Genomic DNA, 57,671 nt, shown 5'->3' with positions numbered 1-57,671 from the left:
ACAGAAATTTATTTCAAAGATTTAGGAACAGGCCAGCCTATTTTCTTTCACCATGGATGGCCACTGTCATCAGATGATTGGGATGCACAAATGATGTTTTTCTTGGAAAAGGGATTTAGAGTGATTGCACATGACCGACGTGGACATGGGCGTTCAACCCAAACCTTCCAAGGAAATGACATGAATACCTATGCGGCCGATGTAGCAGAATTAGTAGCGTTTTTAGACCTTAAAAATGTAATTCATGTAGGACATTCGACCGGAGGCGGGGAAGCCATTCGATATGCCGCACAATATGGCAAAGACCGTGTAGCCAAAGTGGTTTTGATAAGTGCGGTTACTCCTTATATGATTGCCGATGAAAACAATCCTGAAGGAGTGCCATTGGCTGTCTTTGATGACATTCGTTTTAATACGCAGCACAACAGGCAACAGTTTTACCAAGACCTAACCATTCCATTTTATGGCTATAACAGAAAAGGTGCCGATGTTAAAAAAGGAATCCAAGATAACTGGTGGAGACAGGGAATGATGGGAGGAATTAAAGCCCAATATGATTGTATAGAAGTATTTTCGGAAACCGATTTTACTGAAGATTTAAAAAGTGTGGACATCCCTGTTCTGGTACTTCATGGCGATGATGACCAAATTGTTCCTTTCGAAACTACAGCAATAAAAGCGCATAGGCTTTTAAAAAATGGGACCTTAATAATTTATCCCGGTTTTTCTCATGGTATGCCCACCACTGAAGCCGCTACTATAAACAAAGACATGCTAGAATTCATTAACTCTTAAAAAGAAAAGGCATAATGTAAAGCGAAAAGCGACCATTGAAAGCTAGCCCTTCTCGCTTCTACTTTGCCTTATCAAGTTACTAGTAACATTTAAAACATATCAAAATGAAAAAGTCGATTGTAGCAATCGTACTCTTGGGTTCCCTTTTCTATAACAGCGTAATAGCACAAAGTAAAAGACCAAATGCTTCGGTAGGAAGAGCAGAGTATATAGAAGTAGAAAGAGGGGTGAAACTTCATGTAACCGACCTGGGTGAAGGTCAACCTATAGTATTGATTCACGGGTGGCCATTGAGTGATGAGATGTATGAGTATCAATACCAATATTTAAGCCGTAAGGGATTCCGGGTTATTGGCATTACCCTGAGAGGTTTTGGAAAATCAGATAAGCCTTATGGACGTTATGACTTTGATGTTTTTTCGGACGATATTAAAGTGGTTTTGGAAAAACTGAAAATTAGTAATGCAGTATTGGGTGGTTTCTCTATGGGCGGTGCCGTAGTGTTGCATTACGTCACAAAATACGATGCTGCTCACGTGAGCAAACTTGCTCTTTTTGGTGCTGCCGCACCTTCCTGGAAACAGAGAGAAGGATCGCCATATGGTATTTCAGATGCGGATGTCGATGGATTAATTGTTCAAACCATGACCGCAAGAGAAGATTTAATTGCAGGGCTTGGTAGTGCGTTTGTTGGCAAAGAGGGGAATATTTCTAAAAATGTGGAAAAATGGCTGGAAAACATCAATTTAGAAGCCTCTCCTTATGCTGTAACAGAATCAATAAGTGCTTTGAAAGACCTTGATTTGCGACCTGAACTTTCAAAAATTAAAATTCCTACCGCTATATTCCATGGCACTCAAGACAAATTATGTCCATTTGCATTTTCCGAAGAACTTAACAAAGGCATTAAAAACTCAACAATCATTCAATTTGAAAATAGCGGACATGTCTTATTTTTAGAAGAGATGGATAAATTCAATACTGAGTTGGAAAAGTTTGCTAAACAATAAGCATTTAAACAGCTGCTTAAATATAAACACACGAAGGAAACTGATTCAACTTCGTGTGTTTATTTTTTTCCAAGAAATAATATTCAAAAAATAAATTATGGCATTAACAATCATTGAATCGATGCAATCAAATAAACATGCAGCATTAGCATTAAGTATCATTGCATCATTTGTGTTCAATAGAATCATGGCATTGGAGGGTGGAAGCTGGATTTGAAGAGCTCCGTTACGTGTTGGTCTGGGCAGAGAATTTATTAAAGATAACGCTTAAAAGAATGGTGATTAGCCGCTTAAGTTTCATGCCAATGTTTGCTTTATGAATCGGGTTGGAGAAGTTATTGACTATTGGAGTTAAAGCGTTTCATTATTACTTCACGCAGTTTTTCTTCATTCTTATCCCCCCATTCACCCAAAGCGGAAATAACAGGGATAAGTGTTTTTCCAAAATCCGTTAATGAATATTCCACCTTCGGAGGAACTACAGCATAAATTTTCTTTGCTATCAGTTCCTGCTCTTCCAGCTCTTTCAATTGGATGTTCAATACCCTTCTGCTCGCATCCGGAATCTTACGCTGCAATTCGCTGGGGCGCATGTGTCCTTCATTGATGAACCACAACAGGCGGATTTTCCATTTGCCGTAAAGTACTTCTCCGATCAAATCCAGACCGCAGGACAGGTTTGGGATGATTTTTCTTTCATACATGGGGCAAAAATAAGCCTATGTTATTTAATGAACCATAGGGGAAAAATTTATCCCTATATGAATCTTATTTCCCGTACTTGTGCAGGCTGTACATATGCCTGAAATTTGTCCAAAAGAAAAGAAATGGATGAGCAGTTTAATTTCAATAACGAATTGTCAGGCAAAATAGCCTTGGTAACAGGCGGGACAAAAGGCACTGGATATGCCATAGCGGCACGGCTTCAACGTGCAGGGGCGACCGTAATCATAACCGCCCGTAATAGGCCTGAATATGAGCTTAAGGACCAATGTTTTATATCCGCTGATCTGTCCAAACCGGATGCTGCCCAAAAGGTGGCTGAAGAAGTTTTATCCACATTCGGGAAGTTGGATATTCTCATTAATTCACTGGGAGGATCCGAAACAAAAGGCGGTGGATTTTCTGTATTGACCGATGAGGATTGGAAAAATACAATCCATGCGAATTTACTGGCACCTGTACGATTGGACAGGGCGTTTTTACCACAAATGCTGAATCAACACAGCGGAGTGATCCTGCACATCGCCTCTATTCAAGGGAGATTGCCATTATACGACTCCACTTTGCCTTATGCTGCTGCCAAAGCAGGATTGATCAATTATAGCAAAGGGCTTTCAAAGGAAGTCTCGCCAAAGGGAATAAGGGTATTAACAGTCTCACAGGGATGGATAATGACTGACTCTTCCCCTAGGATGATGGAGCGGATTTCTGCAAGTTCCCGCATTACCATAGAGGAGGCTACCCAAAGTGTCATGGAAGCACTGGGAGGAATACCTATTGACCGCCCTGCAGATCCTGCTGAAGTCGCTGAGTTTGTAGGCTTTTTGGTGTCACCAAGAGCCAATTATCTCACCGGAACAGAATTCGTAATTGACGGAGGAAGCATTCCCACAATTTAATTTTATTAACCTATAAAAATCAGATTATGAATCATTTACCAAAAGTAGTGGCAGGCCTAATAGCGGCTCAAAACAATTTTGACAGTATGGCATATTCCCATTGTTTTGCTGAAACAGCCATTGTCTATGACGAAGGAAAAACGCACAACGGGAGAAAAGAAATTAAAGACTGGATTGAGGAGGCAAATAATGCTTATAAAACCGTAATGCAACCCATTGAATATTTGGCTGACAATCAGATATTAAGAGCTGAAATCTCGGGGAGTTTTCCCGGAAGTCCTCTTGTGTTAACTTATCAGTTTGATATCAAAGGAGAAGAAATCCATACACTGAAAATTATTTAGTCATTGCCAGGGATTATAAAAGGGGTCTACAGCGGATCTAAGCCGCTGTAAACTTAGAAAAACCAATTGCAAATAGGTAATGATAGTAGGGTAAGGCAACGCAAAAAAAATGATTCCCAACTCATTTTAGCCCTGAGAGCCTATAAGAGTTTCGAAACGGGTATAAAATTCCTCTCCGATGGGAGGGATGGGGTAATCACTTGGAATCTCTACGCTGCTTATAGGATCTGTGGGAAAAATGAGTTTCATGACTGTGGCAATATTTGATTTATTAAAACCTAACCATGACTGCCTAGAAAGACAACCTATGTTTTACTCCACCATCTGAAACTGCATTTCAGAATTGTTGATTGTCGGGAGCGGCTGGCTTTATATCCAAAAATCCTTTTATTGCAGATGTCTTTTAGTTCTTGAAATAATGTGCTTTTTAAGATTGATTCAATGATAAAAGGACGTAATTAAACAAGTTATTATTGACTAGCGGAGCAATGGAATTTGCACTCATACCTTTAAAATAGGTGAGAAATACGTCATTTTTGGGATTGGTTATAAAAAGCATTGGGATTGCGAAGAAACAATAAAGCAAGAGATAAAATACAAAAAGGAGGGTTATGAAGATCTTACTCAGTTTGATTTCTATGCATCTATAGGAGATAAATATCCAATAATTAGCACAAGTTATTGCTCATCAATTTCAAATGAGAAATCCATTTTGTAATTCTTAAAATAGGGCACAACAGGTAACACTAAAAAATAACATATTCCGGTCATTAGAGTAGCTGGTCAAAAAGCTGTTGATTACCTTCCCATCGGGAGAGATAGTACTGCTGTTCTTTATTAGTCCTTAGCTATTTTTAAAATACTGGCGGACATGAGGAAATGAAGATAAGGCAAACTATAAATTTCAACCACTTGACATCCCACCTGAGAGGATGCATGATGTCCTGTCTCAGATTTTAATTTTATTTTTCTGCACAAAGCAGCAAATCCTCCCAACTTTCCCGGCATTTTCCCAAAATACACCCTAGGATCGACTATTAGGAAAATGCCCCGCAGACATTCAAGGAGACGGAAATATCTTCTTATATGCGAAAACAGACTGACTGGAATTGGAGAATATATATTGATTCCAATAGTTGAAATCAAAAGCAATCGGCTTGTCCATCAGGATTTAGGCCGGGTACATATAATTAACGTATTGATATTCGTAGCTTATGTAAGTAACTTATCAGGATAAATACAAGGAGTTTTGAAAAGAAAGCTAAAAGAGTATCGGTTGCAACGGCAATTGTCCCAGAGCGAACTTGCCGATCAATCGGGAATTTCTCTCAGGACGGTACAGCGGATTGAAAGCGGAATGTCTTCCGGCAGCCCTTTTGTCATCAGGGCACTGTGTAAGTCACTTGATATCAGTCCTGAAGATTTGATGGCTGACAGGGATGTTGATCCCGATGGGACTAAACCGGCTGAAGCAACTGCGGGTACAAACCTGATTAGAGGAATCTATGATGTACGGTTGAAGTATATCAACTTCAGCACTATTTCTGTTTTGTTTTTCCCATTCTTGAATTTGGCGTTTCCTGCAATTTTGTACTTCATTTTTAGAAAATCACTATCGCTTCCCCATGACAAAAAGGCTGCTTTGAAAATCTTAAGTTTTCAGATCCTATGGTCGTTTGTCACAATAACCATGATGATATTTATACCGGTTATTGATCTCTATCTTTTCAAAATCGGAGACGTTTTGGAAATCCCCCTGTTTGTGTGGTATTATCTGATACAGGCGATCCTGCTGATTGTGATTATGCTGCTTACTGCCAGGAATATTAATAAGGGGAGGATTATACTTGCTTTTGTTCCAAACATCCTGTAAAACTGCCGGTTAATCGATCTTGTCATACTTTTGTCATAAAAATGGCATTCACTGCCGTGATCCGGGGTGACATACTTAGTCTAGTTTTGTTGAAAAATAATTTTGCTATGAAGCTCAGACTAAATTTATTCCTTATCATGCTCCCTATGTTCTTGCCCAGTAGGGTTGAAGCTCAAAAGATACTAAACGATTCCATTCAAGTCCAGTTAAGGCTGGGTGTAAAGGGGTTTCAGGTCAGGTACCATTCGCCCAGTATCGTCGTGGCAATTGTCTGTGGAAATGATATTATCTTCAGCGAAGCACAGGGCTATACCGATTTGGAAAAAGAAATTCCGGCGACTATCAATTCCAAATACCAAATCCAGTCCATCACCAAGATATTTACTGCAACTATGTTCATGCAGTTATGGGAACGGGGGGTTGTCGACTTGGATGATGACGTGAGAAAATTTGTCCCTGAATATTCCGGAAAACGCACAGAACAAGCCGATACCTACACTACGTTTCTAGAACTTGCAACCCATAATTCAGGACTTCCGCGGAATTCCCCTGCGGATGTGGATTTTGCCAAACAAATCGACAAATGGCTATTGAGCAAAAATGACCTTGGGCCTATCCAGTCAGCGACGATGGAAGCGTTTATTCGCTCACTTCAGTATGTCGATAAAGAACATCCTGAATACCGGTTTTTGAACGGGAACACCCGTCACTATTCCAACCTTGGTTACAGTCTTCTTGGCTTGGGGCTGGAGCGGGCTGCGGCAACAGGATACGAGGAATATGTACTTTCGAAAATCTGCAAGCCTCTAAAGCTTTCGGACACAGGATTCGGTACGTTCAGCTCAGGGGAAAACACAATTGCCAAAGGCTATTTCTATGCAGGTGAGGAAGAGGGATTCATCAAAATCCCTGACTATTATCCCAATTCAATGGTGTATGCGGGAGGGATGTATTCGACAGCATCGGATCTTGCCAAATTCATCAGCTCCCAGTTCGATGAGAACAATCCGATACTTTCGGGTAAGAGCCTGAGAATGATGCAGCGTTTAGGTATAGGATGGTTACGAAATTACCCCTTTATCGTACACGAGGGGTCAATGCTGGGAGCACGCAGCGAAATCATATTCAATCCGGAGTTAAAGATCGGATGGGTCGTGCTGGCCAATACGACCGATTTTCAATTTAACAGGATAAACGATTATATCGCGGAACTGATCGTACCCATGTTTATTAAAAAACCGGTCACCGAGCCACAGAAATATGTTGGCACTTATGTATTGGAAGGCGGTTTTGACAGCTTGAAAATATACTTAAAAGACGGGAATCTTTATTCAACCTACCTAGATGAAATTTTGCCGGATCAGCCGTTGGTCTTTTCCGGCAACAATTCACTGACCGTAGCCGCCAATGGAGGACATGAGATACATTACCGGTTTAATGTTGGTTCCCGATCAGAAATTACGAGCCTTAATCTCAATCAGCTGAGATGGATAAAGGAATGAATCCCATACTGCTTTCCTGCATGATTTTACCGCTTTTGACCGGCTTCCTGATTTATCCGCTTAATGCCCAACAAACGGCTGTTGAAACAATTACGGGAAGAAAGATTGGGGTCGCCGAACTGGAAAGGTTTATCACCCTGCAGATGGATACTCTTGAGGTACCCGGTCTTTCACTTGCTATCATCAACAACAAATCAGTTGTCTATGCCGGAAACTTTGGTGTCAAAAATCTGCTTACAGGGGAACAGGTGAATAAACGTACCCTTTTTGAAGCCTGCTCATTATCTAAACCTCTATTTGCATATTTCGTGCTGAAATTTGTAGAGCGGGGAGCATTGGGTTTGGATACTCCGGTTTATACTTACTTTATGGACAGGGAGGTGGATTATTCCGATTATGGGTATAAAACGTTAACAGCCAGAATGGTGCTAACCCACTGCTCGGGATGGCCCAATTGGAGGGATGACCCCGCCGACCTACTTGAATTTAGCTTTAAACCCGGAAGCCAATCAGGGTATTCGGGAGAAGGATATCAGTATCTAAAAAGAGTCCTAACCTATCTTTTGGATGTTTCGGATGCCAAGCTGAATGAGTACTTCCTTGAAGAAGTTGCGCGCACGCTGAATGCGGAGCCGATGAGTTTTGTCTGGCAGGACTCCATGAAAGTATTTAAAGCATATGGTCATCGTAACGGAGCTCCCACGGACAATGGCCCCCACGGCAGTCCGAATTTATTTGATGCGGCTGCTGGACTCTATACCACAGCAGGTGAATACGCCAAATTTATTGCTGAGCTGATGGATATCAATAAAACTATAAATCAAGAGCTGCTTGACTTGCAAACATCTCTGCCCCCTGAGCCTGATGGGCTTTACCGTAGCCTTGGCTTTCCGTATAAGCCGGCCGCTGGTGAAATGAGGTTCTACCATTCAGGTAATAATGGAGATACCCGATCATATTGTCACTTTTATCGAGAGAAAGGTATAGGATTAGTCTTGTTGGGTAATTCCGATAATTTCTTTTCCTCCGGGTTTGCCAAAAACATGCTGGAGTTTCTGGATGAGGAATATCCCTACTGAGTTAAGCAGCCAGATTGCGGGGGAAGGAAATAGGGGATGTTTCAAGCGAAGCGATTCGGGAGGCCAGTCTGTGTGCGGGGAAAGTGTCATTTTATTCCCTTTCTTGCTCAAGCCTTTTATGAGTTATGAGGCGGCCTCATTTTGTTATAGAGAGGGGCAGAAATTACAACGACCTATTTGATAATAAATGACATATCTGTTCCAACAAATGAAAACTACATTTTTTCCTTACTTTTGACTGACCAAAAAAGCTGCATGTCACTCGAAGTATCCCAACTCACCAAACTGTACGGAGCCCAAAAAGCACTTGATGAAGTGTCTTTTTCCGCTACACCTGGAAGGATTCTTGGTTTTCTGGGGCCAAATGGAGCGGGAAAATCTACCACGATGAAGATCATTACAGGATTTTTATCTCCTGCTTCGGGGAGAGTGATGGTAATGGGAAAGGATGCAGTCAATTTACCCAAAGAAGTCAGTCCACTGATTGGATACTTGCCGGAGCATAATCCACTTTACCTTGATATGTATGTGCGGGAGTTTCTGGAATTTTCAGGGGGATTATACGGGCTATCCGGAGCGAAACTAAAATCAAGAACCAAGGAAATGCTGTATCGCACAGGTCTAGCACCGGAACAGCATAAGAAAATAGGACAACTTTCTAAAGGTTATCGGCAGCGGGTAGGTCTGGCCCGTGCTTTAATCCATGATCCTCAGGTGATTATCTTGGATGAGCCTACGACAGGATTAGATCCTAATCAATTGGTGGAAATCCGAAGTTTGATCCAAGAAGTGGCAAAGGATAAGACACTAATCCTTTCTACGCATATTATGCAGGAAGTAGAGGCAATTTGCCACGATGTGGTGATCATCAACAAAGGCAAAATACTTGCTTCGGATTCACTTTCCAACCTAAAATCCAACGCAGATGAAACGATTTTGATTCTGGAGACGGAAGAAGAGCTGGTGCTTGAATGGTTCGCAAACGTGGGTATGATAGATTTTGGCTCAAAAGGAAAAACGGAATTGCTTATTTCAACGACAGATCCTGCTTTAGCCAGAAAATCTATTATGCAAATCCTACATGAGCGTTCGTTAAACTTGGTGAGTCTAAATCAAAGTAAAAAAAATCTGGAGTTGATTTTCCGGGAAATTACCAACGCCTAACCATGACAAGTCTTTTTCTAAAAGAAATCAATACCTTTTTCGGGAGCCTTCTTGGCTATCTGGTATTGGCATTATTTCTCGTGGCGATTGGGCTGATTGTGTGGGTTTTTCCTGAAAGCAGCGTGCTCGAATATGGTTTTGCTGATTTGGAAGCCTTATTTACCTATACTCCTTATGTTTTCGTATTTCTTATCCCCGCTCTTTCTATGCGGGCTATTGCAGAAGAGCGAAAAACAGGCACATGGGAACTTTTAAGGACTTCTCCTCTCTCTTTGGTACAGATTGTTTTGGCAAAATACGTGGCGCTGATTTGCCTTATTCTGGTAGCAATTTTACCCACGCTTTTGTATTTCTATAGCATTATGCAACTGGGAGACCCTGTGGGTAATCTGGACCAGGCAGGCTTTTTCGGTTCGTGGATAGGTCTAATTATGATTGGGGCAGTGTTTGCGGCGGTCGGATTGTTTGCCAGCTCTCTGACTTCGCAGCAAGTAGTAGCCTTCGTATTAGGTGTTTTTTTATGCTTTTTGCTCTATTTTGGATTCTCCGCCTTTGTAGAGATGCAATTGGGGAATCTCTCGTATTGGGCTGCTGATTTGAGTCTGAGTTTTCATTACATCAACTTGAGTAGGGGAGTGATTGACTCGGTAGATTTATTCTTTTTGATTGGCATGATTTGGTTGTTTTTGGGTGGGACTATTTTGGTTTTGAGAAATAAATGAAACAGTTGACTCAACATAGTGCAAAGTCCTGGTTTCTTTTTTTTGGAGGAATTCTAGTAATTGTTTTGCTGGCGAACTTTTTGGATTTTCGGATAGACCTTACCGAGGAAAAACGTTACTCACTTCATCCTGCCACAGAAGAGATGCTTTCTGAGATCAGCAAACCTCTTCATGTGGAAATTCTTCTGGTGGGTGAAAATCTCCCCGGAGGCATGCGCCGTCTCCAAAAATCCATAGAAGAGACTGTCAGAACATTCAATGCTTACAGTGCAGAAAAGATTACGTATTCTTATTTTGATCCACTGACTTTGCAGAAGGAAGAACGTGGAGACTTTATTTTGTCCTTAGCGGATTATGGTATTAATCCTACAAATTTATCCGTGATGCGAAATTCCGGTCAACAAGAACAGCTGATTTTTCCCGGGATTTTGGTCAGCGATGAAGAGTATGAGACGGGAGCCTTGGTATTAAAAGGTGATAGAGGAATGGGGCCTGATCAAATTCTTAACCATTCTATTGAAAATCTGGAGTTTGAATTGAGCAATGCCATTCGAAAGTTAATATCGCCTGAGTCATCTTCCATCGCGATGATCATGGGACATGGAGAAATGAGTTCCGATGAAGGCTTTGGACTGGTGGAAGCATTGGATGGGGAATTTGAGCTCTTTAAGGTCCCGCTTGATCAAGCTCAGAAACCGAAAGATTTGGAGGGATTCAAGATGATTTTTATCCAGGGACCAAAAGAAAATTATACTGAGCGGGAGATTTACTTGCTCGACCAGTATGTGATGGGTGGTGGAAATCTGATCGTATTGCTTGATGGAGTAGCGGTAGAAATTGAGAATGCAGGTGGAGAAGGTACTTTGGCTATGCCGGTAGATTTGGGACTGGATAATTTACTCTTCCGGTATGGGGTACGTGTAAACAAGGATTTGATTCAAGATCTGAACTTTGGATATATTCCAGTGATGGGTGGGGATTTTGGAAATCAGCAGCAAATGGTCCCTCTTCCTTGGCCTTTTTATATACAGGCAGGAAGAATGCAAGAACATGCGATTACCAAGGGATTGGATGTGGTTCAGTTTCGTTTTACAAGTAGCTTGGATACAGTGAAAGCCGATGGAGTCACCAAAACGCCATTAATTTTCAGTTCGGATTTTTCGAGGGTTTTGCCTGCTCCGGTTCGGGTTGCTTTTGCGGATATGGATCAGGAGCCTGATGTGGGACTTTTTGGAATGAAAAATTTGCCGCTCGCGTATTTGCTGGAAGGGGAATTTACTTCCTTGTATAAAAACCGGTTTCTTCCGGATGGTTTTGCCAAAGAGGACTTTAAAGAAGGTGGAAACGGAAAAGTGGTGGTGATTGGAGACGGGGATGTATTTCAATCCCAAACCAATCTGGAAGACGGTGCTCCGCTGGCTTTGGGAGAAAATCCATTTAGCCAATCAACTTTTGCAAATAAGCTATTTCTGAAAAATCTAGTCCAGTATCTTGCCGAACCTGAAGGCATCATTGCGTCGCGTACCAGAACTTTCCGGATTCGACCTTTGAATAAGGTGAAGATTGCGCAGCAAAAGACTTTTTGGCAAGGGTTGAATGTGTTGACACCAGTAGTAGTCTTATTGGTTTTTGGCGGATCTGTCTGGTGGATTCGGAGAAATAAATACAGTAGAAAAACAAACTAGCCGATTATAGCCCTTCTATTTCATTAATTTTTGAGAGAATCATTTATACGGAGGTTCGAATTAGAATTTATTTATAAATTTACCCCCATTCAAAAGTAAAAATAAATTAAGCCCTACGATATGAAATTTATTGTTTCCTCTTCTGCCCTACTAAAGCAGCTTTCGGCTATCAACGGTGTGGTGACAACCAATCCCGTAGTGCCAATTTTGGAAAATTTTCTTTTTGAGATCAAAGAGAGTCAATTGACTATTACTGCATCTGATTTGCAGACTTCAATGATCACAGAAATCAGCGTGGAGGCCAAGGAAGATGGGAATATCGCAGTGCCTGCCAAGATATTGATTGAGACGTTGAAAAATCTTCCTGAACAGCCCGTGACATTCAGCATCGATCACGATACTTATGCGGTGGAAATCAGTTCTGATAACGGGCGTTACAGACTGGCAGGAGAGAATGCTACGGACTTCCCTAAAATCCCGACAGTAAGTAATGCAACTTCTGTGGATATGTCTACGGAGGTGCTGTCTTCAGCAGTATCCAATACCATCTTCGCTACCAGCTCTGACGAACTTCGTCCTGCTATGACAGGTGTCTATATCAATTTAAGCCCTACCAATACTACTTTTGTTGCTACAGACGGGCATAGGTTGGTTAGGTACAGACGAGTAGATATCGCCTCTCAAGAAGCAGCTACCTTGATTATTCCCCGTAAGGCATTGAACTTGCTGAAATCAACGCTACCATCTGAAAATCTACCGGTAACAGTAGAGTTTAATCAGTCTAATGCTTATTTCAATTTCAATAACATAAAGATGATTTGTCGTCTGATCGACGAACGCTTTCCTGATTACGAAAATGTAATCCCTGCGGAGAATCCTAATGTGATGACTATTGACCGTTCAGAATTGTTGAGTTCACTTCGTCGTATCGCGATCTATTCAAATAAAACGACGCATCAGGTAAGATTAAAACTGACAGGCAGCGAATTGATGATCTCTGCTGAAGACCTTGATTTCTCCAACGAAGCAAATGAGAGGCTGTCCTGTGAGCATGACGGAGAGGATATCGAAATAGGATTCAATGCGAAATTCTTGGTGGAAATGCTAAACAACCTTTCATGCAAGGAAGTTAGCTTGAAGTTCTCTGCACCCAACCGTGCGGGATTGATCCTTCCTGCTGAGCAAGACGAAAATGAAGACATCCTGATGCTGGTAATGCCGGTGATGTTGAATAATTACGTATAATAACCACAATCCATAAAACGAAAAGCCCGGAGATTGCTTCGGGCTTTTTTCGTGAGGTTTTTTTTAACCAGGACTATTAGGATTCGTGACAGCCTGTACCGATTCTTTTCGGGAAGGGTTCAAACTACAAGAAAATCAGTCACTTTGGAGATCGAGTCATAGCACCGCTACGGTGAGAGCGAAAAGTGAAGCATAGTAACTGATTTTGAGGCGGTTTGAAGCCACTGTAGATTTTCTAATGCATAATTCGGGTTTAACCGCAAAGCTTCGCTAAGGTTTAGTGAGGACCTCAAGACAGAGGTACCCACCTTGAACCAGAAAAGTTGTAAAAATTTGGAGAACCTTCGCACCTTCTTGATAGCCTTGTGGCTATATTAACAACTCACTTCTTTTTTGCGTCCCGCAGCGACTTCAGGTATAATCCTTCTACCCGCTCTCTGGCCCATGGGGTTTTTCTGAGAAATTTTAAGCTGGAATTGACAGAAGGGTCATGAGTGAAGCAGCGTATGGTAATGCGCTGGCCCAGTTCTTCCCAGCCGTAAAATTCTACTAAATGCTCAACTATAGTTGCGAGTTTGATTCCGTGAAGGGGATTGTTGGGTTGGGTATCCAATGGGGAATTAGAAATGAGTGAATTTAAAATTAGGAATTCTTTACAACTTGTTGATTATTTCCTCTCTATCAAATCCCAGAGATTTCCATATAAATCCTTGAAGACTGAGACTGTTCCAAAGGCTTCTTCGGTTGGTTCCCGAATAAATTCCACGCCTTTTGCAGAGTAATTATGATAATCCCTGTAGAAGTTGTCTGTGTATAAAAAGAGAAAAACCCTGCCACCGGCTTGAAAACCAATTTGATTTCGCTGTAGCTCATCCGCAGCTTTGGCAAGAAGCAATTGGCAGTCCGAGCCGGGAGGGCAAACCCGCACCCAGCGTTTGATATCGCTAAGATGCGTGTCTTCAACCAGCTCAAACCCCAGAATTTGGGTATAATATTCAATTGCCTCATCGTAATCCCGTACTAAAATTGCGATTTGCCCGAGTTGTTGTTTCATGTGTTTATAATTGTTTTTCTACAACCCCATACCCGCCTGTCGTCGAACAGGGATCCCAGTCCGACGACAGGCGGGTTGCATTGTGTACATGTCGGTGTTTGTTGTCTTCGACATGCTCGATTTAATGTCCAAAATAGACTATGTCCTGCCTTAATTGGAAGACGAATAGAATATTTAAGAGTTTCTTTGACAATCTTTTTTAACTTCCGTTTTTGAGTCCGGTGTATGATTAGCCTTCTTTTGCAAGTATACTCCTCACATGTTCAAGTTCGATTCGGATTTCTTCGATGCTCTCCCATTCCCGGCCTTCTTCTCCGTGCTCAATCCCAACATACCCCTGAAAACCGTGGCCCAGCACAAGTTGTATCATTTTTGAATAGTCTAAAGGGAATTCGTTGCCCATATCATCCCATACTTTTGGTTTTAGACTTACACCTTTTGCCTTTGGCATCAATTCATCCACACCACGATAGGAGTCATAGGAAATGGCTTTTCCATCTTCATTGGCTATACGGAAATTTCCAAAATCAGGAAGTGTGCCTGCTCTTGGATGATCAGCCTTTTCAATCATCTCTGCAAGCCATTTTCCGTTACTTGAAAAACCACCGTGGTTTTCTATCAAGACATTGATATCGAAGCCATCCGCAAATTCACATAGCTCTTGCAAGCCTGCACTGGCCAGATCACTTGATTTTTTATAATCTTGCTCTGAAGTGCTCCAAGGCACAGCAGAGTAGGCGTTCACCCGGATTGAATGACAGCCGAGGAATTTGGCTGCCTCCACCCATTTTTTGTGATTTTCCACAGTTTGAGTTCGCTCTTTGGCAGTCTCTGCCCCAAGTATGCCTTCGCCGTCACACATGATCAAAACAGATTTGACTCCCTCACCTGCTGCCCGGGTTTTCATTTCCTTCAGATAAGCCATGTCTTTTGCTCTGTCTTTGAAAAACTGGTTAACATATTCTACGGCTTCGATTCCTGCTTTTTTGGTGAGGGCCGGGAAGTCCAAATGATCCATTTTGCCGGAGAAAAGCTGTTTGTTCAGCGACCATTCTGCAAGGGATATTTTAAACAGTGGATTTGCTTTAGATGCTGAAAATGCCATTTGTGGCATTCCTAAACCTAGTGCGGCAGTAGCCAGGCCTGTTGATTTGAGGAAATTTCTTCTAGTAGTCATGTTTATTTTGGGATAAAGGATAAACCGGTTTTAAAATGAGGTTTAAGTAAATGGTTTCAGACATACTGATACTGAAAACCGGCAAATGAATACTGCCTCAAATCTCCCAGCCTTTTCTATATTCTCTAGTTAGGAATTTGTTTGCGTCTTTATCATTGGTAATTTCCAAAGCGGAAGCATCAAAATCTACTTTTTCCCCTGCTCTCAAAGCCACAGCACCAAGGTTGATGGTGTCTGTGATGGTCTGGGCACGGATGAAGCTTCCTGGGGTTTGTGCTCCAGATTGGATTGCTTCCACCCATGCTGAAGTGCTTCTCTCCACACTTCCAGAATCAATTCGTTCGGATACCGGACGACCGGCCATTTTGCTTTCCGGAAGTAGAGCAGGATTTTCTCCTCTGAATCCGCCTAATATTTTGCCTTTGGTTCCCACAATCAGCAATCCTTCCTCAGGTGTGTCTTTGTTATCTGCTTCCAGTTCCTCTGGAGCAAATGGCTTCATCCCTCCATCATACCAGAGCAGGTCAAAAGCAGGTAGATCTGCTTGTTTGGGAAATTTCCATTTGATCATACAGCTTGCAGGAAAAGCCACATCATTGTCTATCCAGTGATAGACACCGTTTATTTCCTCGCGTGTAGTAGTTCCGTATGCCTTGGCGCTTAGGGGAGAATTACTGATGCCCAGGGTTTCAAATAGGGGGAAGAGGCTGTAATGTCCCATATCAGCCACCGAACCTCCGCCGAAATCAAACCATCCCCGGAATACATTGTGCGTGTAGTTTTTGTGGTAATCCATTTCGGGAACAGGCCCCAGCCAAAGATTCCAATTAAAACCTGCGGGAATGGTTTCGAACCCCGAAGGGCGCTGAGTCCACTGTTGCCAAACAGGTCTATAGGACCAATTGTGTATTTCTTTCAATTCTCCAATTAGGCCAGCATCCATCCAAGCTTTTATTAGGCGATATTCGGGACGGTCTGACCAAGCAAGCAAGTGTGTGATCACTTTACTTGATTTAGCTTTTTCTATCACTTTTCTCCCTTCTAGAAGTCTGTTGGAAATAGGCTTGTGAGTCACTACATGTATTCCGTTATTCATTGCAGCTATAGCGATAGAAGCATGCGTATGGTCCGGGGTCATCACTTTGACTGCGTCGATTCCTTTTTCTTGAGCAAAAAGTTCCCGAAAATCCTCATAGGATGCGCAGCCACTGTAAGTTCCTGCGGAGCTATTTTTTGAGTAGTATTTTTCTACATAGGCTTGGCCCGCATCTCTTCCTCCGGGAATTCCTTTGACTTTATTCCACCATGTATCATCACCAAGTGTTTTTCGGATATCATCCCGTATGCCATAAGGTGACCAGTCAATGTAATTTTCCGAGTATTTATTCACATCGCAAACGGCAATTACGCGAACTTTTGGGTTTTGTAATAGCTCTCCCATTTCCCGTAGGCCTTGAGTGCCACAACCAATATTTGCAACGGTGATTTGATCGGAAGGAGGAATTTTCCCAAGCCCGGCGATCACATTGGATGGGACAATAGAAATAGATGCCGCTACAGTGGCTGCGGAGCCAAGGAATTCTCTTCGATTCAAATTCTTTATGGGAGTCATGGTTGAGTTCAACTTGTTAGACTTTTAATTTACCAAAGCTGAATATGATTCCAAAGAATTTTTTACTGAGAGGCAATAGTGTGGAATGTCCTTCGGTTTTTTCTGTTCTAATAATTACTTATTTTACCAGTAGGGAATTCCCGGAGGGGATATGGGATACAGGAACTCCCAGGGTATTTTTCCTAATCCACTCGGCCATAAACCCAGAACCGCCCTCTTCGCTTGCCGAATGGCCAATGACAATCAGTCCGAGCTTTTCTCCCATTTCATTTGCATTTCGAACGTACTCAGGTGTTTCCCATTCAGGACTTTCTCCACAGATCAATACATCCGGTTTTTCTTTCATAAGCAACTCGATTTGTCTTCTTCCACCAATTGCTCCCGGCAGGAGAAGTATTTTGCTTGCTTTTTGAGAAAGGTCGCCGACGTAGCGAAGTGCCGGTAAATTCATTTTTGACTTCACGTGGGAGATCAAATCACCAAGTGTTGTCTCAGGGAGATTTAAAACTGCATCTTGTTTGTAAAACGCCTCCCAATCCAATTCTCTTACGACACCTGCCTGTACTCCGTCGATTTCAAGACTATGGACATAATCGTGGTTTCGCCAAACTGCAATTCCATGTTCATCAAGAAGCTTTCGTTTGAATTCGTAGATAGGGTCATTGTCAAGCCAAGTAGTTTCATCCAGATGATTATAAAAAGTAGGTTCATGGGCAATAATGAAATTTGCATTGAGTTCAATGGCTTTTCGGATTACTGTAATCGTGGCAAACATGGTGGTGACAATGCCCGTGACGACTTGGTTTTTGTTCCCTGATTTCAAGGTATCCACTGTCTGTGCGAAGGGGGAATTAGGGACTTGCGCGACGAACAAGTCTATGATTTCACCCACAGTGTAGGTTTTTAGGGAAGTAGAAAAAGCAGCAAATGGATTGGTAATCAATCCCGCGCTGGCAAGTAAGCCTGTTTGCTTAATGAAATTTCTTCTGTTTGATTTCATTCTGAAAAAGAGGTTTTATTTTGGGAAGTCGTTGGGGTTCAATTTAGGGTAAAGAGATAAAAAAAGCCGTTTGATAGATGGCAAACGGCTAATTTTAAAGTTTGTGGGTAGGTTAATTTACAGATATATTGGAAAACCAGATTGTCTTTTGACCTTCTTGATTTGCATGAGTGGTTGCCAGTTTGATCGGGCCAAACTGTTCAACATTCTCCCAGGTGAATGGTCTGCCTTCTGCTCCATTTCCTCTGCGGAAAACCCATTCCAAAATCATGTTGTTTTCGTCCAAATAAAGGTCGTATGCATCTCCCGGTGTATAGCCATCTGCACCATTATACACGATTGTCAGCTTAGTTGAGCTAGTTCCTGAAATCGGAGTTGGTACATTTTCCTCCGTTTCATAGTCATAACCTGAATCCCAAGCCAACTGAAATGGGTACATCATCCAGTATTTATCATTGATAAATCCTTTGTCTGCATCAGGCAAAGAGTCGGCGGGCATATCCAGACTATAGGTGTAGCTGGTGTCAGCAGTGGCGTAATAAACTGTACGGTCTTTTATGTTCCACTTCCAATCTCTAGTCATCACATTCACAGAGTCACGCTGCACATTCCAAGTATAGGCTATGGAATTGACCTTGTCAAATTTGTCAAAACCATAGGCCATTGCAACTTTCATTGGCAAGGTATCCGGTGTCGTCTCTTTGGGTTGGCAGGCCTGCAACATGCAGACAAGCAGTAGAATGAAGGAGAGGTGTTTCATAACTTCTGTTTTTATAAAGTTAACAGACTTAGAATTTAGATTGTATTTTCACCCGTTTTTTTTCCTCCTGATATTCAGCTAATTGATACAGCTTTATCGAGGACTGAAGGTAAAGATGATTATTTTCGGCAAATTAGAAAGGACTTGCAGAGCTCCCTTTTTAGTCCTAGTCAAAAAAACTTCACTACCTGAGATATTTTTCCTTTGGGTGCTGTCAGTTTACGGCCATGTAGTTAGATTTTTCTTAAGTATATGGAGAAGGGCTGACACAGGTCCAGCCTCCGTCGATGATCAGTGTTTGTCCTGTAATATGCTCTGCTTCATCGGAGACCAAAAATGCTGCGGCATTTGCTATGTCCTGAACTGCGGCGGGCCGACCCAGGGGAGTGAGCTTCGACCAGGTAGATTCATAGTCAGGGTCAAGTGTTGTTCTTGCGGTTACCGTGGCTCCTGGGGCAATGGTGTTCACCCGAATCTTAAAAGGAGTAAGCTCAAGCACCAAGTTTTTTGCGAGCATCTCTATTGCCGCTTTACTCATAGCATAAGCAGCGAGATTTTCATGACTCTGGTGGGCTGTGACGGATGAAGTGAAAAGCAATGCTCCTCCATTGGGCTGATCCTTCATCACTCTTGCAGCAGCCTGGGCCAGAAAGAAAGTTCCCGCCTGATTGATCTGGGTCACTTGCATAAAGTCTTCTCGGGAGTACTCCAAAAAAGCCCCGAAAAGTGTGATCCCTGAATTGGCAACCACAATATCGAGGGAGCCAAAATTTCTGAGTGCAGCTGCGATTAGCGCATTGATTACATCTTCCAAAGCAGCATCACCGGGAATGGCATGTGCAGATACGCCATGTACATGGCTGATCCGCTTGCATGCTTCGGTGATCAAGCCCTCTTCCAGATCATTTAATATTAAATTAATGCTTTGTGCAGCGAGTTTCTCGGCAATAGCCAATCCAATTCCCTGCCCGGCTCCTGTGATAATGGCGACTTTTTGGGTTTTCATTTTTACTTTTTCAGAAAGCCCTGCCGGATTTTCAAAATCTGACAGGGCTAGGTGCTTAATGAGAATCTCGTTTTACTTCGGATCCAGAGCCTCCCTGAAGGAAATCAAAATCCACTCCGTCGTGGGCTTGATTTACTTTGTCTAGGAAAAGGTTGACATACCCTCGCTCGTAGGGTAGATTCAATGGCTTGAATATTGCTCTTCGTTTCTCAAATTCCTCATCAGTGATCATTAGATTTAGAGTTCTAGCGGGTACATTTAGCTCGATCATATCACCATTTTGGACAAATGCCAAAGGACCTCCAATGGCTGATTCGGGAGACACGTGCAGAATAACAGTACCGTATCCTGTACCGCTCATTCTACCGTCAGAAATACGCACCATGTCTTTTATGCCTTTTTTGAGTAGCTTTTCCGGTAATCCCATATTACCCACTTCCGGCATTCCGGGATAGCCTTTTGGTCCGACGTTCTTCATTACCATCACACAGGTTTCATCTATGTCCAAATCCGGAGAATCAATTCGGGCTTTATAATCATCAATATTTTCAAATACTACTGCCCGTCCCATGTGGGTCAATAAACTAGGTGTCGCTGCAGATGGTTTGATCACCGCTCCATTTGGACATAGATTACCTTTCAACACTGCAATTCCCGAATCGGGCTTGATTGGGTTTTCAAATGTGCCAATTAGATTTCTGTCATAGCATTCGGCTTTTTCAATATTTTCACCTATTGATTTGCCATTTGCAGTGATAGAATCACGGTGTAGGTGTCGCTCTATTTCTTTCATTACCGCAGGGAGTCCTCCTGCATAAAATAAGTCCTCCACCCAATGCTCTCCCGAAGGTTGCACGTTTGCAATCAGCGGGATAATGGAAGAAAATTTATCAAAATCAGTCAAATCAATGTCTACTCCGATTCGTTTGGCAATGGCTGTAAGGTGTAAAATGAAATTGGTGGATCCTCCCAAAGCGGCATTCACCATGATTGAGTTTTCGAATGCCTTACGGGTCAGGATTTTGCTCATTTTCAGATCCTCATTCACCATCTCTACGATGCGCATTCCAGTCATGTGAGCCAATACTTTTCTTCGGGAATCTGCAGCCGGGATCGTAGCATTGTCAGGAAGAGAAAGGCCAAGTGACTCAACCATGCCGGCCATAGTGGATGCTGTTCCCATAGGAGCGCAATGACCTACAGAGCGTGACATTGCTGCTTCAGCTTCTATAAACTCTTCTTGGGACATTTTGCCTAGTTTGAAATCCTCTGCAAATCTCCATACATCTGAAGTTCCTATTTTCTTGCCTTTATACCTCCCTACCAACATTGGCCCGCCCGAAAGAACGATAGCGGGCAAATCCACAGAAGCCGCTCCCATGACAAGTGAGGGGGTGGTTTTGTCACAGCCACACATTAGGACTACACCGTCCATAGGATTGGCACGGATGCTTTCCTCCACATCCATACTGGCGAGATTGCGGAAAAGCATCGCAGTAGGCTTTACGGAGCATTCTCCCAAAGACATCACAGGGAATTCTAAGGGAAAGCCGCCAGCTTCCCAGATTCCACGCTTTAGTGCTTCTGCCAGATCTCTGAAATGTGCATTACAGGGAGTAAGCTCAGACCAGGTGTTGCAAATTCCGATTACAGGCTTGTCTCCTTCAAATAAGTGATGGGGAAATCCCTGGTTCTTCATCCAGGAGCGATATATAAATCCGTCTTTTCCGGTGCGTCCGTACCAGTCTTGGCTACGGAGTTTTTTCTTTGACATAATAGGTTGTTTTGGCTTATCGAGCCAGAATTTACCAAAAATTCCGAAAAGGAAAGAAATGAAAGAATATTGGCGGTGAATTTATTTTGAATACAAATAGTGACGTTCTCTATAGATAAAAAGATGGCCTTGATTGTTGAAGCAGAATTTATTTCTATATGGCTGATAGCGTGGGGATAAAGAGGCCAGAAGGCCTGTTGTTTTATTCGTTGAACTTTTTGGTAAAGCTCAAAAGGGAAAACATCCATGAACTATCATTCCACGAGCGGGGATGAAAGTGCAGATTAGATTCACCCTTCGGAGAAGCAGATTCAATGTAATAAATGATCAGTCTTTAGCAATCGGTGTAAGTGTTAAGAAAACGTCTGGGGATTCAGAACGATCTATTTACCCTGGCATTTGCGAACACAAATGCCAGAGTAAATACCTCAGGTGACCAACTACGATCTCTGTGAATAAGCACAAACTTCAAAAAAAGAGGGCTCTGAATCCAGAACCCTCTTTCACTAGAATAATACTGTTTTTATGAGATTCTCTCAATATCTGCTCCCAAAGCCCGCAGTCTCTCGTCAATGTTCTGATAGCCTCGGTCGATCTGCTCGATATTGTCGATGATAGATGTCCCGCTAGCCGAAAGTGCTGCGATAAGCAATGCTACTCCGGCACGAATATCCGGGGATGTCATTCTGATTCCCCGTAGCTCTGTTTTTCTGTCTAAACCTATTACGGTAGCTCTATGAGGGTCACAAAGAATGATCTGCGCACCCATGTCGATCAGTTTGTCCACAAAGAACAATCTAGACTCAAACATTTTCTGATGAACCAGCACAGTTCCCTTCGCCTGAGTGGCTGTCACCAAGACGATGCTGAGCAAATCAGGAGTGAATCCCGGCCAAATGGCATCTGCCACAGTAAGAATGGAGCCATCAATAAAGGTTTCTATTTCGTAATGTTTTTGGGCGGGAACGAAGATGTTATCGCCTCTGAATTCCAATTTGATGCCCATTCGTCGGAAGGTTTCGGGGATGATTCCAAGTCGTGGGATTTGGCAGTCTTTAATCGTAATTTCTGACTGAGTCATGGCTGCAAGTCCGATAAATGACCCGATTTCGATCATGTCCGGAAGCATTTTGTGGGTGGTTCCTCCCAGTTTATCCACGCCTTCGATAGTAAGTAAGTTCGATCCAACTCCGGAGATTTTTGCACCCATGCGGTTGAGCATGTCACAAAGTTGCTGAAGGTAAGGCTCGCAGGCAGCGTTGTAAATGGTCGTAGTGCCTTCTGCCATTGCGGCAGCCATTACGATATTCGCCGTGCCGGTCACCGATGCTTCATCAAGAAGCATGTAGCAACCTTTCAGATTTTTTCCATCGATGTGGAAAATTTCATTCTTAGCGTCATAGTTGAATTTGGCGCCGAGCTTCTGAAACCCGGTGAAGTGGGTATCCATCCTTCTGCGACCAATTTTGTCTCCGCCGGGCTTAGACAGTTTTCCTGTACCGAACCTTGCCAGAAGAGGACCAAGAAGCATTACTGAGCCTCTCAGCGCTGAAGCTTTTTTCAAAAATTCTTCCGTTTCCATGAAGTCAAGGTTGACTTCATCAGCTTGGAAAGTGTAGGTTTCCGGACCTTCTTTGGTGACTTTCACCCCCATGTCTCCCAATAGCTCAATGAGCTTATTGACATCTACTATGTTTGGGATTTTGGTTATGGTAATTTTCTCTGCGGTGAGTAGCACTGCGCAAAGAATCTGTAGTGCTTCGTTTTTTGCTCCCTGGGGAATTATCTCGCCTTTAAGCTTTATTCCACCATTGACCCGAAATGAACCCATTAATTTCTACGTTTTTTATTGTGACCGTTATTTGGGCGACGCTTTGCGTTGTGATTTGACCTTTTGTTTTTGCTGTTGGTGCGTTCTTCTTGAAGAGGCGGTTTGAAATCACGGTGTGTATTGGATTCAAACAAGCCATTTTCTTTTACTTTCTCCAAGTCGATGTGCAATTTGCCTTTGGATAACGTCTTGATGTCGTCCAGAATTATGGCATCATCAAAATTTTCCCTGTTCCAGGTAGAGTGGAAGCTTCGCATCAGCTGACCAATGAAAATAATCGCGGCTTCCTGCTCTTCATCATCTTCCAATTTGATAGCACCTTCGATTAGTTTCTCTATGTTTCGACCGTAGTGCTTGAATCTGACTTCACCTTTTGGATAGCCGATAGGAAGAGGCTTTTTGCCTAGCAATTCCTTCTCCGGCATAGGGAAAGGAGCGTCCACATCCAGCTTGAAATCAGACATGATGTACAAGTCGTCCCAAAGCTTTTGGTCATTCTCCTGTTTGATGGTGGGATTTAACTGCTTGATGATTTCAATTACAGTATATGCGCTTTGGGTACGCTTATCACGATCCTCAATCGCCGTGATATGATCAACGAGGCGTTGAATGTTTTTGCCGTATTCTTTCAAAATGAGTTTTTGTTTGTCTGGTTCAAAGTGCTCCATAATGCTCCCCTATTTTGCGCTAATTAAGGTAATGAAAAAATTACCAAAAGGCAGGGGTGCAAGTGATTAGTCTATAATTCTGAGCTTCGCAAAGCTAAGTAATAATGTTTTCTCACCAAAATGCTCGAATTGAATCGTTGCTTTTCGGTTAATTCCTTCTGTTTCAATCTTTTGTACTTTTCCGAAGCCGAACTTGGGATGCTCTACCAGTTGCTCCGCTTGCAGATTGTTTGTATTCGAAGGTTTGAAATCAGGACTCGGGGTGTGCAGTTTCATCGCAGTGGGCATCCGCGTTTCCGGTTTCTTCTTGATGCCGATATATCCCGAAGACTCAGATGTCCCAGGCAGTCCTTCTTTCCGGAAGGCACCTGACATTTCTTTTGATGCGACTCGTTTGTTTACCTTGATGCAGTCCGGAGAGACTTCTTCCAAGAATCTGCTTGGCTCACAATTCAGCAACCGGCCATAGCGATATCGAGTGAGTGCATAGGTAAAATATAATTTATCCATAGCCCTGGTAGCGGCGACGTAAAACAACCGTCTTTCCTCTTCCAAATCCTCCCGGCTCTGCATCATCATCTGAGAGGGAAACAAATCCTCTTCCATACCTACCACAAAGACCTGTTTAAACTCCAGGCCTTTTGAGGAGTGAATAGTCATCAGCGTGATGGCATCCGTCATGTCCTTATCCCTGTCATTATCGGTGAGCAGAGCGATTTCCTGAAGAAAAGAGCCTAAGCTTTTGTCCTCATTCTCTTCGTTATCCACATATTCTTTGATTGCATTAAGCAATTCCTGGACGTTTTCATACCTGTTTAATCCTTCTATGGTTTTATCTTCATAGAGTTCACGTAGAAGTCCACTTTGCTTGGCAATACTGCTGGCTGCTTCGAACGCATCCTTACGCTCCACCTCGATCTTAAATGCTTTGATCATCGTGGCAAAGTCATCTAATTGACTCGCTGCTCTGCCTCCAATGAAGCTGTGCGCATTTTGCACCACCTCCCAGAGCGGTATATCATGGTCAAATGCCGCTACCAGAATTTTGTCTACCGAGGTGTCTCCAATTCCACGCTTGGGATAGTTCACTATTCGCTTGAAGGCCTCTTCATCCACGGGGTTCACAGTGAAGCGCATATAAGCCATCAGATCCTTGATTTCTTTCCTTTGATAGAACGAAAGTCCACCGACGATCTTGTAGGTCAAATTCAATTTGCGAAGTGCCTCTTCTATCGCTCTTGACTGGGAGTTAGTTCTGTAGAGAATGGCAAAATCACTGTTGTTGAGCTGTTTGGTGTTTCTTTCTTCGAAAATAGTAGAGGCTACGATTCTTCCTTCTTCACTATCAGTACTTGCTTTGACCAATTCGATCAGGTCACCATCTCCGTTTGAAGTCCAGACGTTTTTTTTGAGCTGCGCTTTGTTTTTATCAATAATAGAATTGGCAGCTTCTACTATCGTTTTGGTAGAGCGGTAATTTTGCTCCAGTTTCACGACAAATAAATCCGGATAATCCTTTTCGAAATTCAGAATGTTTTGGATATCCGCACCCCGGAAAGCATAAATACTTTGTGCATCGTCACCAACCACGCAGATGTTTTGATGAACGGCGGCCAGCTTTTTGGTGATCAGGTATTGGGAGAGGTTTGTATCCTGAAACTCATCCACCATCACATACCGGAAGCGTTGTTGGTATTTGTTTAGCACGTCGGCATGGTCTCGGAATAGGATGTTGGTATTGAAAAGCAAATCATCAAAGTCCATGGCACCGGCTTTGAAAAGCCTGTCTTGATAGCGCTGGTAGATTTCACCCATTTTGGGCTTCATGGCAGCTTCATCATCGGCTTTCACAAATGGATCGTCCTGATACACTTTCCAGGAAATTAGCCGGTTTTTGGCTCCGGAAATTCTGGAAAGCACAGCGTTGGCTTTATAGACCTTGTCGTCCAGACGCATTTCTTTTACGATTGTACGGATAAGCGACTTGGAATCATCGGAATCATATATGGTGAAATTGGAGGGGTATCCAATTTTGGGAGCTTCCACTCTTAGGATTTTTGCAAACACGGAGTGAAAAGTACCCATCCAGGTGTTTCTGGCTTCCAAGCCTGCCAGAGATTCAATCCTGTGGCGCATTTCTGCCGCCGCTTTGTTGGTAAAGGTCAGCGATAAAATATTAAAGGCATCTACGCCTTTGGCATATATCAAATGGGCGATGCGGTAGGTGAGTACACGGGTTTTGCCTGATCCCGCTCCTGCGATGATCATGACGGGGCCATCTGTGTGTTCTACAGCCAATCGCTGCTCCGGGTTTAAACTTTCGAGATAATCCATTTTATTTAGAAGCAAGATGCTGGATACAAGATCACTAAAGTATCAAGTAACTAGTATCTAGATTTGAGATTCAAGAGCCATGAAGCTAGAAAAAGCAACAATACTCAGGTAATAAAGTTCAAGAAACCAACTTGCTGAGAGACGAGCAAGATTAGATTTGGGAAATCTTTTAATTCGTCACAACGGACAAATTCTCTCCCTCTTTCAATTTTCCAATCCGCCGAATTCTTTCAATTTAAATTTTCCAGCGCTTATGACTCCATAGGTATAGATCCGGTTGTGCGCGGATATTGTCCTCCAGTCTCCGGCAAAATTCATCTGTGATACTATGCTGAGTATGGTCTATATAAGGCGGAGTGGCCAAAGGAGAGAATTCAAACCTGTAATGTCCCCGTTTTATTTTGGTCATTGTTCCAAAGAAAACGGGTAGGTCCATTTTCTTGGCCAAAACCTCTCCGCCTTCGAAAAACAATGCGGGTCTGTTCATAAACTCCCTGGTATAACGGCTGTCTGATACACGCGGTCTTTGATCCGCCGCCAGATGGACGATTCTAGGAGTGCCTCTCATAGTGATCATACTGCGTCTGAATGCGCTTTTTTCTGTCATTACTCCTCCGAAATGAGTTCTGATCTTCAACATGAGGTTGTTGAAGAATGAATTGTTCAGCTTGAGGTAAACGGTTTCTGCTGTCACTTCAGTATTCAGCGCTACTCCGAGAATTGCCATTTCCCAATTAAACACATGACCAGCCATCATTAGCGAACTTTTACCGCTTTTTACAGGATTATCAACAAGGTCTTGATTGATCACTTGAAATCTTTGCTTGAGTTCCTTCTCGGAGATTGTCAGCATTTTTATCGTCTCGGCAAAAAAAGCATCGGTGAAGTTTCGGTAAAATTTATTTCTTATTTTTTTCCGTTCTAGAGGAGTTTTCTGAGGAAACGCATAGCGCAGATTCTCGTCAATAACCTTTTTGCGGTAGCTGATCACATATCTGGCTATAAGATAGAGCAGATCTGAAAACAGGTATAGAACAGGCAAAGGAAGCCTTGAAAGCAGTCTAAAGAAAAACATAACGGTGTGTCGCTGGGGAATCTGTGGCTGTAAAGAGCCAAACCATACAACAAAATAAACGAAATCACCTGAATTCTTTCCAATTCCTAGTTATAAATTCACCCAATCATTACTTTTGGGACTTATGTCGGAAGTTCAGCGCAGAAAATATTCTCAGGAAGAGAAAAATGCCATCTTCGATGGGGAGTTTATGCCACACATAGACTCAATGTACAATTTTGGCTACAGGCTCACCTTCGATGAAGATGATGCAAAAGATCTTGTACAGGACACTTACCTGAAAGCCTATCGTTTTATCAACTCATTTGAGCAGGGTACCAATGCTAAAGCTTGGCTTTTTAGAATTTTGAAAAACAGCTTTATCAATGAGTACAGGAAGAAATCCAAGCAACCTACGAAGGTAGATTATCAGGAAGTTGAAACTTATTACAACTCGGATGATGTTCACTACCAAAGTACTAGCGATCTCAGGGCAGAATCCGTCAAGGATATGCTCGGTGATGAGATCTCTAATGCCCTTAATAGCCTTGCAGTGGATTTTCGCACAGTGATTATCTTGTGTGACTTAGAAGGGTTCACTTATGAGGAGATGGCCAAGATTCTGGATATTCCTATCGGAACGGTGAGATCCAGATTGCACCGCGCAAGAAATCTTTTGAAAGAAAAACTTCAAGGATATGCCCACAATATGGGATACAATACAGACGAAGATGAAGAGGAGGAATAGTAAAAAAGTGATCGCCTAAATGATGCCATTAAGATTATCTTCTTTGCTTTCTTGGAACGAAGACCCCTACCCGACAGGCGGGAATGACCGATGACCGAAGTGGCCTGAATGATATAGTTTATAAATAAGTGGCAACAAAGCTGATACTTATTAAAGAATAATTACCCATGGAAATGAATGATAAACCATCTGGAGAGCGAAAGAGGCAATGCAGCGACGAGAGCAAATGCTTCGAGCTGCTTGAAAGTATTTTGGACGGAGACCTGAAAGATTCCGGCAAGGAAGTCTTGAGAGAAAAGTTAGCCAAGTGCCAACCATGCTTTGAACATTACCATTTGGAACAAGCTATCCGTGATGTATTGAAAACAAAATGCACCAAACACGCTGTGCCTACTGAATTGGCTGACTGTATACGCCAGAAGATTCAGGATATTAAATAGCCATGACGACAGGTAAAGCAATTATTTTTTCTGCTCCTTCCGGATCGGGGAAGACTTCTTTAGTGAAGCATCTGATTCAAACCATCCCAAATTTGGGATTTTCTATTTCTGCCTGTACACGTGACAAGCGTGGGCGACATGAGGTTCATGGCAAAGATTACTACTTTCTCTCTCAGGAGGAATTCATCAAAAAAATAGACGAGGACGCATTTATCGAGTGGGAAGAGGTCTATGCGGGCAATTTCTATGGTACGCTCAAAGAGGAAATTCAGCGTATTTGGGAGTCTGGCAAGGCAGTGATTTTCGATGTGGATGTGAAGGGCGGACTTGCTCTGAAAAAGTACTTTGGAGAGCAGGCTTTGGCGATTTTTGTAAAGGTACCCAATCTCGATGTGCTGGCTGAGCGGCTAAATGACCGTGGTACAGAGACAGAAGAATCCCTTTCCCGACGTTTGTTCAAAGCTCAGTTCGAATCGAAATTTGAGCCGCAGTTTGACGTTACTGTCGTGAATGACGATTTTGAGAAGTCCAGTGCGGAAGCTGAATATCTGGTGAGCGAATTTTTATCCAGATAGCATTTTGAAAATCGGTCTTTACTTCGGTTCCTTTAATCCCATCCATATTGGCCATCTGATTATTGCCGACACGCTACATGACCGTACAGATTTGGATCAGGTTTGGTTTGTGGTAAGCCCTCAAAATCCCCTAAAAAAACGACAGTCTTTAATTCATGAGTTTGACAGACTGCGAATGGTGGAGCTGGCAATCGAAGACAATTTTCATTTTCGTGCTTCGGATGCGGAGTTCTCTATGCCCAAACCAAGTTATACCATAGATACGCTTGCGTATCTTACCGACCAGTATCCACAGCATCAGTTTTGTTTGTTTTTGGGTTCGGACAATCTTACCCAGCTTAAGCGTTGGAAGAACTATCAGACCATCTTGGACAATTATGAGATCTTCGTCTATCCACGTCCTGGTGAAGCGAAGGCTTTCGAACATCCGAATATCAAGTTGATCGATGCACCATTGCTGGATATTTCGGCAACTTTTATCCGTAAATCCATTATCGAAGGCAAGTCTGTAAAATACCTGCTTCCTGATGGAGTGGCGGATTATATCCGGGATAAGAAGCTGTATGTGTGAGTGTTGTAATCTATTGAATATGGGGATCCGAAATGATACTAATAGTAGCATCTCCTTTGCTTCAACGGATGGAAGACCGATGACAGAAGACTGAAGTGGCACACATTGACGCTAGTGTTTTTCGAATCCTACGATGCTTTTTTTTGCGCCTGTGAGCAAAAAGTTTCTGATAGTACTATTTACTTAACGGAAGAGGATTTGCCTTCGCCCATTGAGCTAGTTTGGGGAAAAAGACAAGAGGGCAAATCCTATCAGGAACGTAATGACCCGGATAATTTGAATTTGACTATAACGTTAACATTCAGAATCAATATCAGCTGAACTACCCATTATTCTGCCTTGTGGTGGAGGAAGAGAACAGAGTTATCTATGGAGTCACCATGGATTGCGAATCCAACCTAGTGAGATTTGATTATTAACTGCATTTCAAAACTTCATTAGGGGGCAGGATTTTTGCATTCTGTTCCCTTTTTTCTTTTCTTGACACTTGACCCAAAAAAGCCCGTACTTTTCAAATTCAAACTGACTTTAATGATATCGAGCATTTCATGTCCTATACTCACAAGGACAATTGTAAACTATGCGAGATTCCATAGCCTGTCCCGACTAATCGGGGTGAGCGTTGAAAAACAAAAATAAACAGATGAAATCGAGCATGTCGAAGTCGAGACACAGTGGGATGATTATAAACCGTGCGAGATTCCATATGACCATTGAAAATCAAATTATAAACAGATGAAAAAACATACCTATGGAAGTGGGGTGATAGGCAACTGTGCCTATATCGCCCATGTGGAACTGGACACCAATATAAGCTGGATGTGCTTGCCAAGATTTGATTCTGACTTTATTTTTGGGGGAATGCTTGACAGGAAGAAAGGTGGAGAGTTCACAATACATCCTGAAGCTGATGATTTTACTTCCTCCCAAGTTTATCTCGAAAACACGAATGTCCTAAAGACTACCGTAGTATCTGGCGAGGATAGTTATTCGGTCACTGATTTTGCGCCCAGATTCAAGAACTTTGACCGATACTATAAGCCTCTAATGTTGATCAGAAAGATCGAAGCGGTCTCGGGTTCTCCCAAAATTCTCATCAAATGCCAGCCTTCCTCGGAACGTGGTTCTAGATTGCTAAAAGCCAGTATGGGGAGCAATCATATTCGGTTTATGGATACAGATCAAGAGTTGAGATTGTCCACCAACGCGCCACTGAGCTATATTATGGATGGAAAGGCATTTTCTTTGAATAAGCCGGTTTATTTGGTGCTTACCTACGGTAGACCGCTAGAAGCTCCAATCGAAACTACTTCTGAGCGGTTTCTTCAGGCCACCACAAGCTACTGGCAGGAATGGGTTAAGTCTACTAGTATCTCCAATTTTCATCAGAAGCTCGTACTTCGATCTGCATTGATCCTCAAAATCCACCAGTACGAGGACACCGGTGCAATCATCGCCGCTTCTACCACAAGCTTACCGGAGTCACCGGAATCTACCCGGAACTGGGATTACCGCTATTGCTGGATCCGTGACAGCTATTACACGCTTACCTGTTTTAATAGTCTGGGGCACTTCGAGGAGCTGGAGAAGTATTTTGAATTTATTCACAACTTAAAGACCGGTTCTGATGGGCGTTACCAGCCACTTTATTCGATCACCGGTGATTCGCTATTGACTGAAGAAATCTCCGAACTTGCCGGTTATTTGGATAATAAGCCTGTTCGTTTTGGGAATCAAGCATATACACATATTCAGAATGACTTATATGGTCAGGTATTGGTGTCGTTATTGCCTCTTTATTCTGATCAGCGTTTCACTGAAGAAGAGAGAAGCAGTTCAAAACCTATGATTATGAATTTGCTCGATAAGATCGAAGCAACTATGAATGAGAAAGATGCCGGACTTTGGGAATTTAGAAATCTTGCACAAGAGCATTGCTACACCTTCTTATTTCACTGGGCAGGAGCATGCGCTGCCGCAAAAATCGGTATCAGATTGAAGGATGATAATTTATATCAGAAGGCGATTGTACTGAAAGACATGGCCGTCGCCAAAATCGAGGAATGTTATCTACCTGATAGAAAAGCCTATGCACAGGCCATAGGATCTACTTACATGGATGCGTCTACACTTCAGCTGATCACTATGGGATATTTTGGGGATGATCTGGAGCGGGCCAATAATCACCTCAAGGCACTGGAGGATGAGCTTTTGGCAAAGGACTTTTTATTCTATCGGTACAAGCATATGGACGATTTTGGAGTGCCTGAGACCACTTTCTTGATCTGTGCATTCTGGTATATAGAAGCTTTGGCATGCGTGGGAAGGCTTGACGAGGCGGTAGAAGGCTTCGAGACACTGGTGAAGTATTGCAATCACCTGCAGCTCTTCTCAGAAGATGTAGATCAGAAGACAGGGAGCCAATGGGGGAATTTTCCTCAAGCCTATTCTCACGTCGGCTTGATGAATGCTGCTTTCCGGATCGGGAAAAAACTGGACAGACCTAATTTCTTGTAAGTCAATTCGGTGTATTTAAAATTTCCCCACAGATTATCGCCGATACAACGCACAGATTTCCGCGGATTTTGAGACTGTCTTATTTGTGTGAAATTCTTTGTTTTGAATTTGTGTAGATCTGTGGGGGATTTATATAATCGGGTTTAGTACAATAGTTGTAGCTTCAAATCTTGGTTAACTATTTATCCCCATGGGTTTCACTAGAATCACCTCTGCTGTTTTATTGATTTTTACGATCATAGCTTTTGCTTCATGCTCAAAAGACATCTATCGAAAGAACAACAAAGCGCATAAAAAAGCTGTAAAAGAAGTCACGGCTTTCATCCAAGAAATCCCTAAAACCAAAGCTGAACTTAATTACGACACATTGAGTATCAGCGATGAGTGGGTAGGGACTGCCAACTTCGGAATCCGCAAGCCAAACTATGTGATTATTCATCATACGGCTCAGGATTCGTTGGCTCAAACGCTTGCTACTTTCACCCTTAGCAGAACTCAGGTGAGTTCACATTATGTGGTCGGTAGAGATGGTGAAATAGTGCAGATGTTAAATGATTATCTGCGCTCTTGGCATGCAGGAAAAGGACGCTGGGGAAATGATACCGATCTCAATTCATCATCTATTGGTATCGAGTTGGATAATAACGGAAGTGAGCCGTTCACTACTGCACAGATAGAAAGTCTCTTGGTATTACTAAAGCGGCTAAAGTGGAAATACGGGATTCCCACTGCTAACTTTATCGGTCATTCTGATATAGCTCCCTCACGAAAGATTGATCCAAGCTCTTACTTTCCTTGGAAAAAGCTGGCCGAAGAAGGTTTTGGAATGTGGTATGATGAAGAGGTAGTTTTTCCGGTATTAGCGCATCATGACAATGTGCTACTTCCAATCGGGACGACTGATTTATTGCCGGAAAATGTGCTAGATCCTATTCTGGCACTTAGAATCATCGGGTATGATGTGAGTGATTACAAAGCTGCAATTCGATCTTTTAAACTCCACTTCATCCAGCGGGATGTGGACTCGGAATTGACAGAGGTTGATAAGCGAATTTTGGATAATCTGTATAAAAAATATCTCTAGATTTTTAATCGCAGCTGCGACGGAGGGTGCAAATGTGCAAGGGCGAAAGATTTTTCGCCCTTGCACTGAATTTTTAAACTAATTTTCAAATCAATTAGTCAACTTCTGGAGTAACTGCCTTACTTGCCTGAATGATTTGATATTGTAATTTGCTTGGGTGTATGCATAACCAACCCGGATTGAATAGGCATTCTTTGGCATGGCTTTGAAGGTGTCTTCATCAGTCCAATCATCACCGATTGCCAGTACAAAATCATAGTCTACTCCTTTCATCATCGCTGTGGCAGCACGCCCTTTGTTGATGTCAGGACGTTTGATTTCCAGTACCATATTTCCTTCCAGCACCTGGAGATTATACCCTCTTGCCATATATTTCAGATGACTGAAAAGCTCACGCATCCGGAGGTCCCCAAGACCGCTTTCTACTTTCCTGTAGTGCCATACCAATGAATGATGTTTTTCTTCTATAAATGCTCCGGGAGTTCGCAAGACGTAATATTCCATCACTTTTCGGATATCATCTTTCCAGCTGTCTTCGACTTCTGCATATAGCTCCCAGTCGGCCTGATCTTCTTTTCTTTTCACCCACACGCCGTGTTCGGCGATCATATCGATATTCTGATCATCAAACCATTTTCCCAGTGTATCCTTGTCTCTGCCTGAGATAATCACAACCTGGGCTTTGGGACTAAGGTCTGAGATAATTTCCTTCAATTCTGCATCGGGAACTGCATTTTGAGGATTGGCAGTGAAGCCGGTCAATGTGCCGTCGTAGTCTAAGAACAAAACGGCATTTTTGGCTTTTTTAAAACTGGCTTGAATTTCATTCATCACCTTGGCATCTACATCCTTGGAAGTCAGCTCTTCTTGTTTTTGCTTCACGTGATCCAGTCGATCCATAAATACTTTCACCCACTGGAATACGTCATATTTTTTAAGACTTTCCTGCATGCTAGACATTCTCGCAATTTGCTCGGTCTGAGGCATGGAAAGGGCGTTGTATATTGCATCGACCACACCTTGTCTATCATTAGGGTTTACAAGGATAGCATCCTGAAGTTCTTTGGATGCACCTGCCATTTCTGAGAGAATCAATACACCTGTTTGGTCAGTTTTACTGGCGACAAATTCCTTGCACACCAAGTTCATTCCGTCGCGTAATGGAGTTACTAGTGCGATGTCTGACATATTATAGAATGCACTGAGTTCTTCGAATGGAAAGCTGCGGTAGAAGTAATGTACAGGCACCCAGTTGAGAGTGGAGTATTCACTGTTGATTCGTCCGACCAGCAGGTCAATTTCTTCTTTAAGTTCTTTGTAGGACTGTACTTTGTCCCGACTCGGCACCACAATCATAATCATGGACACCTTGCCGTGAAGTTCCGGATGTTGTTCCAGCAATTGATTAAATGCTTGGATGCGTTGCGGGATTCCTTTGGAATAATCGAGACGATCTATGGTAAGGAGCAATTTTTGATCTTCCACTTGCTTGCCAAATTCTTCTACAAAACGCAGCGTTTTTTTACTTTTTGCCTGTTTCGCAAACTTGTGATAATCAATCCCCATAGGAAATGAATCCACATTGATAATTCTATTTTCCGCTTGGATGTAGCCACTTTCACTTGAGAGACCTGTGATTCTACCCACTGCACTGAGGAAGTGGCGCATATCGTCATAGGTATGAAATCCAATTAAATCTGCTCCACATACACCTGTCAGCAGTTCCTTTCTCCAAGGAATCATCCGAAGGATTTCGTATGAAGGGAAGGGGATATGTTGGAAAAATGCAATGGTAGCGTTTGGAAGTACTTCCCTTAGCATTTGAGGAAGCAGAAGCAATTGATAATCATGAATCCAGATCGTGTCGTCCGGTCCTGCTTTTTTCAGGATGGCATCACAAAATTTCTGATTTACCCGCACATATGCTTCCCAATGTTCAGGGTTATAGACCATATATTGGGTGAAATAGTGAAATGCCGGCCAAAGCGTCTCATTACTGAATCCTTCATAAAACTCCTCTACATCTTCCTTTGAAAGGAAGACAGGCGCCATTTTAAGCTCGTGCAGTTCGAGGATGATTTCTGCCCGCTGCTCGGGGTCATCCACGGTATTTCCCGGCCAACCAATCCAAATATTCTCTCCTTCTTTGTAAATAGATCCTAGGCCAGTGGCCAATCCTCCAGCACTTGGTTTGAATTCAAACCGGCCATTTCGGTGTCTTAGACTAATGGGGAGGCGGTTGGAAACGATAATAGTTTTTGACATATAAGGGTTAGTTTAAAAACAAGAAAAGGAAAAATCCTATTCAAAAAGGTGATAAGAGAAGGTACAGAATATCTCTTGGAATAAAAACAACTTGAGGTGTGATGAGTTCAATCTTGATTAATATTTCACAATTAGGAAACAAAAAAGCACCCGTAGTAACGGATGCTTTTAAGGCTAGTTGCTAGCTGTACTTTTGGATTTGGTGTCCACCTTTGTCCAGATGAACTCCGCGAGATTCCGACCTTCAGTAATACCATATTCTATAGCTGGGCGATAGTGTATTCCTCCATAAAACCTACTTAGAGCAGCTTCTTCAGCCGCTTGAGAAAAGGAATCGAACTCTCTTACAGGAAGGCCATAGGCTACTTCTGAGCTGTCCACGATGTGGAATTCATCACCAAAAAGGCGAGCTAGCGTATAAGCTGAGGCCGCTGAGGCTACACTATGACCACTTGTATGTTCAGGGAATGGGGGAGTTTGTAAGAGTGGTACCCATTGCTCATCTATATGCTGATTGATATAGGTCTCCGGCCTGATAACATTACTTCTGTATTTTTCGTCCCAGCAGGAAATGAAAGCTTCATTGAGTGAGATCCCTGTCAGGGCAAAAGCTTCTGCAGTTCCCTTCCAATCTTTCTCTGCTGCTTTGGAGGCAATAGCCGCAATACTCATCCAGTGTCCTCCAGGAGTGATTTTCTTCTCGGCAAACATTACATGGCCTTTCACATTCATTTTATAAGGATTGCAATCCCAGAACAGCGCAGTCTCTTTTTGTTCCTGAGTAGCATTTTGGTCTATATCATAGACTTCCTTAGCGACTTTATAAAATTCGCTTTCGGGATCGGTGGAGAATGCAGGAGGTGGAAGTGGTCGGAACTGGGAAGCTGAGTCCAGCACAAAAGTCCGGATTTTGCTCCAATGGGGCTCTATGGCTTCCATGTATGCAGGGGGAGTAGGCTGCCAAGTTCCCTCTTCGCCAGTGACGGTGAATTTTGGGAATGAGCGGCTTTGATGATAGTTGTCTTTGGAGGAATAGGCTTTAATGACATCTCCCACTTCTTTGCCGAAAGCAACTGAAGCTTCGAACACCTCGTCCGGAATTCCTTTTTCTTTCAAGGCTGAGAACGTAGCATCTCTATGCTCATTCATCATTTCTTCAGAGAAGATCAGACCTGTGCCCACATAATAATAGGCCGCAAGTGAAGCTAAAGGGGGATATACTTTTTCAGAAGGAGTGAAGATCACCTTCTCCGATCCATTCAATTGTCCCAAAAGAGAAGCGTAGGTGGGATCTACAGAAGCAGCTACTTCGTAGGCAGCTAGTGATGCGTAGGCATAGATTCTCGTCGCCACGGGAGGGGAGAATATGTCATGAATGATTACTTCTGTGATTCTATCTTGGGCTTCGCTAATGTAGTGGCCATCTGTGATGGCTTGGGAATAATCAACTTGTTTTGCGCAAGAGACAGCAATCAGGAGGATCCCTGAAAAGAGCAGGAATTTGGCGGTACTCATATTTTGGGAGTTATTTTTAATGCTTTTGGTGTAGAGTCGTATTGGACTAGGATATAGTTCACTTCAATTCGTTCTGTTTGAATCTTAAAGCTATTGGAAATTAAGTAAGTAACAAAGGTTTTTAATCAAGTTTGATCCACTGTAACGGGCTGGAATTACCCGCCCCTATGCCCAACTGTTTCCCATTCACCAGAATAGATTTGATCTGCCGTATTTCTGATTTGGATGAAATTGTATGTTGTAATTCTTTCTTGACCCAGCGATTATTTTGCCATTGAAATGCGGAGAAAGGCGAAGCGGTACTGGTTCCTAGATCTACCCGAAATCCTGAAAAATTTCCGCCAAGTAAAATTGTTTTGCCCTTCTCGTCCCAATAAACAGACATAATAGGGGAGAACTGCGCTTGATCAGGAAATGCCTCGAAGACAAAGCTTCCATCCGCTTGCTGGAAATAAACCCCTGAGTGGAATTCGTAGACAGCGCGACGGGAAGTTTTTGCCAAAATTTCTTCAGCGAATAAGTCAGCAGGGCTGGCTATTTCTGAATAGCTCTGATAAGAGGAATGTTTTCTCTTGATACTGGGGATTTGCTTGATCAAATCGTCCCGCGAGGGAAAAGGAACTAAGTGATCTCCCTTGTAATGAAAAATTATGGGATCTGCTTGCCCATTTTCATCGAAATCCCCATAGTAAAGCCAGACGGGCCTTTCCTGACTTGCTTTTAATTTGCTGTTTAGTCCAAGGTTCCCTGTTAGAATATCCGGCTTACCATCTCCATTGACATCAGCGATTGCCAGATCTTGAATCCATCCGGATGAGTATTCCAATCCAGAGATTACTTTCTTTTCTAGCAATCTTCCTGTTTTATTTTCAAAAACCCGGATTCCCTGCCAGTCTCCTGTTAGGATCAATTCACTTTTTCCATTGCTGTCTATATCTGCCCAAATGGCCGAATTGACCATTCCTAAATCAGTGCCCGTTCCAAACCATTCTTTGGTTCGATCTTGAAATATTCCATTGCCTTGATTTATTAGTAACACACTTTTTGGACTTGCTCCATAATCACCGCCCACCACTGAGCTTCCCACAAAGATGTCCAAATCTCCATCTTCATCTATATCGTGAATAGCAAGTGTGGAGGTGTTTTCTCCTATCTTGGGAAGAGATGGGGGACTGAATAGGAAATTACCTTGTCCATCCCCAAAGAAAAGACGGTCGAAGTTAAAAAGAGCACCGCTTGGGTGTTCATTGCCACCGCTGCCCACATACAAGTCAAGATTTCCGTCTCCATTGAAGTCCGCAAATGCGGCTACCACATCTTCTGCCTTGGAGAACTGGATAAAGATGCCATTTTCCTTTTTTTCAAATTTCCCGCCAGGAAGCTGAAGAAATAAAGCTCCTGTCTGATCCTGAGCACCTCCCACATAGATATCGTCAAGACCGTCCCCATTTACATCCCCTACTGCCAATGCAGGCCCCATACTTGCAAAGCTTTTTGGAATCAAGTATTCCCGTTTCGTTTCGTCTAGCGTGGTTTTCTCCTGATGTTCCCAGGAGATTTCGGGATAGATAAAAGAGCTCTCAGGTAGCTTTGTTTTTATAAGTGCTTTTCCTGCGCCTTGAGTTAAGCTCGATGTTTGATTAACGGCAATTTTACTAAAAATCTCTGCTGCTCCATCCGGCCAATTTACAGAGACAGAATCTATGGATTGAGTGTCCCCCAACCCAAAAACGAGCGTGGATGACATGCCGGACATAAATCCTCTGCTACCTGCATAGTGCTGGAATAAACTTTTTCCTTCAAAGTACACTCCCACTTTTGCTCCCATTCCGAAGGTGTTGTTTCCACCGGCTTTGAGGTTGATTCGTAGAAAGGAATTGCCTGATTTCTCCGAGTGATTTTGATAGATAAATGCAGGCTGATTCAGGTTGTTTATGACAAGGTCTAAGTCTCCGTCATTGTCCAGATCTGCGTATGCAGAACCATTGGAATAGCTCGGCCGGTCAAGCCCCCAGGCAATAGCCTGATCAGTGAATTTTAAGTTGCCCAGATTTTGAAAACTAAGATTAGGCAGCTTAACTGTAGGAAGCATTTCAATCTGTTTTGCCTGCAAGTCTTTCGGTGCTAAGTTTGGGGCACTGCTTTGATTGTATTGGATGAAATCGAGGTCATTTGGACGCTTTTCTATCCCATTGGTAATATGGATATCAGGAAGTCCGTCATTGTCCATGTCAAAAATAAGTGGGGACCAACTCCAGTCTGAAGCATGTACTCCGGAAAATAGCGCAATCTCACTGAACCCGTTTTTTTCCTGATTAAGCTGAAGGTGATTTCTTACGTATTGGTCGGCATAGCCAAACTGTTTTTTAATCTGATAGACTTCAGGCTTGTCTTCGCCTACGGATTTCATCCAGATTTCAGGGTCTATAGGAAGCATGTCCGTTGTGAAGATCTCAGGTAATCCGTCACCGGTGAGATCGGCCAGATCATTTCCCATGCTATATCGACTGGTATTGGAAATCAGGCTTTCCAGAGATTCTAAGAATGTACCATCCTGCCCGTTTATATACAGGTAGTCATTCTCGGTGAAGTCATTGGAAATGTAAATATCAGGCCAGCCATCCGCATTGATATCTGCTACTCCTACTCCAAGGCCGAATCCTAAAATGCTGGAGTAAATCCCCGAAGCTTCGGTGACATCCTCAAATCCGACTTTCCCTTCCGAAAGCAGATTTTTAAACAATTTATCGCCCAAGGCATCCGAATTGACTCTGGAATCTGCAGGAGCGAAAATTTCCGGAGATTTGATAGCGTGATTCAATAGGTACATATCCAGATCTCCGTCCTGATCATAATCCAGAAAGGCGGCCTGGGTGCTAAATCCGACGAAGTCTAGTCCATAAGCTGCCGCTTGATCTTCAAATTTCCCCTCTCCCAGATTGATGTATAGACGGTTTTTTCCGGTTATACCTTTATAGTTCGCTACTTGACACACGTAAATATCCAATAATCCATCTCCATTCACGTCGGCCATGGTGACACCGGTGGACCAGCCTCCTTCTCCGCTTACTCCTGCGGATTCCGTGATATCTTCAAACTGGAAATTGCCCTTGTTGAGGTAAAGGCGGTTGGAGGTTTGGTTTCCAGCGAAATACAAATCCACCAAGCCGTCATTGTTGATGTCTCCCACAGCGACTCCACCACCATTGTAGAAATAGAGATATTCTAGGATATTCAGTGTATCTGATGAGATAAGTGTGTTTTCGAATTGAACCCCTGTCGCCTCTGAAGACATTAATTCAAAGAGCTTTTCTTCTTTCTCCCTGCACGAAGAAACAAGTCCTATCCCCAGTAAAAATGCAACAGAAAATTTCTTCATCTTAGTAGTTCCAGATTTCTGCGGCAGCACTGTTTTTTACGACTAACAGTTTGCCATCTCCAAGAGTCGCGAAGGCTCTAATGTCCCCTTCCAGCTGAAGGCCATGCTCCGCATTGGGCCAGAATTCAAACGTTCCATCTCCCTTACCTAGAAGCACATCTCCATAGCTAGCGTCGTATTTGCCTACTTCAGGCTTCGCATTGAATAAATTTCCGCCGAGGATAAGGTCTTGAATTCCGTCTTTATTTAGATCAGCGACGTGGATGGCAAAAATATAGGATCGCTGAGCCATTCGTGAAAATGGTTTCCAGATGAACTTCCCATTTCCTTCATTCATCAGTACCCCTGATTCTAGGTTGTTGATTTCGCTGATGATAGATTTATCCAGAATTTCTTTGGGGAAAATATCTGTCAACGTTTGATTATTATAGTTGCTGTACCGCATGTAACGCTTCTTTATAGTAGGAATTTGCCTTTCCAGCTCATGTTTCAACGTGTAAGGTACTTGTACATCACCTTCTTGTCTGGTGAAAATATGCTCAATAGAGCCGTTCTGATCAAAATCGTTTAAGTACATCCTTACGGGAGTACTTTCAGATACTTTAAACCGTGAGTTCAGCCCATTATTTCCCAAAATCAAATCAGGCAATCCATTTCCATCCAAATCAGCTATTTCCAAAGTTCTGTACCATCCTTTCAGATTTTGCAATTCCGGCATTTCGATTTTTTGAAGTTTGGAACCGGTATTTCTAAAGAAAATAGGGGCCATCCACTCGCCTACAAGAACAAGGTCTTTTTTGCCGTCATTGTCCCAATCTACCACTTTGGCATCGGTGACCATGCCTAGTTCTTTCATTTCCGGAGCAAAAGAGGCGGTTTGATCTGTGAAGTTACCCTGACCGTCATTGATCCAAATGCTGCTACTCGCTGGAGCACCATACACAAAAGGAACCAGTCGCCCTCCAATAAACAAATCCGGTGCTCCGTCTTCATTCAGATCCAGCACTTGTACTACTGAGCTACTACCCCGGTTAGAATTGAAGCCGGCTTGTATGCTTTTGGCGAAATTGCCTTTGCCATCATTCAGATACAGTCTATCTGTAAGCTCGGGTGATCCTAGGCTGGATTCATTTCCTCCCGATACGACCAATAAATCCTCGTGTCCATTTCTATTTACATCAAAGAATACAGCGTCTATATCCTCTGAGATAGCATCTGCGTCAAATGCGGGTTGATTGGATGGTTGGTATTTGCCTGATTTTGATCCTAGGAAAAGTTTCGCTGAGAAGCCTTTGGCTCCGCCAAAATATAAGTCTTCAATTCCGTCACCATTTACATCCGCTTTGGCGAATGCAGGACCTTCGGTAGAGTACATATGGAATGTCAGCCGATCTCTGTCGAAATCCACCATTGGGTTTTCCTCATGGGTGAATTCTATCTCTACTTTTTCCCGATTGTGGAATAAGGCAGCTTGTGGTTTAGCGAAAAAGCTTTCGTTCTCGCCCATCAGCCTAGCTTCCTCCCATTTTAGCGTCAGCAATTCATCAGCAGGAATATTTTCGACTTCAGAGATACTGCCATCGGGCCAGAGAACTTTGACTTGATCTATTTTCTTTATTTTCCCCAAACCTATGGTCAGCTTAGGATCCACGGAGGACTCAAAGCCCCGATTCGGCATTTGTTCAGTATAGAAAACTTCGTCTCCTGCAAAAATCTTGACCTGCGCGCCTATAGCCTGCGTGTTTTTGCCTTTTCCGATCAGCTGAATTTGAAGGGAATGGTATTCAGGATTAAGTTCTCTCCCCCGGTTTTTGAATATGCTGACAGGTTTATTGACGTTGTTGACCACCAGGTCTAAGGTGCCGTCATTATTCAGGTCTCCATAGGCAGCTCCATTGGAATGAATAGGCTCTCCAAGCCCCCAGTCACCCGCGACATTTTCAAAGTTTAAATCTCCGAGGTTTCGGTACGCATAATTTGAAATAGGAGTGATGGGAATAGGGTCAACTAATGCCTTATAATCCACGCCATCTTTCGAAATTATTTTGATTTTGGTTTCTTCATTATCTATGAAGTTCAGGTAATCCAAGTCAGTAATGTCCTGATAAATCCCATTGGCGACGAACAGATCGCGTTTGCCGTCATTGTCCATGTCAAAAATCAATGCTCCCCAGCTCCAGTCTGTTGCCTCCACATTGGCTAGCCTTCCCATCTCGCTGAAGGTACCGTCTCCATTATTGATATGGAGCATGTTGCGGGAAAATTGATAATGGTATCCGTGGGTCTTGTTGAACTTGAATTTGTCCCAGTTTTCGAAAGTCGTCACTTGCTTCAGCCGTGACTGAGGCTCCGGAAGCATATCTGTCACAAAAATATCCAGCAATCCGTCTCCGTTGATATCAGCGATATCAGCTCCCATGGAAGCAGCGGATATAGAGCGCATGGATTTTTCCAACGATTCTGTAAACGTGCCGTCTTGGTTGTTGATGTAGAGATAGTCTTTTTCAAAGAAATCGTTGGAAATAAAAATATCAGGCCAGGAATCTTGATTCACATCACCAATGGTAATCCCTAATCCAAATCCAATGATGGATCCGTAGATCCCAGCTTCTTCGCTGACATCTGTAAATTTCCCATTATCATTTCTGAAAAGCTTGTCTCCGCCCACGGAATCCCGCTTTGGGCGTTCATTTTGCATTTTGTTGAAGCTACCGATTGCTTGGTAACTGTTGTTCAGCAGGTAGACATCTAGGTCGCCGTCCTTATCGTAATCAAAGAAAACTGCATGGGTGGAAAATCCTTGGTCAGCAAGCCCGTATGCTTTAGCTTGCTCTTTGAAGGTGCCGTCTCTTTGGTTGATAAAGAGTTCATTTTGCTTATTGTCTCCGGAAATATCACCTGAATTGCACACATAAATATCAAGGAAACCATCACCATTCACATCTGCCATTGCCACTCCTGTACTCCAAGCACGGGTACCGGCTACCCCTGCTTTATCTGTTATATCTTCAAACTGAAAGTCTCCTTTGTTCAGGTATAATTTATTTTCTCCGAGGTTGGATGTGAGGTATATATCCAACAGTCCGTCGTTGTTTATATCTCCCAGGGCAACACCTCCGCCGTTGTAGAAATTCCGGTAGGTGAAGATGTTAAACTCCTCATCGAATGGAAGTTCATTTATAAAGTCGACTCCGGACGATTCCGGGCGCAAGGATTCGAACAGAGTTGTCTTTGTAGACTCTTGGGTATGGTGACAGGACAAAAGCATGGCAAAGGCCAGGACTTGTATTATACTTCTCATTAAAAATCTCATTCTGTCATTTTCTGAACAGGCAGATCAACTATTTCTGCCCTTACACTTGATAAATGTTTTTTGAAAACCCGAACTCTCCTGTTTCCATCCATTTTTACGAAAACTACTTGAGAACGATCTTCATTTGACACTTCGATAAATCCTTTGCCATACCATTCTTCAAAGAGGTTAATTGTATCCTCCAGAAGTTTATCGGCATTAAGATTTTCATTCCAGGGAGCCCATCCGTCATAGGAGAACTCAATTGGCATAAGGTAAATTTTATCCTCATGGAATTTTGGGTAAAATCTCATCTTGGCGGGTTTATCTGAAGGCATTTTTAGACTATATTCTACGGAAAGTTCAGACGGCCCATTAGTTAGAATTCCTTTATGATTTAGCTCCCAGCACGTTTCATAAAATTGTTTTTTTGTCATCCCCAGTTCTAGCCCCAGATACAACTCATTTTCCACTTTTCCAGAGGATAGTTCATCTTCTTCCAGCTTTTGATATTCCGTTTTACATGAAAGCAAAGTAGAAATTAAGCAGGCAAGAAGAAGTGCGCTAGCGGATTTCATAAATAATCGGTTTGTCATTCGATCTAAATATTGCTACGTGTGTTTTTTTATTTATTGTTAGCTGAAGCATACTCCGGATTTCTCCATCTACTTTTATTCCGCTTTCTTCCGGTAATAAAACAATCCATTCCCCATCAGCATTTTGCTGCATGACCCATCCATAGCTTCCCAGTTGACTTCCAAGCTCCGGTTTGATTCTACTTTGATTTCCTCCTACTATGATTAGCTTTTTGCCTTGGTGCGAGAGTCCTTTTTCGATAGCGTAAATCGGAGAGGACTGAACTTCCTGTGGGAGATGTGCTTCTTTAAACGTGCCATCTCCTTGATTAATCCAAAGTATGGATTCTAGTCTGTCAACGGTTAAAGTTATGGATTTTGAGAAAATATTCTCCGGGAAAAGCTCTTCTAGAGATGTATTCCGATAAGAAGCATAAGTTGACAATTGCTTGCGAAGGCCAGGCAATTGTTTCAAGAGCGTATTTCTCATGGTCCAAGGGATTGATCTTCCTGATTTATGAGAAACTAGAATTTGTTCAATAGAACCGTTTTGATCAAAATCGTTGACAACTAATCGAAGCTGATTTTCAGGAGAGGTGTGTAAGCGGGTGTTAAGTCCAAGATTGCCGGCGAAAATATCAGGAAATCCATCTCCTGTTAGATCTTCTACGATAAGGGTGTTCCAAAGTCCGTTGGTCTTTTGAAAATTGGACGCCAATGTTGTTTCATGGAAATCGCCATTTATAAACGAAAAAATCCGGATGGGCATCCACTCTCCGCAGAGAATTAATTCCATATTGCCGTCTTGGTCGAGGTCTGTCCATTGGGCATCGGTGAGCATGCCGAGTGATCCGAACTCTTTGTTATAGGAATTAGATACATTAATGAAGTTTCCTTTTCCGTCATTATGCCAGATTTCTATTCCTGTTGGGACTCCATAGGCGAAAGGGACGGAGCGGTATCCGATAATCAGATCTTCATCCCCATCGCCGTCAAGATCAGTGGAAATAATAAATGCAGTAGGTTTTGGGGAGAATAACTGATCTGATTTGGCAAAAGTGCCATTTCCTTTATTTAGGTATAAACGGTCTCTATAAAAAGGAGAAAGGTTTGCGAATTCAATTCCTCCCGACCCTACTACGAGATCTTGTAGCCCATTTCCGTTGGCATCAAAGAAATGGCCCAGAATATCTTCTGCTAAGGAGTCCTTATCAAAGACGTTTTGATTTGAAGTGGTGAAAATCCCAGGGGCAGATTGGATCACTAGCGAGGATGCTTGGCCTTTAGGGCCTGGAATAAAAATATCTTCAAGATTATCATTATTGACATCTGCCTTTTCGGCTTTTGGACCTTCATTGGAAATCATCCAGAATCGAAGTCTTTCCCTGTCAAAATCAATGAAATGGTTTTCTTTATGTATGGAAGGAATAGGTAGATTGGCTTGGGTGAAAATAGTAGCACCTCGGGGAATAGGAGTGATTACTTCATTATTTTCTTCTGGTGAAGGAGTGATTAGTTGGTTAACTGCTACCTCTTTCAATAAGCTTTGACGCCCACTGGGCCACCGGATTTGGATTGAATCAATTGCGGTCGCATCACCCAGTCCAAAATGTAATCGGGGATCCACGGAAGACATGTACCCCTTGACTGGCTTGTATTCTTGGTAGTAAGAATTAGTGCCCACGTAGCAAGTTACCTGCGCTCCGAAGTTCTGGCCAAGATCTAGTTGGATATAGCTTCCGAGGCTAAGTTCATTGGTGTTGTTTTGATAAATAAATGCTTCGCCATTTAGATTGTTTACTACCAAGTCCAAATCACCATCATTGTCTAAATCACCGTAGGCCGATCCTGTACTGAAACTTAAAGCAGAAAGCCCTGATTTATCGGCAATGTTGGTGAACTGCCAATTTCCCAGATTTTTAAAAAGGTAATTTTGCTGGGGATTAGAGGGGAATTGATCGATCATGTTGATCAGCAAGGTAGAGTCACGTTTGTTACCTGCGATTTTATCTTGATTGTGAGAATAGTAATCCACGTAGTCAAAATCTGTCAAGTCTTTTACAATCCCATTTGCAACGAAAATATCTTTGAATCCGTCGTTGTCAGCGTCAAAGATTAAAGCTCCCCAGCTCCAGTCTGTAGCTTCGACACCGGCTTGTCTTCCTACTTCAATGAAAGCCGGGAATCCGGTGGCTGGATCAGCTCCAAGGTTTCTTTGCAGCGTATTTCTAGTGAATTGACGGTGATATCCGGCATTTATATTTGCCTGATATTTGTCCCAATCTTCTAGCGGTGTATTGGTTTTGATCCGTTCCAATGTTGCCGGAAGCATTTCTGTCACAAAGATGTCAGGACGCAAATCATTGTCCAGATCTGCAATGTCAGCTCCCATAGACCCTAGGCTCGTCTCTGGTATAAGTGCCGGAAGAACCTCGGAAAAAGTGCCGTTCTGATTATTGATGTAGAGGTAATCCCGCTCGAAGAAATCATTGGATACATACAAATCAGGCCAGGTATCCTGATTGAGGTCGGCCACAGTTATTCCCAGTCCGTAGCCGATGCTACTTCCGTATATATTTGCCTCTTCACTGATGTCTGTAAAACGGCCACTATCATTTCTGAAAAGTTTGTTGCCGCCTTCTTGATCACGAGTCTCCCTCTGACCCATCCTGAGATCGTAAATCCCCACCGACCTTGGAGAATTGCTGAGTAAGTACAGATCTAAGTCTCCATCCTTGTCAAAATCAAAGAAAACTGCATGTTGGGACAATCCTATTTCATCAAGTCCATAAGTGACGGATTGTTCTGAGAAAGTTAGATCGCCCTTGTTTATGAATAGCTCATTGTGTCTTCTTTCTCCGCCTAGCGGCCCTGATTTACAAACATAGATATCGGGAAGTCCGTCGCCGTTCACATCCGCAATGCTTACTCCTGTGGACCATAGACCTGTGCTTTCCAGTCCGGCTGAAGCGGTAATATCTTTGAATTTCATGCCTCCCTGATTGAGGTAGAGCTTATTGGAGGTCTGATTACCTGCAAAAAAAATATCGATCAACCCATCTTGATTAATGTCCACAAGAGCTACACCTCCTCCATTATAGAAATTCCGAAATGTGTAAGGATTTATATGTTCTGTGTACGATAGGTCATTTCTAAAATCAACCCCGGTTTCTTCACTACTTAATAACTGAAAAAGTGTCTTTTGTTTGGGCTTTTCTTGAGCGCAAGAAGCCAAAACAAATATAAACAGCACGAAGTGAAATTTGTGAGTCATGTAATTTTATGAAATCGAGCCTGCATGACGCAGACAGGAATGATCCCGGACCTATGAGAACACACAGAGGGATGATTATCTGTAATGCGAGATTCCATCTGACCTCTTAAAACAAATTATAAACAGATGAAAAAAGGAAGCATACTTTTAAAGTATACTCCCTTTTCAATGCATTCCAAAACTTTATTAATATCCTGGATTTTGTGTCAGATTAGAATTGGCGTTAATCTGATCCTGCGGAATAGGGAAAATATTTCGATAAGTCTCAGAGGCTGCTTTCTCCCACCATGGTTGATTGAATTTTCCAAAGCGTATTTGGTCAGTTCTTCTAGTGGCTTCAGCAAACATTTCCCGACCTCTTTCATCATAGATATTTTCAAGGGTCATATTTACAAATGGTGCTATCTCCGCACGAGCTCGGATCTGGTTGACGATTTCTGTAGCTTCAGCGATCTTACCCTGTCTGAATTTTGCCTCTGCACTTACCAGCAAGATATCTGCATATCTGAAAATAGGGTAATCGTTGCTTAAGTTGCTGTTCGAACCGGGTGCAAATTCGAACTTGCCGATTCTAGCTCCTTCTTGTCTCAAAGCTTTTGGAGTTAGTTCAGAAATGTTGGCTGTAAAGGTAAGTGGAGCTCCATCCGGATCTTCAGGTTCAAAAGAAGCATCGTTCAATCTGGCTCCGGAGGAAGAAAATTGAGGACCAACTATGAAGTTATCCTTTCTCAAATCATTCTCATCGTACGTATTATAGAATTCTTCTAGAGAAGCATATCCATTCCACGGTTGTTCTTGTAGATCATATGTCTGCTGATTCAAAGCATGCAAAGTCATCATCGAAAGATTGAATCCCGTTGCATTGTTTTCATCATAAGGTAGAGTTAGGATGTTTTCAGACGAACTTCCATTGTTAGTGGCAAAGTTTGCAAAATAGTTCGATGTAAGCGAATAAACTCCACTTGATATGATCTCGTCGGCTGCGGCTTCGGCTTCGGCCCACATTGGTGTGCCTATATACACTTCTGCATTCAAGTATAATTTTGCTAAAATCGCCTGTGCTGAATAATAATTGAGCACAGTTTTTTGATCCTCTTTTACTAAAAGGGCGATATTGTCTTTGACCGATTTTTCGATAAAGTCAAATACTTCTTGCCGGGAGTTATTTGAAGGATTTGGGCTTAAATTATCTTCAGTATTGATAGGAACATTTCCATAAACATCTATCAACCATAGATAAACTAACCCCCTGAGTATGGAGAGTTCAGCTTTTAATTCAGGGAAATCCGGATATTGTACTAGTAAATTGTTGATCTCTCCTATAGCAGTGTAGCAATAATCCCAAGTTCCGCTTATTGATGGCTCAGAAGGCTCCCAAGTATGTCGATGGAGACGCACCCATGCATTGCCATCTTGCCAATCAGGACCACGTGTTGGAACTACTATTTCATCTGACGAGACTTCATGCAAGGACCAAATACCGCCACTTGCACCCCAGCCCCCTATTATTCTAGAATAAGCGGAGGCTTTCAAAACCGGAATTAAATTTGGATCCGTACTATTATTCACTTGCTCTTGAGTAACTCCATCAAGTACTTCTTGATCCAGCTCCCAACAAGCTCCCATGAGCAGAATTAGGCTCGCTAAGAAAGTGTTTTTTATATGTTTAGACATAGCTATGTGATTTTTAATTATTTGAAATTAAGAGATAGCCCTAAAGTGAAAGATCTTACCTGAAAGTAGGTATTCATTCGTTCAATACCAGGGGAAAGAGCGGATGTGAGGCCGTCTCTGAGATCAGTTTCACTCAGCCTTGATCCTGTATTTATATTCGCATCGGTTAGTCGTGGTTCTGGATCTACTCCGGTATAGCCTGTAATGGTGAATAAATTTTGAGCTGCAAAATAAAGTCGTAAAGAACTAATATTCTTTGCGTTAGTTTTGAAGTTGTGACTTAATTCTAAATTGTCCAATCTGATGAAAGATGCATTTTCCACGTAGGAACTGTTATAAGTGGGGGCAGCTGTGACCAATGGATTAGTTGGGGTCTTATCTGTGATTACAGAATTATAAGCGTTCGATCCCCCATCTGCATTTTCATAGAACCCTCTATAGGAATTATAAAGGGTATGTCCCCATACTCCCCTAAAGAAGAAACTGAATCCCCATTGTTTATAGGAGAAGTTGTTGGCCAATCCAAACTCACCTTTAGGCAGCCCATTGCCCACTTTCTCAAATTCATCCGGATTTTCTGTAGAAAGTATGTAGTCACCGTCTTCGGTATATCCTTGCAAAATAGGTCCATAAGTATCTCCCAGTGTCTGACCCACTTTATTGTAAACAATCGGATTGCTATTCTGCCCTGGAGAACCTGGCGTGGCATAGCGGAGCTCATCAAAACCTAGTCCGCTTGCCGAGAAACTCTCTATTTTAGTTTTGTCATAAATTGTGAAATTTAAATTTGGAGTCCATTTTATTTGACCTAAGTCTACAGAATTTACTCCTACTGCAAATTCAAAACCGGCTGAGCGAAGATCGGCAAGATTAACCCAAGTTGTACTAACAGTATTGGATCTCCCAGGATCAAATTGATTTGCCCCCGGGCTAACTCTGACATTGAAAAGTAGATCGGAAATATTTCTGATATAGTAATCTACACTACCCGAGACCTTATTGTTCCAGATACCATAATCAATACCAAAGTTTAATTCTTGCTTAGTTTCCCATTTCAAAAATTTGTTAGGATTGGAATTCTGAACGATACCAACATATATGTCATTGGTTGTTTGAGGATCTCCATCTAGGTCGATTCTGTTGCCATTGGAAAAGGCACCTATAGCAAGAGTAGGTGAGGGAGGTAAATTTCCAGTCACACCAAATGAAACCCTAGGTTTAAACTGACTGATTGCTCCCATGTTAAATAGTTGGTTAAAATCCGATCCCAAACTAAAGGCAGGGAAAACACCTGTTTGGTTGTTTTCACCAAATCCGGAATAAGTTTCTGCTCTTACTGACGCGGAGAAGAAATAGGTATTTTTGTAGTTGAAATTAGCTCTTCCAAATAATGAATTCAATTGATCCTCATTGGCATAGGAAGACATTTCCGTATTGTTTCCCACACGGATTGCTCCTCCCCCGAGATTGTCCCATCCGCTATCGAAAAGGTATTGTCTGGAGCGAGCGTCAAAACCTTGGTTTTTGATAGATTGGAGGCCTGCTCCACCGAGAAGTGTCATATTCAGATTGTTGGCAAAATCTATTTCATAGCGAAGCGTTGTTTCAAATATTTGCCTCACTCTATCATTTGTAATGCGTTGAGCTGACCCCCCCGCACCAAATCCTACCGCAAAATCTTGTTTTGCCCAAAAATTTCCGATTAGTTCGTTTCTGGTATCCTGAGAATACTGGGCAGAAAGAGTAAGTCTATCCATGATATCATATTCTACCAGAGTAGAAAAAAGTGATGATTTGATCTCGCTTACAAACTTTTGTTGATTGACAAGTGCAATAGGATTGAAATAATCCGTAATGGAGCGCTGGAAATAACCGCCGTACTGGGCTGCTTCTTCTGTATTTTCAAAAATAGGAGCAGTAGGGTTGTAAATTGTAGCATATCTAAATGCGTCATTATTCACTCTAGCTTGATCTTCATTAGTCAAAGAAAGATTTACATTGAATCGCAATCTATTGTCCAATGCCCCCTGACGTATGTTAAGTCTTGCATTTAGTCGTTGATTTTCCACTCCGTTTATCACCCCTTGGTTATCACGGTAGTTGACAGAAGCGAGGTAATTGGTATTGTTGAATCCTCCGGAAACGCTGGCACTTGTCGAAGAAGAAAAGGAGTCACTGAGCATCTCACCTCTCCAGTCGGTACGGCTCCCGTAATCTGTCCCCCCTCTTTCAATAAATTCTTCTGGGGAAAGGATAGGAATCAGATTCGTCGCTTGGTTTATAGTCCCGTAGGTGTTGATTGAGACATTGGTTGTGCCTTCCCGGTTGTTCTTTTTATTGGTAGTGACCAAAATAACACCGGATGAGCCCCTAGCGCCATAAATAGCTGCAGCAGATCCGTCTTTCAGCACATCTATGGACTCAATATCGTTTGGATCAACGTTCTCTAAAGATGCTCCAATCACTCCGTCTAAAACAATAAGGGGAGAGGAATTTGCCCCAAAGGTTGAAAGACCTCTTAATCTGATATCGAAACCGCCGTTTGGATTACCTCCCGGACGGGTGATGGAGAGTCCTGCTACTTTGCCTTGAAGCAACTGAGCAGGATTGACCACATTACCTTTATTGAAATCCTCCGGTTTGACAGCTACTACTGCAGATGTGATTTCCTTTTTGTCCTGAGTACCATAACCAATCACCACTGCTTCTTCCAAGCTCTGGATATCCTCTTCCAGATTTATGGTGAAGTCGGTTTGATTTCCGATCTCGACTTCTTGGGGTAAATAACCTACAAATGAAATGACCAGTATTTGGTCTCCCGCTTGAAGATCTAAAGTGAATTTTCCATCTAAGTCTGTCGCAGTACCACGGGTAGTGCCTTTGACTATTACAGTTGCTCCTGGGACAGGTTCTCCAAAGGCTGGATCCATGACTGTACCGGTGACGGTTCTGCTTTGGCCATTTACCACAAGCGTAGCGCAGAAAATTAGTGCCAAGGCAAGCAGAAACGTCTTTTGTTTCAGTAAATAGTTTCTCATAGGGTTTGATTGTTTGATTAGGTTGAAATAGGCATGAACTCTATTGCTTCTATTTCGAGGCTAAAGTCAGGCATTAATTTTAATTTTGCAATTCTTAACATTTAGCCGGATTGAATATCGAAAAAAATGATTTAACGGAATAATGTAAAATTTAGGAATAGAATAATAAAAACACCGATTTTCTACCATAATGATAATGGAAATCGATTTCTATTTTGGAAAACTTATAAAATAGAGTTTTTTTTAAAAAGACTGAAAAACAATAACTTCGTTGATTTGTAAATTTTAAGGCGTAAAACATTTTTAAAAATTTTAGAAAAGTGACTGGTTCAACGTGATAAAAACCCCTGTCTCAGCAATAAGACCGGGTTCTTTTTCTAAATCAGCTGGACTCCTCATGAAATCGAGACGATTAAAATCATAATTAAAACACACAGGGAAATTATTGTTTTAGGTGTCAAAGATTCCGTCCCGGTTTCCGGGACAGGTGGTGACCTCTGGAAGAACAAAATATAAACACATGAAATAGAATATCATCCGGTTTTGGTGCTAAATCATCTTAAAACCAAAGTCAGATAAAGTCGTTTGTTGAAAAGCTGTTTATCTTGAGCTACAAACCGACTTTTATGAAAAAACAACTACAATTAGTACTTGTCTTATGCGTTTCTTTACTGGGGGTATTTTTCAGCAATCATTCAACAGCTCAAGGGATCAGGGGGAAGGTGAAATCTTCCGATGGCGAGCCCCTGGCTTATGCATCAGTTTACATACGTAATCTTGGCGATGGAGTACCCACAAATGAGGAGGGGAATTATGAGTACAAGCTTCCTGAGGGCATATATGATGTGCTAGTTCAATTTCTTGGCTACAAATCCCAAATCGAAACTATCATCGTGACAGATGAGTGGACTACCAGGGATTTTGTGATGGAACCTCAAGAATACACTTTGGCTGAAGTGGAAGTAAGGGCTGGAGCTGAAGATCCAGCATTGACCATTATGCGTAAAGCAATCGCCAAAGCCAAATATCATAGGCTTCAAATTCAGAAGTATAGCATGTCGGTCTACCTTAAGGGTACGGGGAAATTGACAGATGCACCTTTCTTTCTCAGGAAAACCATAGAAAAAGAAGGCCTGAAACTCAATGAGGCTTACACCTCAGAATCTGTTTCGAGAATCACTTTTACCCAGCCAAATAAGGTGGAGGAAAAGGTGATCTCAATCCGTACAAATGGAGATAATCAGTCCACTTCCCCTGCGCCCTATATTCAGACTACTTTCTATCAGGAAAAAATTAACGGAATCATTTCGCCCCTTTCCAGAGCGGCTTTCCAGTATTACAAGTTTCGGTACGAAGGAAGCTTTCTAGATCAGAATGTGGTAGTAAATAAAATTAAAGTAACTCCGAGATCCCGTGGAGAGCAGGTATTTGAAGGATTCATCTACATAATAGAGGATTTGTGGGCCATTCATAGTCTAAATCTACAGACATCTTTGCTGGGCTTTCAGATACAGGCAAAGCAGCAATATGCCCCGGTGGCCGAGAATGTCTGGATGCCGCTGACACACACCTATGATTTTGGAGGGAAAATTTTTGGGTTTGAGGGGAATTTCAAATACTTGGCCTCTACCCGGGAATATGAAATAGAGTTGAACCCTGATTTGGCAACTGTCCCCGAGATCATTGATGAAAAAGTGCAGGAGGTTCCTGATGAAGCGGTGAAATTTGATAAGTCTCTTTCAGCGTTGGAGCAGCTTGCCAAGGAAGAGCCCAAGACAAGGAAGGAGTACCGTAAGTTGATGAATGAATATGAAAAGCAGTCTTTGAAGGAGCAGAAGGAACCTGAAATAGTTCAAGAAACCTACTATGAGGTTGATTCAATGGCGAAAAAGTACAATCAAGCGTATTGGGATAGTATTCGTCCTGTGCCGTTGACAGAGAGCGAGGTTCAGGGATATCATCGGGATGATAGTTTGGCCACGGTGGAGGCGGCCAAGATGAGTGATGTGGACTCTGTCGCCAAGAAGGCAAAACGTAAATTGAGGCCACTTGATTTTATGAATGGAGGGTCATACAGCATGGGAAAAGGTGTTTCTATAGGATTCAAGGAAAATTGGACCAAGACCTCCTTTAACACTGTCGAAGGCTTCAAGCTGGGAATGGGGCTATTCTATAGAAAACAATCATCAACCAAGTTGGCTGATAGTGTGAGTGTGCTTCGCAAAAGTTTCAATATAGAACCTGAACTTAGGTATGGATTTTCCAGTGATCGCTTTTATGGAAAAGTGGATTTCCGATGGTCTAGCACCTTGCCGATTTCGGGAACTACCTTTGGTGTAAAAGGAGGGAGGTACATTTATCAATTCAATGGTGGAGAACCTATCAATGAGCAAGTGAATGCTTTTTACTCCCTGTTTTTAAGGCAGAATTACATGAAGCTTTATGAACAGGATTTTGCCCAGGCGTACTGGGCACATCGGGTCAATGGAGGAGTTACTTATCGTGTAAATATGACCTATGGTCATAGAAGGGAATCATTCAATACGAATAAGTATAGCATCTATAATAAATCAGGAAGGGAATACTCACCCAACCAACCGGAAAATGTAGAAACGGATCCAAGCTCATTTGGTGATCATGAGATTCTAAAATTGAATACTGAACTGGAATGGCGGCCAGGCATTAAATACGGGATCAGAAACGGACGTAAATATCCTATAACGGATAGATCTCCTTTGATCAAAATCGCTTATAAGAAGGCCTTTGGCAGCATAAGTAGTGAGGGAGCTGCTGCCGATTTCGATCATTTAGAGCTGGGCGTTCAGCATAATTATACTTTTGGTGTCAGCGGAAAGCTGGATTTCAATCTGTCAGCGGGAGCCTTTTTATCCAATGACCAGGTGTACTTTCCGGATTTTCAGCATTTTGGGGGAAACAGAACCATCTTCTCCAACTTCGGCCCGGCATCGAATTACCGCTTTATGGATTATTATAAATACAGCACCAATTCTAAGTATTTCTCCGGTATTGTACATTATCAGTTCAGAAAATTCATTTTTACACAATTGCCTATGCTGAGATTTTCGGGATTGAGAGAGAATATTTTCTTTAATTATCTAAAGACAGACAACTCCCCGCATTATTGGGAAGTTGGCTATTCCTTGGACAATCTGTTTAGGATCTTCCGGGTGGAAATCGGAGCAGGATTCGAAAATGCCGACTTCCTACGGGGCGGTGTGAGATTTGGGGTGGCCACCTTTATCAATGTGAATTTTGACAACTAGACAATAAAGCCGCCGAACTTCAAAGATTCCCTAGCCGACATGCGGGCATCCCGTCTCCTTTGTCAAGGGACAGGTTATGACTTAAAACAAAACATAAACGGATAAAATACCCATGATTTGTACCTAAGGGAACACACAGAGGGATGATTATCAGCCATGCGAGATTCCATGTTACCGCTAAAAAACAATTATAATCACATGAAAGTGCAGATTAATTCACCTTCCTGAGAAACTGGATAACATGAAAAAACCCGGCTTGAAACCGGGTTTTTAATTTGTCAGACTTTCATGATGTCTACTTCTTTTTTTGCCAGAAGCTCGTCGATTTTGGTTGAGAACTGATCGGTCAGTTTTTGAACCACGTCTTCAGCTCTTTTTATTTCATCTTCTGCCGCACCATCTTTTTGGAGTTTTTTGAGCTCATCATTGATGTCTTTACGCACTGTTCTTAGGGATATTTTCCCTCCTTCACATTCATGCTTAGCTTGCTTTACCAAAGAAATACGTCGCTCTTCAGTAAGGGCAGGAATGGTAAGGATAATGACTTCTCCGTTGTTTTGAGGAGCAAGTCCAAGGTCGGAATTGATTATGGCCTTCTCGATCTCAGAGATCATTGTACGCTCAAATGGCTTGATGGATAGCGTGCGGGCATCCGGAGTATTTACCGAAGATACTTGGTTTAGCGGTGTGTTGGCTCCGTAATACTGCACCATGATGCCATCCAGAAGATTTGGCATAGCCTTACCTGCGCGGATTTTCAAAAGTTCGGTAGCAGTGTGATCCACCGCCTTTTGCATCAATTCTTTTGCCTCGTCTAAGTATAATTCGATTTCTTCCATAATTTTTTGAACTTAAAGAGAAGTAATCAAAGTACCGATTTCTTCGCCTTGTACCAAGTTTCGAAGGTTTCCTGCCACGTTCATGTCAAATACGATGATTGGCAGGTTGTTTTCTTGGCAAAGGGTGAAAGCTGTCATATCCATGACGTTTAGGTTCTTTTCATACACCTCTTGAAATGAAATGGTTTTATATTTTGTTGCTGTTGAATCTTTTTCCGGATCTGCCGTATAGACACCGTCTACTCTTGTTCCTTTCAATACGATATCTGCTTCCACCTCTATGGCTCTCAAACTTGCAGTAGAATCAGTCGTGAAGTAGGGGTTCCCGATACCAGCTCCGAAAATCACGATACGTCCTTTTTCCAAGTGGCGGATTGCTCTTCTGCGGATAAATGGTTCACAGACACTTTCGATTTTGATACCGGACATCAATCGGGTGTACATTCCACCTTGTTCAAGTGCACTTTGCAGAGCCATTGCATTGATCAGGGTAGCCAGCATCCCCATGTAATCTCCCTGCACTCTGTCTATTCCTGATTGTTCTGCCTGGACTCCTCTGAAAATATTGCCTCCACCGATTACGATTGCAATTTCCACACCCATGTCCTGTACTTTTTTGATTTCCTGAGTGTATTGCTGAAGCCTTACCGGGTCAATGCCATAACTCTTATCACCCATTAGAGCTTCTCCACTTAGTTTGAGCAGTATTCTCTTGTATTTCATGTGTTTATATTGATTTTTAGTGGGCACATGGAATCTTGCATGGCTTGTAATCATGCCAGTTTGTGATCCTGTATGTACGGGATCATGCTCGACTTCATGTGTTTGGTCTAGTTTTTCAGAGGTTGATTATCGCTTGAACACGATTATTAAGAGCATTGCTTTTTCGATTGATGCCCAAATAGCAAATCAAAACTGAATGAAAAAGAATCGGACAAAACCCGATTAGCACAAAATAATCTAACAAATATAATTTCTTCAATTCATTATGCTAGGGTTAAAAGTTAAAATTGGATCAAGACTTGATTTTTTTCCACACTTTGATTGAGGGAAACTTTCACTGCTTTGACAATACCATCTCCTGGGGATTTGAGGATGTTCTCCATTTTCATGGCTTCCAGAATTAATACTACTTCTCCTTTTTTGACCTCGTCTCCGGCTTTTACCTTCAGGTCTAATATAAGCCCGGGCATAGGAGCTTTTATCTCTTTTAAAGTATGGGAAGCCATGTTGTTCATACCCATTTGTTCCAGCAGGATATCAAATCTATCCTTGAGCTGCAAATTCGAA

General features: G+C 42.4%; 43 protein-coding genes (2 of these 43 running past the window's edge). 18 read left to right on the top strand and 25 right to left on the bottom strand.

Annotation, left to right across the window (positions count from 1 at the left end):
- Together ID165_RS19175 and ID165_RS19170 are read left to right on the top strand one after the other, a co-directional pair.
- A protein-coding gene (locus ID165_RS19175) for an alpha/beta fold hydrolase (protein ID WP_192347040.1) crosses the window boundary here: on the top strand, positions 1 to 795 show its 3' portion. The gene continues 27 nt to the left of window position 1, outside the view; the window shows 795 of its 822 coding nt (coding positions 28-822); its start codon lies off the left edge, out of view; it ends in the stop codon at positions 793 to 795.
- A gap of 104 nt (positions 796 to 899) precedes the next feature.
- Positions 900 to 1,805, top strand: a complete 906-nt coding sequence (locus tag ID165_RS19170; RefSeq protein WP_192347039.1) for an alpha/beta fold hydrolase — start codon at positions 900 to 902, stop codon at positions 1,803 to 1,805.
- Positions 1,806 to 2,140: 335 nt separating this feature from the next.
- Here ID165_RS19170 and ID165_RS19165 read toward each other — a convergent pair whose 3' ends face one another.
- Positions 2,141 to 2,509, bottom strand: coding sequence for a helix-turn-helix domain-containing protein (locus ID165_RS19165; RefSeq protein WP_192347038.1), 369 nt, complete (start codon positions 2,507 to 2,509; stop codon positions 2,141 to 2,143).
- 123 nt (positions 2,510 to 2,632) lie between these two features.
- Here ID165_RS19165 and ID165_RS19160 point away from each other — a divergent pair, with 123 nt between their 5' ends.
- Positions 2,633 to 3,427 carry an SDR family oxidoreductase gene (locus ID165_RS19160; RefSeq protein WP_192347037.1) on the top strand — a complete coding sequence of 265 codons (795 nt, stop codon included), beginning with the start codon at positions 2,633 to 2,635 and terminating at the stop codon, positions 3,425 to 3,427.
- Between the two features lie 26 nt (positions 3,428 to 3,453).
- Complete coding sequence (locus tag ID165_RS19155) at positions 3,454 to 3,771, top strand: nuclear transport factor 2 family protein (RefSeq protein ID WP_192347036.1); 318 nt, start codon at positions 3,454 to 3,456, stop codon at positions 3,769 to 3,771.
- A gap of 126 nt (positions 3,772 to 3,897) precedes the next feature.
- Here the strand turns inward: ID165_RS19155 and ID165_RS26955 are convergent, their stop codons facing one another.
- Positions 3,898 to 4,020: a hypothetical protein gene (locus tag ID165_RS26955; protein ID WP_255505055.1), complete on the bottom strand. Its 123-nt coding sequence runs from the start codon at positions 4,018 to 4,020 to the stop codon at positions 3,898 to 3,900.
- A gap of 1,000 nt (positions 4,021 to 5,020) precedes the next feature.
- On the opposite strand from ID165_RS26955, the gene ID165_RS19150 reads away from it, so the two are divergent.
- The 7 genes from ID165_RS19150 to dnaN all read left to right on the top strand — a co-directional run bounded on the left by ID165_RS19150 (position 5,021) and on the right by dnaN (position 13,041).
- Complete coding sequence (locus ID165_RS19150; protein ID WP_192347035.1) at positions 5,021 to 5,644, top strand: helix-turn-helix domain-containing protein; 624 nt, start codon at positions 5,021 to 5,023, stop codon at positions 5,642 to 5,644.
- Between the two features lie 107 nt (positions 5,645 to 5,751).
- Positions 5,752 to 7,146 carry a serine hydrolase gene (locus tag ID165_RS19145; protein ID WP_192347034.1) on the top strand — a complete coding sequence of 465 codons (1,395 nt, stop codon included), beginning with the start codon at positions 5,752 to 5,754 and terminating at the stop codon, positions 7,144 to 7,146.
- Positions 7,131 to 8,225 carry a serine hydrolase gene (locus ID165_RS19140; RefSeq protein ID WP_192347033.1) on the top strand — a complete coding sequence of 365 codons (1,095 nt, stop codon included), beginning with the start codon at positions 7,131 to 7,133 and terminating at the stop codon, positions 8,223 to 8,225. Before ID165_RS19145 ends, ID165_RS19140 begins: the two co-directional genes overlap by 16 nt.
- A 255-nt stretch (positions 8,226 to 8,480) precedes the next feature.
- On the top strand, positions 8,481 to 9,389 hold the full coding sequence (gene gldA, locus ID165_RS19135) for a gliding motility-associated ABC transporter ATP-binding subunit GldA (RefSeq protein ID WP_192347032.1): 909 nt from the start codon (positions 8,481 to 8,483) through the stop codon (positions 9,387 to 9,389).
- A 2-nt stretch (positions 9,390 to 9,391) separates the two neighbouring features.
- Positions 9,392 to 10,111, top strand: a complete 720-nt coding sequence (gene gldF / locus ID165_RS19130; protein WP_192347031.1) for a gliding motility-associated ABC transporter permease subunit GldF — start codon at positions 9,392 to 9,394, stop codon at positions 10,109 to 10,111.
- Positions 10,108 to 11,796: a gliding motility-associated ABC transporter substrate-binding protein GldG gene (gene gldG / locus ID165_RS19125; protein ID WP_192347030.1), complete on the top strand. Its 1,689-nt coding sequence runs from the start codon at positions 10,108 to 10,110 to the stop codon at positions 11,794 to 11,796. Before gldF ends, gldG begins: the two co-directional genes overlap by 4 nt.
- 120 nt (positions 11,797 to 11,916) lie before the next feature.
- Positions 11,917 to 13,041 (top strand): DNA polymerase III subunit beta, encoded by a 1,125-nt coding sequence (gene dnaN / locus ID165_RS19120; RefSeq protein ID WP_192347027.1) that lies wholly within the window; start codon positions 11,917 to 11,919, stop codon positions 13,039 to 13,041.
- A gap of 382 nt (positions 13,042 to 13,423) precedes the next feature.
- Here the strand turns inward: dnaN and ID165_RS19115 are convergent, their stop codons facing one another.
- From ID165_RS19115 to ID165_RS19060, 12 genes are all read right to left on the bottom strand, one after another.
- The gene (locus tag ID165_RS19115) at positions 13,424 to 13,654 is read right to left on the bottom strand and encodes a VF530 family DNA-binding protein (RefSeq protein ID WP_225586835.1); all 231 of its coding nucleotides are present in this window, start codon (positions 13,652 to 13,654) and stop codon (positions 13,424 to 13,426) included.
- A gap of 54 nt (positions 13,655 to 13,708) precedes the next feature.
- Positions 13,709 to 14,095, bottom strand: a complete 387-nt coding sequence (locus tag ID165_RS19110) for a VOC family protein (protein WP_192347025.1) — start codon at positions 14,093 to 14,095, stop codon at positions 13,709 to 13,711.
- A 229-nt stretch (positions 14,096 to 14,324) separates the two neighbouring features.
- Positions 14,325 to 15,272 carry a TIM barrel protein gene (locus ID165_RS19105; protein WP_192347023.1) on the bottom strand — a complete coding sequence of 316 codons (948 nt, stop codon included), beginning with the start codon at positions 15,270 to 15,272 and terminating at the stop codon, positions 14,325 to 14,327.
- Between the two features lie 97 nt (positions 15,273 to 15,369).
- Positions 15,370 to 16,884 carry a Gfo/Idh/MocA family protein gene (locus ID165_RS19100; RefSeq protein ID WP_192347021.1) on the bottom strand — a complete coding sequence of 505 codons (1,515 nt, stop codon included), beginning with the start codon at positions 16,882 to 16,884 and terminating at the stop codon, positions 15,370 to 15,372.
- Positions 16,885 to 17,002: 118 nt separating this feature from the next.
- A complete protein-coding gene (locus ID165_RS19095) occupies positions 17,003 to 17,884 on the bottom strand; it encodes a Nif3-like dinuclear metal center hexameric protein (RefSeq protein WP_192347019.1) in 882 nt (293 codons plus the stop codon).
- 112 nt (positions 17,885 to 17,996) lie between these two features.
- Positions 17,997 to 18,644 (bottom strand): hypothetical protein, encoded by a 648-nt coding sequence (locus tag ID165_RS19090; protein WP_192347017.1) that lies wholly within the window; start codon positions 18,642 to 18,644, stop codon positions 17,997 to 17,999.
- 244 nt (positions 18,645 to 18,888) lie between these two features.
- On the bottom strand, positions 18,889 to 19,650 hold the full coding sequence (locus tag ID165_RS19085; RefSeq protein ID WP_192347015.1) for an SDR family NAD(P)-dependent oxidoreductase: 762 nt from the start codon (positions 19,648 to 19,650) through the stop codon (positions 18,889 to 18,891).
- A 55-nt stretch (positions 19,651 to 19,705) separates the two neighbouring features.
- Entirely contained in the window at positions 19,706 to 21,424 is a 1,719-nt protein-coding gene (locus ID165_RS19080; protein WP_192347013.1) for an IlvD/Edd family dehydratase, read from the bottom strand.
- A 523-nt stretch (positions 21,425 to 21,947) separates the two neighbouring features.
- On the bottom strand, positions 21,948 to 23,255 hold the full coding sequence (gene murA / locus ID165_RS19075) for a UDP-N-acetylglucosamine 1-carboxyvinyltransferase (RefSeq protein WP_192347011.1): 1,308 nt from the start codon (positions 23,253 to 23,255) through the stop codon (positions 21,948 to 21,950).
- Positions 23,255 to 23,923 (bottom strand): DUF4290 domain-containing protein, encoded by a 669-nt coding sequence (locus ID165_RS19070; RefSeq protein WP_192347008.1) that lies wholly within the window; start codon positions 23,921 to 23,923, stop codon positions 23,255 to 23,257. Before ID165_RS19070 ends, murA begins: the two co-directional genes overlap by 1 nt.
- Before the next feature lie 66 nt (positions 23,924 to 23,989).
- Positions 23,990 to 26,257 (bottom strand): ATP-dependent helicase, encoded by a 2,268-nt coding sequence (locus ID165_RS19065; protein WP_192347006.1) that lies wholly within the window; start codon positions 26,255 to 26,257, stop codon positions 23,990 to 23,992.
- Positions 26,258 to 26,492: 235 nt separating this feature from the next.
- Entirely contained in the window at positions 26,493 to 27,332 is an 840-nt protein-coding gene (locus tag ID165_RS19060; RefSeq protein WP_192347005.1) for a lysophospholipid acyltransferase family protein, read from the bottom strand.
- Positions 27,333 to 27,456: 124 nt separating this feature from the next.
- Here ID165_RS19060 and ID165_RS19055 point away from each other — a divergent pair, with 124 nt between their 5' ends.
- The 6 genes from ID165_RS19055 to ID165_RS19030 all read left to right on the top strand — a co-directional run bounded on the left by ID165_RS19055 (position 27,457) and on the right by ID165_RS19030 (position 33,246).
- Positions 27,457 to 28,059 (top strand): sigma-70 family RNA polymerase sigma factor, encoded by a 603-nt coding sequence (locus tag ID165_RS19055; protein WP_192347003.1) that lies wholly within the window; start codon positions 27,457 to 27,459, stop codon positions 28,057 to 28,059.
- A gap of 167 nt (positions 28,060 to 28,226) precedes the next feature.
- The gene (locus ID165_RS19050) at positions 28,227 to 28,499 is read left to right on the top strand and encodes an anti-sigma factor (RefSeq protein ID WP_192347001.1); all 273 of its coding nucleotides are present in this window, start codon (positions 28,227 to 28,229) and stop codon (positions 28,497 to 28,499) included.
- A 2-nt stretch (positions 28,500 to 28,501) separates the two neighbouring features.
- Positions 28,502 to 29,074 (top strand): guanylate kinase, encoded by a 573-nt coding sequence (gene gmk, locus ID165_RS19045; protein WP_192346999.1) that lies wholly within the window; start codon positions 28,502 to 28,504, stop codon positions 29,072 to 29,074.
- Positions 29,075 to 29,078: 4 nt separating this feature from the next.
- Positions 29,079 to 29,645, top strand: a complete 567-nt coding sequence (gene nadD / locus ID165_RS19040; RefSeq protein WP_192346997.1) for a nicotinate (nicotinamide) nucleotide adenylyltransferase — start codon at positions 29,079 to 29,081, stop codon at positions 29,643 to 29,645.
- Between the two features lie 735 nt (positions 29,646 to 30,380).
- The gene (locus ID165_RS19035) at positions 30,381 to 32,162 is read left to right on the top strand and encodes a glycoside hydrolase family 15 protein (RefSeq protein ID WP_192346995.1); all 1,782 of its coding nucleotides are present in this window, start codon (positions 30,381 to 30,383) and stop codon (positions 32,160 to 32,162) included.
- A 190-nt stretch (positions 32,163 to 32,352) separates the two neighbouring features.
- Positions 32,353 to 33,246, top strand: a complete 894-nt coding sequence (locus ID165_RS19030) for an N-acetylmuramoyl-L-alanine amidase (protein WP_192346992.1) — start codon at positions 32,353 to 32,355, stop codon at positions 33,244 to 33,246.
- Between the two features lie 90 nt (positions 33,247 to 33,336).
- Here ID165_RS19030 and ID165_RS19025 read toward each other — a convergent pair whose 3' ends face one another.
- The 8 genes from ID165_RS19025 to ID165_RS18990 form a co-directional block, all read right to left on the bottom strand.
- Complete coding sequence (locus tag ID165_RS19025) at positions 33,337 to 35,511, bottom strand: bifunctional alpha,alpha-trehalose-phosphate synthase (UDP-forming)/trehalose-phosphatase (RefSeq protein ID WP_192346990.1); 2,175 nt, start codon at positions 35,509 to 35,511, stop codon at positions 33,337 to 33,339.
- 174 nt (positions 35,512 to 35,685) lie between these two features.
- The gene (locus tag ID165_RS19020; protein ID WP_192346988.1) at positions 35,686 to 37,026 is read right to left on the bottom strand and encodes a vanadium-dependent haloperoxidase; all 1,341 of its coding nucleotides are present in this window, start codon (positions 37,024 to 37,026) and stop codon (positions 35,686 to 35,688) included.
- 121 nt (positions 37,027 to 37,147) lie between these two features.
- Positions 37,148 to 40,405: a VCBS repeat-containing protein gene (locus ID165_RS19015; RefSeq protein WP_192346986.1), complete on the bottom strand. Its 3,258-nt coding sequence runs from the start codon at positions 40,403 to 40,405 to the stop codon at positions 37,148 to 37,150.
- A 1-nt stretch (position 40,406) separates the two neighbouring features.
- Entirely contained in the window at positions 40,407 to 43,706 is a 3,300-nt protein-coding gene (locus tag ID165_RS19010; protein WP_225586833.1) for a VCBS repeat-containing protein, read from the bottom strand.
- An 8-nt stretch (positions 43,707 to 43,714) separates the two neighbouring features.
- Positions 43,715 to 44,275: a hypothetical protein gene (locus ID165_RS19005; protein WP_192346982.1), complete on the bottom strand. Its 561-nt coding sequence runs from the start codon at positions 44,273 to 44,275 to the stop codon at positions 43,715 to 43,717.
- Positions 44,262 to 47,546 carry a VCBS repeat-containing protein gene (locus ID165_RS19000; protein ID WP_192346980.1) on the bottom strand — a complete coding sequence of 1,095 codons (3,285 nt, stop codon included), beginning with the start codon at positions 47,544 to 47,546 and terminating at the stop codon, positions 44,262 to 44,264. The genes ID165_RS19005 and ID165_RS19000 overlap by 14 nt, the downstream gene beginning before the upstream one ends.
- A gap of 186 nt (positions 47,547 to 47,732) precedes the next feature.
- A complete protein-coding gene (locus ID165_RS18995) occupies positions 47,733 to 49,220 on the bottom strand; it encodes a RagB/SusD family nutrient uptake outer membrane protein (RefSeq protein ID WP_225586831.1) in 1,488 nt (495 codons plus the stop codon).
- A 17-nt stretch (positions 49,221 to 49,237) separates the two neighbouring features.
- Positions 49,238 to 52,258, bottom strand: coding sequence for a SusC/RagA family TonB-linked outer membrane protein (locus ID165_RS18990; RefSeq protein WP_192346978.1), 3,021 nt, complete (start codon positions 52,256 to 52,258; stop codon positions 49,238 to 49,240).
- Positions 52,259 to 52,884: 626 nt separating this feature from the next.
- On the opposite strand from ID165_RS18990, the gene ID165_RS18985 reads away from it, so the two are divergent.
- Positions 52,885 to 55,542: a DUF5686 and carboxypeptidase regulatory-like domain-containing protein gene (locus tag ID165_RS18985; protein WP_192346976.1), complete on the top strand. Its 2,658-nt coding sequence runs from the start codon at positions 52,885 to 52,887 to the stop codon at positions 55,540 to 55,542.
- A 278-nt stretch (positions 55,543 to 55,820) separates the two neighbouring features.
- On the opposite strand, the gene frr is transcribed toward ID165_RS18985, so the two are convergent.
- From frr to ID165_RS18970, 3 genes are all read right to left on the bottom strand, one after another.
- Complete coding sequence (gene frr, locus ID165_RS18980) at positions 55,821 to 56,381, bottom strand: ribosome recycling factor (protein WP_192346974.1); 561 nt, start codon at positions 56,379 to 56,381, stop codon at positions 55,821 to 55,823.
- A 12-nt stretch (positions 56,382 to 56,393) separates the two neighbouring features.
- A complete protein-coding gene (gene pyrH / locus ID165_RS18975; protein WP_192346972.1) occupies positions 56,394 to 57,104 on the bottom strand; it encodes a UMP kinase in 711 nt (236 codons plus the stop codon).
- 281 nt (positions 57,105 to 57,385) lie between these two features.
- Positions 57,386 to 57,671 carry the 3' portion of an acetyl-CoA carboxylase biotin carboxyl carrier protein subunit gene (locus ID165_RS18970; RefSeq protein ID WP_192346970.1) on the bottom strand. The gene runs 209 nt beyond the window's last position, so the window shows 286 of its 495 coding nt (coding positions 210-495); the start codon falls outside the window, past its right edge; the stop codon is at positions 57,386 to 57,388.

It is taken from the genome of Algoriphagus sp. Y33 (assembly GCF_014838715.1).
Classification (GTDB): Bacteria; Bacteroidota; Bacteroidia; order Cytophagales; family Cyclobacteriaceae; genus Algoriphagus.
Note: the sequence above shows the minus strand (reverse complement) of the source record. Positions and strands in the feature narration are given on the sequence as shown.

Coding starts and splice junctions, on each gene's coding strand:
- ID165_RS19010 (WP_225586833.1), bottom strand. CDS start 43,706: ATGAGAAGTATAATACAAGTCCTGGCCTTTGCCATGCTTTTGTCCTGT.
- ID165_RS18995 (WP_225586831.1), bottom strand. CDS start 49,220: ATGTCTAAACATATAAAAAACACTTTCTTAGCGAGCCTAATTCTGCTC.
- ID165_RS19020 (WP_192346988.1), bottom strand. CDS start 37,026: ATGAGTACCGCCAAATTCCTGCTCTTTTCAGGGATCCTCCTGATTGCT.
- ID165_RS19065 (WP_192347006.1), bottom strand. CDS start 26,257: ATGGATTATCTCGAAAGTTTAAACCCGGAGCAGCGATTGGCTGTAGAA.
- ID165_RS19155 (WP_192347036.1), top strand. CDS start 3,454: ATGAATCATTTACCAAAAGTAGTGGCAGGCCTAATAGCGGCTCAAAAC.
- ID165_RS19105 (WP_192347023.1), bottom strand. CDS start 15,272: ATGACTACTAGAAGAAATTTCCTCAAATCAACAGGCCTGGCTACTGCC.
- ID165_RS19005 (WP_192346982.1), bottom strand. CDS start 44,275: ATGAAATCCGCTAGCGCACTTCTTCTTGCCTGCTTAATTTCTACTTTG.
- ID165_RS19035 (WP_192346995.1), top strand. CDS start 30,381: ATGAAAAAACATACCTATGGAAGTGGGGTGATAGGCAACTGTGCCTAT.
- ID165_RS18990 (WP_192346978.1), bottom strand. CDS start 52,258: ATGAGAAACTATTTACTGAAACAAAAGACGTTTCTGCTTGCCTTGGCA.
- ID165_RS19100 (WP_192347021.1), bottom strand. CDS start 16,884: ATGACTCCCATAAAGAATTTGAATCGAAGAGAATTCCTTGGCTCCGCA.
- ID165_RS19030 (WP_192346992.1), top strand. CDS start 32,353: ATGGGTTTCACTAGAATCACCTCTGCTGTTTTATTGATTTTTACGATC.
- ID165_RS18985 (WP_192346976.1), top strand. CDS start 52,885: ATGAAAAAACAACTACAATTAGTACTTGTCTTATGCGTTTCTTTACTG.
- ID165_RS19090 (WP_192347017.1), bottom strand. CDS start 18,644: ATGAAACACCTCTCCTTCATTCTACTGCTTGTCTGCATGTTGCAGGCC.
- ID165_RS19050 (WP_192347001.1), top strand. CDS start 28,227: ATGGAAATGAATGATAAACCATCTGGAGAGCGAAAGAGGCAATGCAGC.
- frr (WP_192346974.1), bottom strand. CDS start 56,381: ATGGAAGAAATCGAATTATACTTAGACGAGGCAAAAGAATTGATGCAA.
- ID165_RS19095 (WP_192347019.1), bottom strand. CDS start 17,884: ATGAAATCAAACAGAAGAAATTTCATTAAGCAAACAGGCTTACTTGCC.
- dnaN (WP_192347027.1), top strand. CDS start 11,917: ATGAAATTTATTGTTTCCTCTTCTGCCCTACTAAAGCAGCTTTCGGCT.
- ID165_RS19170 (WP_192347039.1), top strand. CDS start 900: ATGAAAAAGTCGATTGTAGCAATCGTACTCTTGGGTTCCCTTTTCTAT.
- ID165_RS19015 (WP_192346986.1), bottom strand. CDS start 40,405: ATGAAGAAATTTTCTGTTGCATTTTTACTGGGGATAGGACTTGTTTCT.
- ID165_RS19140 (WP_192347033.1), top strand. CDS start 7,131: ATGGATAAAGGAATGAATCCCATACTGCTTTCCTGCATGATTTTACCG.
- gmk (WP_192346999.1), top strand. CDS start 28,502: ATGACGACAGGTAAAGCAATTATTTTTTCTGCTCCTTCCGGATCGGGG.
- ID165_RS19165 (WP_192347038.1), bottom strand. CDS start 2,509: ATGTATGAAAGAAAAATCATCCCAAACCTGTCCTGCGGTCTGGATTTG.
- pyrH (WP_192346972.1), bottom strand. CDS start 57,104: ATGAAATACAAGAGAATACTGCTCAAACTAAGTGGAGAAGCTCTAATG.
- ID165_RS19070 (WP_192347008.1), bottom strand. CDS start 23,923: ATGGAGCACTTTGAACCAGACAAACAAAAACTCATTTTGAAAGAATAC.
- ID165_RS26955 (WP_255505055.1), bottom strand. CDS start 4,020: ATGAAACTCATTTTTCCCACAGATCCTATAAGCAGCGTAGAGATTCCA.
- ID165_RS19055 (WP_192347003.1), top strand. CDS start 27,457: ATGTCGGAAGTTCAGCGCAGAAAATATTCTCAGGAAGAGAAAAATGCC.
- ID165_RS19110 (WP_192347025.1), bottom strand. CDS start 14,095: ATGAAACAACAACTCGGGCAAATCGCAATTTTAGTACGGGATTACGAT.
- murA (WP_192347011.1), bottom strand. CDS start 23,255: ATGGGTTCATTTCGGGTCAATGGTGGAATAAAGCTTAAAGGCGAGATA.
- gldF (WP_192347031.1), top strand. CDS start 9,392: ATGACAAGTCTTTTTCTAAAAGAAATCAATACCTTTTTCGGGAGCCTT.
- ID165_RS19025 (WP_192346990.1), bottom strand. CDS start 35,511: ATGTCAAAAACTATTATCGTTTCCAACCGCCTCCCCATTAGTCTAAGA.
- ID165_RS19160 (WP_192347037.1), top strand. CDS start 2,633: ATGGATGAGCAGTTTAATTTCAATAACGAATTGTCAGGCAAAATAGCC.
- ID165_RS19145 (WP_192347034.1), top strand. CDS start 5,752: ATGAAGCTCAGACTAAATTTATTCCTTATCATGCTCCCTATGTTCTTG.
- gldA (WP_192347032.1), top strand. CDS start 8,481: ATGTCACTCGAAGTATCCCAACTCACCAAACTGTACGGAGCCCAAAAA.
- ID165_RS19060 (WP_192347005.1), bottom strand. CDS start 27,332: ATGTTTTTCTTTAGACTGCTTTCAAGGCTTCCTTTGCCTGTTCTATAC.
- ID165_RS19000 (WP_192346980.1), bottom strand. CDS start 47,546: ATGACTCACAAATTTCACTTCGTGCTGTTTATATTTGTTTTGGCTTCT.
- gldG (WP_192347030.1), top strand. CDS start 10,108: ATGAAACAGTTGACTCAACATAGTGCAAAGTCCTGGTTTCTTTTTTTT.
- ID165_RS19085 (WP_192347015.1), bottom strand. CDS start 19,650: ATGAAAACCCAAAAAGTCGCCATTATCACAGGAGCCGGGCAGGGAATT.
- ID165_RS19080 (WP_192347013.1), bottom strand. CDS start 21,424: ATGTCAAAGAAAAAACTCCGTAGCCAAGACTGGTACGGACGCACCGGA.